This window comes from Streptomyces sp. NPDC048496 (genome assembly GCF_043200055.1).
GTDB lineage: Bacteria > Actinomycetota > Actinomycetes > Streptomycetales > Streptomycetaceae > Streptomyces.
Genome location: NZ_JBICXB010000035.1, coordinates 1 through 56,709, shown reverse-complemented (window position 1 = coordinate 56,709; position 56,709 = coordinate 1). Strand labels below are relative to the sequence as shown.

The following is a 56,709-nucleotide window of genomic DNA, read 5'->3' as shown; positions in this document are numbered from 1 at the left end:
GCGCGATCACGCTCGCAACCCATCCGCTCGAAGAGTTCGTCCCACAGGTGATCAGGGATCGACCGCGGTGGCCGATCGGCAACCTTCTGCCGCAGCCGGGCCCGTCCGAGCACAGGCTTCGGCTCCAACAGGCTCCGGTGAGTGAGCGCCCGACGACGCTGCGGCGACACCGGAACGGGGTTGGCGACCGGGCCGTTCCCCTGGTGGGCATGGAACTCGTAGAAGCCGCTCACCACAGACAGCGCGTGATTGATCGTCCGGGGTGCATACCCAGCCCGCAGCACCGGCTTCCCGGTGCGCAGATTCACCGAGCCGGGCGCAGGACTGGCGGCAGACTGCCGCTGACGCTGTGGATTCGACGCTGTACGTAGCCATCCCGTCAGCACCGCGGTCTCGGCCTCAGTCGCCTTCTCCCACGCGACGTCGAGCAACCACAGCAGCCGGAACCAGCGCAGCAGCCCGTACCCGTAGCTGCGGATCGTCAGCGGGCTACTGTCGTTCAGCGCCAGGTCACGCAGATACGCCGTGGCAGGTTCGATCTCGTCGTCGTATCCGTTGACAACGACGTACGGAGGATGGACTCCCCTTGCCGGAAGTACAGCTCCGACGCGGGGAAGATTCGCCCGCCCCTCCATCAGTTCACTTCGCAGGTCCACTTCGTTCTCCTCGTTCATCTCGGGGACCATCACCGGGATCAACGAGAGAATCGGGTGCAGATAACTGTGCATCTGTCCGGCTTCACCCCCCGCCAGTTGAAGCCCTCGGAACAGCACGAGCTGCTGACCTACGGCCTGGGCATCACCAATGTGGTCGCCCGGGCCACGGCGAGAGCCGACGAACTGGCCGCCGAGGAGTTCCGCGAGGGCGGACTGATCCTCACGTCCAAGGTCGAGCAACTGCGCCCGCAGTGGCTGGCGGTGGTGGGGGTCACCGCCTACCGCACCGCCTTCGGCGAGCGTCGCGCGCAGATCGGCCCGCAGGACCGGACGATCGGCGGTGCCCGGGTCTGGGCCCTGCCCAACCCCAGCGGCCTCAACGCCCACTGGACCGCTCAGAGCATGGCCGAGGAGTACGGGCGCCTCCGCGCGGCAACTGACTCACCGCTCCCAACCATTCGGACTGAGCCGTGCTGCGGAAGCGAGCACCAGACGCCTGCGGGGGCTCGGGGGAATTGAGGTCAGGGGGTGGGGGCTGCAGGGCCGGCGGCGGCACCCCGCGTCCTCACACCCGAGGCTCGATGCGCACCCCATCGATGCGGCGGATGTGATGGACGGCGGCCATGCCACCGGTCAACCGCCCGGCACTGACAACAGGTTCCCTGGCATGAGCCTAACGAGCAACGCCCCGACCCGGCGCAGCGGATGGTCGAGTGCGGTGTAGGAGTGCCCGCCGACAGTGGCCGTACCACCGGTCGGCCGGTCCAGGCCGAGGACGAGTCGCATGGTGGTGGACTTGCCGGCGCCGTTCGGGCCGAGGAAACCGGTGACCCGGCCGGGTCGCACACTGAACGTGAGGCGGTCCACTGCGCGGGTCGCGCCGTATTCCTTGGTGAGCTCATGGACGTGGATGCTGGTCATGTCCTCAGCCTGGCCGCCGCGCCCCGCTCCCGCCCTCCCCCACCGGAGGGGATCATCTCCCTCGCTCGGGGGAGCCGTCACGTTCGAGACGGCTGGCACGATGGCGGCATGCGTCGCCTTCTCCGTCCGCTGACCGAGCCGGTCACCTACACCCGCTGGCTGCACATGCTCATTCCGTGGGCGGTCGGCAGCGTGTGGCTGTTCATCTCCATGGACACCCCATGGGCCCTCATGATCTTTGCCGTGCCCGCGGGCCTGGTCCCCAGAATGCGGCTCGCCGAGGGGGTTCAGGCCCAGCTGTTGCTGATGCCGTCGGAGCGCGGCAGTCCCGACGCAGCGATCTCCGCGGCTCCGGCGGAGACCTGGGCGGCCCGCTGGCGGACCGTGGTCTGGCTGGAGGTGCGGCTGCTGCTCTCGGTGGTGGCGGGGTACCCGACGGTGTGGTTGTCCGCCACAGCAGTTGACCTCGTCCTCACCGCGTCGGGTTCGGGCCCGAGCGGCGACTGGCTGATCCGCGGGGTGGAGCCGCACTGGTGGTACGCCCTGCTTGCACCCGTGCCTCTTCTCCTGCTGCTCGCAGTTGTCGTGATATGCGGCAAGGTGATCACGGCGGCGGCGCGGCGGCTGCTCGGTCCGTCGACGGCGGAGCGGTTGACCGCGCTGGAGGAGCGCACCGAACAGTTGCTGGAGCGCAATCGAATTGCGCGCGAGCTGCACGACTCGATCGGGCACGCCCTGACCGTGGCGGTCGTCCAGGCGGGTGCGGCGCGGGCGGCGAACGATCTGGCGTTCACCGAGCGCGCACTGGCCGCGATCGAGGAGACGGGCCGGGCGGCACTGGACGATCTGGAGCGGGTGCTCCGGGTCCTGCGGGAATCGCAAGCACCGGTGGGACAGCGGCCGACACTCGCCGAGGCGGACCGGCTGCTGGACTCGGCGCGCGGTTCGGGGGCGAAGGTCGACGCCGAAGTCTCCGGTCCGGTGGAGCTGGTGCCGGGACCGGTGTCCCGCGAGGGGTACCGGATCCTGCAGGAGTCCCTCACCAATGTGCTGCGTCACTCCGGGTCCGTCCCCGTGCGGGTGAGGATCACAGTCGCGGACGGCTGGCTGGAGCTTGAGGTGACCAATCCGCTCACCGGGTCGATAGGTACTCCGGGCGGCGGCAGCGGGCTGCGGGGCATACGTGAGCGGGCCGCGCTCCTGGGTGGAAAGGCCAAGACCGGTCCGTACGACGGCGAGTGGAGGGTGCACGCGAGCCTCCCGCTGGACGGCCTACGCTGACCGGATGCCGGTTACCGTTCTTCTGGTCGACGACGAACCCCTCGTGCGCGCGGGACTGCGTGCGGTGCTTGAGGCCCAGCCCGATATCGAGGTGGTGGGCGAGGCCGCCGACGGTGCCGCAGTGATCCCGCTGCTGCGCCGACTGCGCCCCGATGTGGTGGCGATGGACGTGCGCATGCCGTTGATGGACGGCATCGAGGCAACCCGGGTGGTGCTGCGCACGGTGCCGGATCCGCCGAAGATCCTGGTGGTGACGACGTTCGAGAACGACGAGTACGTGTACGAGGCGCTGCGCGCCGGGGCGGACGGTTTTCTGCTCAAGCGGGCCCGGCCCGCGGAGATCGTGCACGCGGTGCGTCTGGTCGCCGAGGGCGAGTCGCTGCTCTTCCCGGCCGCGGTCCGGCAGCTCGCCGTCGAGTACGGGACGAGCAAGGCCAAGGCGGCCATGGAGCGCGCGGCGCTCACCGAGCGGGAGGAGGCGGTGCTCCGTTTGATGGCCCGGGGGCTGTCCAATGCGGAGATCGCCGCCAAGCTGGTGGTCGGTGTCGAGACGGTGAAGACCCATGTCAGCGCCGTACTGGCCAAATTGGGGGCCAGGGACCGGACGCAGGCGGTGATCGCCGCGTACGAGTCAGGGTTCGTGGCTCCGGGCTGACGCCGACGGCGCCCGGATCCCTGTTCCGGGTCACGGTCGCTCCGCTTCCGGGCAGCGAGTACGATCCGCCTGACATGCTCGCGAGCTGGGAGGACACACCGTGAGCCGGTTGACCGGTGGGGACCCGTCGCTGTTGCGACGGATCAATTCCGCGGTGGTACTTCATGCCCTCAGGGGCGCCGACTCCCCCACGCTCACGGACCTGACTCGTATCACGGGTCTGTCCCGGCCCACGGTCGAGGGTGTCGTCGAGGGGCTTTTCGAGGCCGGTCTGGTCGTCGAATCGGCGCCTGACGAGGGTGAGGCCCGACGTCAGGGCAGGCCGGCCCGCAGGTTCCGGTTCCGCGCCGAGGCGGGACATCTGCTCGGCATCGAGATCGGCCCGCACCGTGTCTCCGCGCTTCTGTCAGGGCTGGACGGCAGGATCATCGGCGCCGGTTCGCGCGAGGTGTCGGAGACGGCTTCCGCGGATGACCGGCTCGACCGGGTGAGGGCCGTCGTCGCCGATCTGCTGCGGCGCTCCGGGGTGGCCCGGAGCAGTCTGCGTGCGGTCGGGGTGGGCAGTCCGGGGATCGTGGAGGCCGACGGGACCGTACGCCTGGGCACCGCGCTGCCGGACTGGACCGGTCTCGCGCTCGGTGAGCGGCTGCGGCGCTCCTTCCGCTGTCCGGTGCTCGTGGAGAACGACGCAAACGCCGCGGCGGTGGCCGAGCACTGGAAGGGTGCCGCGACCGAGTCGGACGACATCGTGTTCGTCCTGGCGGGGCTGAGCCCGGGGGCCGGTTCGCTGATCGGCGGGCGGCTGCATCGTGGTTACGGCGGTGCAGCGGGCGAGATCGGCGCACTCCATCTGCTGGGCCGCGAGGTCACACCGGAGAAGCTGCTGTCGACGACGGACACACCGCTGGATCCGCTGGACGAGCAGGCGGTCGCCGCGGTGTTCGCGGAGGCCCGGCACGGCGATGTGCGGGCTCAGGCTGCGGTGGAGCGGTTCATCCAGCGGCTGGTACACGATGTGGCGGCGCTGGTGCTGGCGCTCGACCCGGAGCTGGTGGTCATCGGCGGTTGGGCCGCCGGGCTGGACGGAGTGCTGGATCCGCTCCGCGGTGAGCTGGCCCGGTACTGTCTCCGGCCGCCGCGGGTCGCGTTGTCGCTGCTGGGCGAGGCGGCCGTGGCCACGGGCGCCCTGCGGCTGGCGCTCGACCATGTCGAGGAGCAGCTCTTCGCCGTGGAGGGATCGGTGACGGCCCGCCGCTGAGCGCGACGGGCCGTTCGTTGCGTTCGAAGCCGGCGGGACCGGCCGGGGTCAGGACGCGTGGCGCTCGTGGCCGGGGTGGCTGATCTCGAGGTCGCCGGAGTCACCGAAGGTGAGTCGGCACGTGTCGGCCCGGTAGGTGGCGACGGAGACCGCAGCCGTGCCGCCCGCCGCGAGGTAACGGGTGGTGACGACGAGGACCGGTGCGCCGGGGAGCCGGTCGAGTTCCTTGGCGTCGTCCGCTCGCGCGGAGCCGAGCTCCACCGAGCGGTCCTGGCCGTCGAGGCCGAGACGGTGCAGCTCCCGCACGACGGTGCGGGCGCGGGCGGCACCCGACGGGGTCTCGATCGCGGACAGTTCGGGCACGGACGCCGACGGCACGTACAGCAACTCCGCAGCGACCGGATGCCCCTGAGTGACCCGGATCCGGCGAACGATGTGCACCGGCTCGTCGCTCTCCACGTCGAGCATGGCGAGGACCGGGGCGGGCGCTGTCGCGGTCGTGCAGCCGATGGGCTGCCAGGCCTCGTCGGCGCCGCCCGTCCAGTCGTGCTGCGCGGTCGAGACGGCGACGCCCACGCGCGGCGGGGCGACAGTGGTCCCCACTCCGCGGCGGCGCTGCAGCCTGCCTTCGAGTTCGAGCTGCTCCAGAGCCTGTCGAAGTGTTGCCCGGGCGACGCCGAACCTGGCTGCGAGCTCGCGCTCGTTGGGCAGGATCTCTCCCACCGCAAAGTCCGAGTCGAGTGCCTCACTGAGAACGGTCTTGAGGTGCCAGTACTTCGGCTCCTGCACCGATTCCAGCTGCGTGGTCCCCACCCTGTCCTCCGCAATCACCCAGCGTCTTTTTCCGCGACGTTATTTATTAAAGGTTCCTGTCTTAACGTTGAGACCATAGGACGGCACACCTCCTTGGTCAAGACCAATCCTTGTTCCGTCACACTGCGAATCGGGGTCCTGTCGCAGAGCGTTCACAGGACGTTCGTGGTGCCGTACGGCGCGCAGCACAAAGCCCCACGTCCGGAGGGTCCGTGGGGCTTCGGCCAGGCAGGGCGTCGGGACAGGTGACTATTCGACGGCCAGGTTGGCAAGCTTGTCAGGGTTGCGGACGATATATACGCACTGGATGACACCGTCCCTTACGTCGATCTGGAAGACGGAATCGGGCTTTCCGCCGGAAAGCACCACCAGGGCGGGGCCACCATTGAGCTCCGCGAACCGGGTCTCGAAGCCGGCAGGCTGATCCTTCGCGACGGCCAGGAGGAAGCGACCGACCTTGTCCTGGCTCTCGATGATCCGCAGCGGCGCCTTGGACTTTCCGCCGCTGTCGCCGACCAGGCGCACATCGGGGGCGAGGAGCATCAGCAGCCCCTCGATGTCGCCGCCCGCCGCCGCGGCAAGAAACCGTTCGGTGAGGTCACGGCGCTGGACCGGGTCGACGTCGTAGCGCGGCTTGCGCTCTTCCACGTGCCGCCGCGCGCGCCCGGCGAGCTGGCGCACCGCGGCCTCGGTCCTGTCGAGCGTCGCGGCGATCTCTCCGTACGGGAAGCCGAAGGCCTCGCGCAGGACGAAGACGGCGCGCTCCAGCGGGGAGAGCGATTCGAGGACGACCAGCACGGCGACGGACACGGAGTCCGCGAGGACGGCCTGCTCGGCAGTGTCGGGCACGGCAGGTCCGAAATCGGTGACGAGCGGTTCGGGCAGCCATGGTCCGACGTAGGCCTCGCGCCGGGTCTGCAGCTGTCGCAGCCGGTCGATGGCGAGGCGGGTGGTGGTCCGCACGAGAAACGCACGCGGCTCCCGTACGTCGTCGCGTGGCGCGGCCGACCAGCGCAGCCACGCCTCCTGCACCACGTCCTCGGCGTCGGCGATCCGGCCGAGCATGCGGTAGGCGACCCCGGTCAGTACGGGGCGGTGTTCTTCGAAGACTTCGGTAATGGTGTCGACTGTCACCGTCCCATCCCAGCCGACGCTCCGGGCCGTGTCCAGCACGAATCGTCCTGCCCCCTTGAACCGCGGTCCAGATCGAACGGCTCTCGCGCAGCGCGGCCGGGCGTGCGGCGCTGACGAGCACCATCTACGCGAGGCCCGGGCGCCGTTCACCCGAGGCCGTCGTCTCGGAGACTGTCGCCCTGCGCGAGGCGACCGGTTTCCACGAGACTCTCGCGGTCGGACGGAATGTCGCCTTCACCGACGATGTGCCGGGGCTGCCCGTGACCATCGCCTGGGGCGGCCGCGACCGGCTGCTGCTGAGCCGGCCGGGGGTCAGGGCCAAGCACGCCATTACCGGTGCCAGGCTGGTACGTCTGCCCGGCTGCGGTCAGGTGCCGATGAACGACGATCCCGCGCTCGTGGCGCGCGTCATCCTCGACACCAGTCGCTGAACGGGTACCGGTCGCCGAACGGGCGGAACCCTGCGGCCTGCTGCGCCGCAGGACACCTGGACCGAGCGCCACGCCGCAACCCACCAGCAGGCTTCCGCCGGCCTGCGCGATCCCGTACGACCCGGTGCCGACGAGCGGCGCGGTGAGTGCCGCTGAGACCGGGATCAGCCCGGAGAAGAGCGTGGCGCGTTCGGCGCCGATCCGCTGCATGCCCATGTACCAGCAGACGGACCCGACGACCGTGACCACGGCTTCCTGCCACAGGAGCGCCGCCGTCTCCACGGGTGTGGGCATCCGCAGAAATCCGCTGCCGTCGAGCAGGACACCGAGCAGTGCGGACTCGGCGGCAGCGATGGCGCATGCAACGGCCGACAGCAGTTTCGGCCCGAGCGGGCGCAGCACCGGTACGGCCAGCACGGCGAAGCCGACCTCGCCCGCGAGCGCGCCGACCGAGCAGAGGAAACCCGCCGCGTCGGTCCGGCCCCAGCCCTGGACGGTGACGGCCCCAGCGGCGACCAGGGAGGCCGCGCACAGGACGGTGCGGTTCGGACGACGGCCGTCCAGCAGCGGTACGAGGACGGCGACAAGGACCGGGGCACAGCCGACGAATACCCCCCGGAACAGCGGGTTCCGCAGACCGTTCGGCGGCCAGGACCGCCAGGTTGAAGCCGACCATGCCGACAGCTGCGAGCATCGCGAGCCGGGTCCACCGGCGGCGGGTGAGTGTACGGAGGGGAGCGAGGCCGGAGCGTCCCCCGCTTCGGAGGAGCGGCAGGAGCAACAGCGCGGCAAGTCCGTAGCGCAGCGCCTGGCCGCCCGCGTACGGATAGTCGCCGAGGACACTGTTGGCGGTGAAGGAGGCCCCGGACAGCCGTCCGGGGCCGATTGGACAGCCCAGCAGGGCGTCAGTCAGTGGTGGAGCCACGACCACCGGAACCCGGCTACGAGTATCAATGTCAGTGGTGGGTTCTACGGTTTTTGCATGACCCGATCCGTACAGGCCCTGGCCTGCTCCCGCCCGCACTGCTGGCGTACGAGCAGGCCCCGCGCGGGCTGAGCGACCTGCTGTCCGTGGCCGCCGAATGCGCGGAACGCTGCGGTGCGGCGGCGGCCGAGCCGATACCCGGGCTGGCGGCTCTGGCCGTGCGCGGCGGCTCATCGCAGCTGGTACGTCATGCGGCACGACTGCAGGCGGCCTGGGAAAAGGGATCGCAGACGACGGCCGACGACATCGTGCCGTAACCCGCAGCGACGGGTCACGCCCCACCGCGACCCGTCCCGTTCCGCCTTCGAAGCGACCGGTCCCGCCGCAAACCCCGCAGCGGCCGCAGGCATCCACGACAGCAACCAGTAAAAAGGTGCGATAAAGGACTAGATTCACACTTAACCCATCAGTCACAAGGCGTTCGTGATCAGGCAACACCGCTCCGTCACAGTGAGCTCATGACTGATGTGACCTCCGCGAAGAGTGCCCGCCGCCCGCACCACTGGCGACGGGACCTGATCGAGCTGGCCGCCCTGTTCACCGCCGTCGCGGTGGCCGACGCGATCGCCAACATGATCGGACACCAGCCCGATGGACCGTATCTCCTGATCGCCTCGGCCCTGACCCTCGCGGCGACGGCCGCGTTCCATACCTGGTGGGCGCGGCGGCACAGTCACTCCCCGCCGCCGACCGCCGTCGACTACAGCGTGGACCTGTCCCACCACACGGTCACCGACAACGCGGCGGCCACCGCTGTCGCCGCACTCGTGACCACGCCCACCGCCGCCGGTCCGGCCCCGGCCGACGAGGAAACGGCGCTGTGGCGGATGCGCACCACGGTCCGGGACACCCCCGGCAGCCTCGCCGCGCTCTGCATCGCGCTCGCCCGGCACCGGATCGACATCCTCACTCTGCAGACACATCCGCTGACACAGGGCACGGTCGACGAGTTCCTGCTGCGCGCCCCCGCCTCGCTCCAGGCCCGGCAGCTGAGCCGGACGATCTCCGCCGCGGGCGGCAACTCCACCTGGATCGAGCGGGCCGACGCGCACGACCTGGTGGACGCCCCGACCCGGATCCTGGAACTCGCCACCCGCGCCGCCCTGGACTCCGCTGAACTCCCGCTCGCGCTGCGCCAGTTGCTCGGGCGCTGCACCATCCACTCGCTGCCCGCCGTCTCGATCACCGGCCGCGCGACCGGCGAGAGCGCGCCGGTCGAAGGGATGCTTGATGAGGCAGTGATGCGACTGCGCGACCCGTCCGGCGGTGCGATCACCATCGAGCGGCCCTATCTGCCGTTCACCCCGACCGAGTTCGCCCGGGCCCGCGCCCTGGTCGAGCTCGACGCCCGGCTCGGCCCCCGCGTCCCGCGCAGCGAGCACGTGCTCACGCTCCCCGAGGGCAACGGGATCACCGTCCGTCGCGCGGACGGGAGCGACCTGGCCGCCGCCCGCGCCATGCACAACCGCTGCTCCGAGCAGACGCTGCGGCTGCGCTACCACGGTCCCGTCCGCGACGCCGACCGCTACCTGGACCACCTGCTGAGCCCCAGGTTCGGCCGCACCCTGGCCGTCCAGACGGCCTCCGGCCGCCTGGTCGCCCTGGGACACCTCCTCTGGGACGGTGACGAGACCGAGGTGGCCCTCCTCGTCGAGGACGACTGGCAGCGCCGGGGTATCGGTTCGGAGCTCCTCGGCCGCCTGGTGACGCTCGCCGTCGAGGCCGGCTGCGACAGCGTCTACGCCGTCACCCAGGCGTCCGACACCGGCATGGTCGCCGCCATGCGAGCCCTCGAACTTCCCCTCGACTACCAGATCGAGGAGGGCACGCTCGTCATCACCGCCCGGCTGGACGCGACTCCGGCACATTGCCTGCCGCCGTACGAGCAGGCGGGTCGCTGAGCGCCTGACAGAGGTCGGCCCACAGGTCCTCGACCTCCTCCAGGCCGACCGACATACGCAGCAGCCGGTCCCCGACACCGGAAGCCTGCCGGTCTCCCTCGTCCACAATGCGGTGGCTGATGGAGGCCGGATGCTGGATCAGGGTGTCCACACTGCCGAGACTCACCGCGGGAGTGATGAGCCGTACGGCCGAGATCACCCGGTGCGGATCCCCGTACACCTCGAAGGAGACCATCGCCCCGCCCACCGCCGGGTAGTGGACCCTGGCGATGCGCGGGTCGGCGGCCAGCCGACGGGACAGTTCGGCGGCGCTCGCGGAAGCGGCACGCACCCGAACCGGCAGGGTGGACAGGCCCCGCAGCAGCAGATATCCGGCCATCGGATGCAGTACCCCGCCGGTGGCGAAGCGCACCTGTCGCAGCCGGGCCGCGAACTCCTCGTCGCAGGCGACGACGCCGCCCATCACATCGCCGTGCCCGCCCAGGTACTTGGTGGCGCTGTGCAGAACGATCCGTGCGCCGTGCTCGACGGGCCGCTGGAGGACCGGGGTGGCAAAGGTGTTGTCGACGAGCAGCGGAACCGATCCGCAGGAGTGCGCGATTGCCCGGATGTCGACCTCGGCAAGCGTCGGGTTGGCCGGTGTCTCGACCACGACCAGGCCGGTGTCCGGACGGATCGCCTCCGCGATGCCCGCCGGATCGGTCCAGGTGACCTCGGTGCCCAGCAGCCCGGCACCGAGAAGATGGTCACTGCAGCCGTACAGCGGGCGGACGGCGATCACATGGCGCAGTCCCATGCTCGCGCGGGCCAGCAGAACCGCGGTGAGCGCCGCCATTCCGCTGGCGAACGACACAGCGCTCTCGGTCCCTTCGAGCCGGGCCAGAGCCGTTTCGAACCGGGCCGTGGTCGGGTTGTCGAGCCGGGCGTAGACGGGCGGCCCGTCGAGCCGGGCGCCGGTGGTGGCGAAGGTGTCGATCCGTTCCGCTTCTCCCCTGGAGTCGTACGAGGGGTAGGTGGTGGACAGATCGATCGGCGGGGCGTGCAGGCCGAGTGCAGCGAGGTCGTCGCGTCCGGCGTGCACGGCTTCGGTGGCCAGCGCCCTGGACCGGGGTGTCGTCGAGGGCTGCATCGAGGCTTCGGTGTCCATGACACCACTCTGAACAGGTGCCGGGCCGTGGCGCCGAAGCATCGTGCTACGTTCGGCGAATGGCCGATTCCGTCGTTCTGGACCCGGTGGACCTGCACATTCTGCGCCTGTTGCAGAACGATGCCCGGACCACGTACCGCGAGCTCGCCGCCGAGGTCGGGGTCGCACCGTCCACCTGTCTGGACCGGGTGGCCCGGCTGCGCCGCTCGGGCGTGATTCTCGGCCACCGGCTGCGTCTCGACCCGGCCAGGATCGGCCGTGGTCTGGAGGCACTGCTCTCGGTGCAGGTCCGCCCGCACCGCAGGGAGCTCATCGGCCCGTTCGTCGAGCGGATCAGGGCGTTGCCGGAGTCCCGTGCGCTCTTCCATCTGACCGGCCCCGACGACTATCTGGTCCACGTGGCCGTTGCCGACACCGCGGATCTGCAGCGGCTGGTGCTCGACGAGTTCACCTCGCGGCGCGAGGTGGCCCGGGTGGAAACGCGGCTGATATTCCAGCAGTGGGAGTGCGGGCCGCTGTTGCCGCCGGCCACCACGGCGCCCGGAAGGACCGCAGAATCCGAATGACCGGTTCCGGCCACCACGGTCGGTGCTCCGCGTCCACCACGCGAACCGGAGTGAACTGTGTCAGGTCCCGGAGACCTATTGATAGTGACGCGGGCCCCCTGACCGTACGAAGATGTCCACATGTCAGACACTTCGAACAGCGCGCTGCCCCGCCAGGTCGCCGACGCCTACGTCGACGCATTCATCGACCTCGACCCGATCTCAGGCACCTACCTCGGTGTGAAGGAAAGCTCCCGCCGTCTTCCCGACTTCTCCCCCGCCGGGCAGGAAGCCCTTGCCCAACTCGCCCGCGCCACCCTGGTGAAGCTCGACGCCGCCGAGCAACTCCCGGGCGCGGACAGCGACGCAGAGCGCCGCTGTGGCCGCCTGCTGCGCGAGCGGCTGACCGCGGAGATCGCTGTCCATGAGGCCGATGAGGGCCTGCGAGCCGTCTCCAACCTGCACTCACCGGCGCACAGCGTCCGCGTGGCGCTGACGGTGACGCCGACCGAGACCGATGAGGACTGGGCGGCGGTCGTGGAGCGGCTGCTCGCGGTTCCCGGAGCCCTGGAGGGATACCGCGCCTCGCTCGCGCTCGGCCTGGAACGGAAGCTGTACGGCGGTCCGCGCGCCACCGCCACCTTCATCGGCCAGCTGACCGAGTGGGTCGGGCAGGACGGAACAGGGTTCTACCAGGGCTTCGTCGCCGCGGGCCCGGACTCGCTGCGCGCGGATCTGGACGACGCCGCCCGGCAGGCCACGGAGGCCACGGAGGCGCTGCGTGACTGGATGCGCGATGTGTACGCCCCCGCGGTCGAGGGTGCGCCCGACACGGTGGGCCGCGAGCGGTACGCCCGCTGGTCGCGTTACTTCAACGGTACCGATCTGGATCTCGACGAGGCGTACGCGTACGGCTGGTCCGAGTATCACCGGCTGCTCGGCGAGATGAAGACCGAGGCCGAGAAGGTGCTGCCCGGGGCCGGCCCCTGGGAGGCGCTGGCCCATCTCGATGTGCATGGCAAGCACATCGAGGGTGTCGACGAGGTCCAGGCCTGGCTGCAGGGCCTGATGGACGAGGCGATCGAAGCCCTCGACGGCACACACTTCGAACTCGCTGAGCGGGTACGGAAGGTGGAGTCCCGGATAGCACCGCCCGGCGGCGCCGCGGGCCCGTACTACACGGGCCCGTCCGAGGACTTCTCGCGCCCCGGCCGCACCTGGCTGCCCACCATGGGCGAGACCCGCTTCCCGGTGTACGACCTGGTCTCCACCTGGTACCACGAGGGTGTCCCGGGCCACCACCTGCAGATCGCCCAGTGGGCCCATGTCGCCGACAGCCTCTCCCGCTACCAGGCGTCGATCGGCATCGTCAGCGCCAATGCCGAGGGCTGGGCACTGTACGCGGAGCGGCTCATGGACGAGCTCGGCTTCCTGCCCGACGCGGAGCGCCGCCTCGGCTACCTGGACGCGCAGATGATGCGTGCCTGCCGGGTGATCGTGGACATCGGCATGCACGCGGAGATGGAGATCCCCGCGGACTCCCCCTTCCACCCCGGTGAGCGGTGGACACCCGAGCTGGCGCAGGAGTTCTTCGGCAACCACAGCGGCCGGCCGGCGGACTTCGTGGAGAGCGAGCTGACCCGCTACCTGTCCATGCCGGGGCAGGCCATCGGTTACAAGCTGGGCGAGCGTGCCTGGCTGCTGGGCCGGGAGAACGCGCGCAAGGCGCACGGCGACGCGTTCGATGCGAAGGCCTGGCACATGGCCGCCCTGTCGCAGGGTCCGCTGGGTCTGGACGATCTGGTCGACGAGCTGTCGAAGCTCTGACCTGGACGGTTATCGACAGGAAGGCGGTCGGGCCCGGTTCGGTACGGTGGGCCCGGCCGCTTCCCCCCAGCGCCTCCGGCGACGAGACACCGGTGGCGCTCACGGCGTCGGTGGCCTTGGCGGCGTTGGCGGAACCACTCGGCGCGGGGCCCGGGATCGTGAAGGACGTCGTCAAGCGGGTGCGCAAGGTGGTGGAGGTCGGTGACGGCCGAGTCAGCGGCCTGCCCCTGGGGGCCGACGCCGCGCCTCTGCTCACCGCCCTGATCGGGGCCGGTCCCGGTCGCAGCGCCTGAAGCCGCGCTCTACGTCGATGACCCGCCCGACGGTCGGCCCTCCTGCGGTAACCACCGGGCCTGCCAGACGGGTTTCCGACGCTCCTCGCGGGCGTGACGGCCCGCGACGCCGGCCGTTCAGCAGCCGCAGTCGTCGGAGTCGACCGGCGCGGTGAGCGCGTCCGCGGTGCGCCGCTCGCGTCCCTCCCAGGTCTCGAACTCGAAGCCCTCACGCGCCCAGTACTCGAAACCGCCGAGCATCTCCTTGACCTGGTAGCCGAGTTCGGCGAGTGCCAGCGCGGCGCGGGTGGCGCCGTTGCAGCCGGGGCCCCAGCAGTACGTGACCACGGGGACGGCCGGGTCGAGGAGATCCCGCGCCTGCTCGGCGATGAGCGCGGTGGGCAGGTGAATCGCGCCGGGGACGTGCCCCTGGTCCCAGGAGGCGGTGGACCGGGAGTCGAGGACGACGAATCCGGGGTCACCGTCGGCCGCGAGAGCGGCGGCGACATCGGAGACGTCGGCGTGGAAGGCGAGCGAGGCGCCGAAGTACGCGGCGGCCGCGGCCGGTGTGGCCGGCGGAACGCGGAGGACGGGGTTGGCTGCGGAGGCGGTGAGCTGTGACGTCATGACCAAAAATCTACGATCAGTGATCCTTTACTGGAAGACGAGATCCCTGGCACAACTCTTGATCCGCCGGGGAATTCCCTGTTGTCTCTGAGATATGACCGACTATTCCCCGGACGCCACCGACTGGCGCATCCTCGATGTCCTGCAGCACGAGGGACGGGCGAGCTTCGCCGAACTGGCCCGCGCCGTCGCGATGTCCCCGAGCGCGGTGACGGAGCGGGTGCGCCGCCTCGAGGAGGCGGGAATCATTAGTGGTTACGCCGCCGTGGTGGACCCGGAGGCGCTCGGACTGCCGATTCTCGCCCTCGTACGGCTGCGCTATCCGAACGGCAACTACAAGCCGTTCCACGATCTTCTCGACGCGACGCCCGAGATCGTGGAAGCCCACCATGTCACCGGCGACGACTGCTTCGTACTGAAGGTCACCACTCGCTCGATGAGCCACCTGGAGGAGGTCGCGGGGAAGATCGGCACGCTCGGTTCCGTCACCACCAGCGTCGTGTACTCCTCGCCCCTCCCCCGGCGGCCGATCAGCCGCTGACCCCGCTGGCCGCGCGGTGGAACACTGCCGACCCGTGCCGCTCCTTGACCACTTCGAGCTGGGCGGGGATCCGGCGGCGCAGATCACCGACGTGGCTGACGATGCCGACGCTGCGGTCCCGCTCGCGCAGCGAGTCCAGCACGTCGAGGACCTCGTCCAGGGTCTGGTCGTCGAGGCTGCCGAACCCCTCGTCGATGAAGAGGGTGTCCAGCCGGACCCCTCCCGCCTCGTCGGTGACGACGTCGGCGAGACCGAGCGCCAGAGCCAGGGAGGCGAAGAACGTCTCGCCGCCCGAGAGCGTCGCCGTGTCGCGCTCACGGCCGGTCCAGGCGTCGACGACATGCAGCCCGAGGCCGGACCGGCGGCCTCCGGTGCGGGCATCGGAGTGGACGAGCGTGTAGCGGCCCGACGACATCCGCTGCAGCCGTGCGGTGGCGGCGGCGGCGACCTGCTCGAGCCGGGCGGCAAGAACGTACGACTCCAGCCGCATCTTCCGTTCGTTGTCCGCGGAGGTGCCTGCGGTGAGCCCGGCCAGCCGGGCCACCCGGTCGTACTCGTCGCGCAGCGGTCCCAGCGTGCGCACGTCCTCCGCCGCGCGGCGGGACAGCCGGCCGAGTTCGGCGCAGCGCTCCCGGGCGGCGGCGAGCGTGGCGGCGGCGTTCCGCAGCCGTCCCTCGACCGCGTCGTACGCGGCCTGCGCGGCGTCGGGGTCGGCCTCCGGGTGCTCGGCGGCGGCGCGGGTCTCGGGCTCGGCGAGCCGTTCGGCGACGGCTGCGGCCTCGGCCTGCCAGGCATCGATCCGGTGCTGGATGTCGCGGTGCTCGGCGTCCGTGAGCAGGGTGGCAGCGGCAGCCTCAGGGGTGTCGAACCCGGCCCGGAACGCGGCGTCCGCGAGCCGGCCGTCGGCCTCCTTGCTGCGCCGCGCCGCCAGCTCCTCGGCGCGCACCGCCTCGGCGGCGTCGGCAAGCAGAGCCACCCGGCGCTCCAACAGTGCGGCGTGCGCGGCGACGCTGCCGGACTCGCCGCGAGCGGCCGTCAGCTCGGCTTCCAGGCCCGCCTGTTCCCGATCGAGCCCTTCCCGCCGCGAAATCCGGGCGGCGGAGCGGCGCTCGGCCTGCTGCCGCGCTTCGAGCCTCTCGCTCTGCTCCCGTTCGGCGACCGCGAGGGCCTCGCGCGCGGCGTGCATTCCGGCGGCGGTACGGTGCGCACGGTTGTGCTCGGCCGCCAACTCGGCTACCAGCGCCTCAAGTTCGACAACGGCGGGTTCAGTGGCTTGGGGCCCGTCGTCGGCAGTCCCGGCAGCTCCGCGGTCAGTGACATCATCGGCAGCGGTCCCCACCACAGGCAGCGCCGCGGCACGCGCCGCCGCGTGCTTCTCCCGTACGGCTCCGAGCTCCCGATCCGCCTCCGTACGCGCCTGCTCGGCCCGCCGGTACACGGCGAGAGCCGTCTCCTCGGCTGCCCGGTCGACATGCCCGTCCGCTGCGCGCGCGGGCTCCGGGTGGTCGCCCGACCCGCAGACCTTGCAGGCCTCGCCGTCGACGAGTTCCGCCGCGAGCTCGGCGGCGATGTCGCGCAGTCGCTGCTCGCGCAGCCCGAGCCACGTTTCGTGTGCACCCACGGCGCGCTCGCGGGCCGCGGCCAGCCGGTGGGCCGCATCCGTCGCCTCGGCCGCGAGCGCGTCGCGGCGACGGGCCGCGTCCAGACGGCGGCGGGCCGGCTCAAGCCGTCCCCCAAGGTGTTCGGCGCGGGTCGCTGACTCCTGTGCCGTCTCGATGCGTTCCTGCAGTTCGCGGCGGGTGGACTCCCAGCCCGCCAGCCAGCCTTCCGCTTCCTGGATCAGTTCGTCGTCGGCGCGGGCCTGGCGTTCCAGTTCGGCCCGCTCGGTGTCGATCTCCGCGCTGCGCCGCTCGGCACGACGCGCGGCGTCGAGACCGCCGAGCTCCTGCCGGAGCCTGCGTTCCAGGGTTGCCAACTGCTCGGCACCCGCGTCGACAAGGGTGTCGGGAAGCTGGGCGCGGGCGCGCTCACGGGCCTCTCCGGCAGTCCGGTGGGCACGCTCGGCATCGTCGCGCAACTCCAGCGCGGGGGCGACGAGTTCTGCCTTGCGCGCCCGTTCGAGCCGCTCGCGCTCCCGGTCGCGCCCGGGGCGGCGGGCTTCGAGTTCAAAGGCGCGGCGGCGCGTCTCCTCGTACCGCTGCTGGAGTCTGGCGAGTTCGCGTGCGGTGTCGAGTTCGCGGCGAGCGAGGGCCTGCCCACTCTCGGCGGCGGAGAGTACGGACTCGGCGATGTCGAGCCGTTCCCGGGCGTTGCTGCGGGCCACCGCAGCCCACTCCAGTACGCCGTCCGCGAATCCCGGATCGCCGGGCCGGGATTCCGGCAGGGACAGTTCACCGGCAGCCGGTCCGGCGGCCTGGGCGATCCGCTGGGCGATCCCGAGGATCTGCTCGTCCCCGGCCTTGACCTGCGTCTCGGTGGTGCGGCGCAGTTCGGTGAGCCGTTCCTCGACGGCCGCGAAGCGGCGGGTGTCGAAGAGTCTGCCGAGCAGTTTGCCGCGGGCTTCGGCATCGGCGCGCAGGAAGCGTGCGAAGTCGCCCTGCGGCAGCAGCACCACCTGGCAGAACTGGTCCCGGCTCATCCCGACGAGCTGGGTGATCTCCTCGCCTATCTCCTGGTGCGAGCGGCTGAGCGCCCGCCAGCCGTGCTCGGGGTCGTACTCGCGCAGCCAGCTCTGCGCCTTCTCGGTGGTGAAGCCCTCGCCCTTCTTCTTGGGGCGGGGCTGGGCCGGGCGCCGGGTGATCTCCAGATGCCGTCCTCCGACGGTCAGTTCCAGCCGCACCTCGGTGGGGAGGCCGGCCGGGGCGTGATCGCTGCGCAGTGAGGTGCCGGGGCTCTGGCGGGCTCCGGGCACCGCGCCGTACAGCCCGTAGCAGACGGCGTCGAGGACGGAGGTCTTCCCCGCCCCGGTGGGTCCGTGCAGCAGAAAGAGTCCGGCGGCGGAGAGCGCGTCGAAGTCGACTTCCTGGGTGGCGCCGAACGGGCCGAAGGCGGTGAGGGTGAGCCGGTGGAGTCTCAACGGTTCACCTCGCGCACGCCGTCGTCCACCCGTACGTGGTCGAAGGCGCCGCGCAGCACCGTGCGCTCCTGGTCGTCCGCCCCGTTCCCGCCCCGGACATGCGCCACGAAGTCCTCCGCGATCTGCTGGTCGTCGCGCCCCCTGAGGCGCTGTGCGTACGAGGCGAGCGGGTCCTCGGGGGCCCGCTCGGGTTCGAAGACGAGGCTGAGGGTGTGCGAAAACCTGTCCAGGAGGCGGGCCATCGGCTCGTCCGGACGGACCGGGTCGGTGAGGGTCGCCTCCACCCATGCCTCCTCGTGCCGGGCCAGCGCGGGGTCTTCGAGCAGGGTGTCGAGGCGGCCGCGGAGGCGGGAGAGCGGGCGGGGCACCGGGCAGTCGATCCGCTCGGCGGTGATCGTTCCGGTGGCTCCGAGGTCGATCAGCCACATGGTCTTGCGGTGGGCGACCTCGGAGAAGGAGTACGCGAGGGGTGAGCCGGAGTAGCGCACCCGGTCGGTGACGGCCTGGGAGCCGTGCAGATGGCCGAGCGCCGTGTAGTCGACGCCGTCGAAGACTCCGGCGGGTACGGCGGCCACACCGCCGATGGTGATGTCGCGCTCGCTGTCGCTGGGTTCGCCGCCGGCGACGAAGGCGTGGGCGAGGACCACGGAGCGGGTGGATTCCGGCCGGGTGGCGAGGTCGGCGCGGACCCGGTCCATGGCGGCGGTCAGCACCGCCTCGTGTCCGGCCCGCTCCGCCTTGAACACGTCCTTGACGAGGGCCGGTTCGAGGTAGGGCAGCCCGTAGAACGCCACATCGCCGTGCTCGTCGTGCAGGACGACGGGGGTGGCGCACTCCGCCGGGTCGGTACGCAGATGGATACCGGCCTGTCCGATCAGTCCTGCGGCGACGCCGAGCCTGCGGGCCGAGTCGTGGTTCCCGGAGATCATCACCGTGGGTACGCCCGCGGCGGCGAGCCTGTGCAGGGCCCGGTCGAAGAGCTCGACGGCGGAGAGCGGGGGCACGGCTCTGTCGTAGACATCACCCGCGACGACGACGGCATCGACCTCGCGCTCACGGACGGTCGCCACCAGATGATCGAGGTAGGCGGCCTGTGCCTCCAGCAGCGAGACCCGGTGGAACGACCGCCCCAGGTGCCAGTCCGATGTGTGCAGAATCCTCAAGACCAGGCTCCGACCTGCATGTTTCTCTTCCTTCGCACCCAGCGTCCGCGCCTGCCGTGCCCGGGAGCCGCACGGGACCGGCGCAGGAGCGCACGGTCGGCACCGACCACGCTAACGCCGCTGCGCCCCTGATCCCTCACGAACCTGCTTCCTCACAGCTCACAGTCTCCCATCGCCACGCACCGCATCCGACGCGTTCAGCGAAGAAGACCGATCCGCGTTCCGACGCCGAGCCGTCCCACCCCGCCGAGAGCGTTCAGGTGTCCCCGTACGCCTCGCCGCCCAGCTCCAGCAGCGCCTCACCCGCCGTCGTATCGGCCAGCCAGCGCCGGAAGTCCTCGACATCCGCGTCCGGCAGCCCGATCTCGATGATCACCGCTTCCTCGTACCGCACCTCCCGCACAGCCCGTCCGGTGGCGCGCAGATCGTTCTGGAGCCTGCCCGCCCGCTGGTGGTCGACGGTGACCGTGGCGAGCCGGAACCGCTGCCGGGTGATCGTGCCGAGCTCGTCGAGCGCCTCGCCGACCGCTCCTCCGTACGCCCGGATGAGCCCTCCGGCGCCGAGCTTCACCCCGCCGTAGTAGCGGGTGACGACGGCGACGACATACCGCATCTCCCGGCGCATCAGCATCTGCAGCATGGGCACGCCCGCGGTGCCGCCGGGCTCCCCGTCGTCACTGGCCTTCTGTACGGACGCGTCGGCGCCGATCACGTACGCGAAGCAGTTGTGGGTGGCGGTCGGGTGTTCCCTGCGGATGCGTGCGACGAAGTCCTGCGCCTCCTGCTCGGTGGCGGCGGGGGCGAGCGCGCAGATGAAGCGCGATCGGTTGATCTCGGTCTCGTGCACGCCCGCTCGGGCGACTGTCCGGTACTGCTCCTGCATCCGGCCACCCTATGCGCAGCGGCGGGAATGGCCTGCGGCCGCGGTCCGTTGTCCGGATCATGTACGCAGACACAGCAGAGGCCGAGACAGAGACGATCCGCAGGATACTCCGGGACACGGGCGACACCTGGGCCGTGGTCGGACTGTCCGACAACGAGTCGCGCGCGGCCTACCGGGTCGCCGCGGTCCTCCAGCAATTCGGCAAGCGCGTGGTCCCGGTGCACCCCAAGGCGGAACGGGTGCACGGCGAGAAGGGATACGCGTCGCTGGCCGACATCCCGTTCCCGGTCGATGTCGTGGACGTCTTCGTCAACGGCGGACTGGCGGGCGCCGTCGCGGACGAGGCCGTCAGGATCGGCGCGAAGGCGGTCTGGTTCCAGCTCGGCGTGATCGACGATGCTGCGTACGAACGCACCCGGGCGGCCGGACTCGACATGGTGATGGACCACTGCCCGGCGATTGAAATACCCCTTCTGGGCCGATAAGCGGCATACCGCCCCCGGCCGAATGTGCGGGGTATCACACATCACCTTCCGCTGGGAGAATGCCCCCTTGTGACTGTCAACAGTGCGCCGAGTGCCGTGAACGTCGCCCACCGCCGAAGCCGGCTGGCCGTTCAGCTGTCCCGGCTCGGCGTGGAGCGGAGCGGCGTCCTCCTGGTGCATGCGTCGATGCGGGCGGTGGGAGCGGTCAGCGGCGGGGCCGGTGCCGTGATCGGTGCGCTGCGGGACGCGCTCGGCGAGGACGGCACCCTGATCGTCCCGTCGTTCACACCGGAGAACTCCGACACCTCGCCCCAGTACCGCAACCGGGTCCGCGGCCTCGCCGACCACGCCCGGAAGGCGGTCCGCGCGAGCATGCCGCCGTTCGACCCCGCCACCACGGCCGCACCGTCGATGGGCCGTCTCGCGGAGACCGTACGGCTGACCCCGGGGGCGGCACGCAGCAGCCATCCCCAGACCTCGTTCGCCGCCCTCGGCCCCCTCGCCGACAAGCTGGTCGCACAGCACCGCCCCGACTGTCACCTCGGGGAGGACTCACCGCTGGCCTGCCTCTACGACGTACGGGCTCAAGTGCTGCTGCTGGGCACCGGGTTCGACTCCTGCACCGCGTTCCACCTCGGCGAGTACCGCGTCCCCACCCCGCCGCGCCGCACCTACCGCTGCGTGGTGACGACCCGGGGCAGACGACACTGGTGGGAGTACGAGGACGTGGCACTGGACGACAGCGACTTCGCCGCGCTCGGGGCGGAGTTCGCCCGCACTGACAACGGCGCGGCGGTACGCACCGGCCCGGTGGGCTCGACGACCGGCCGGGTCTTCGACTTCACCGACGCGGTCGACTTCGCGACCCGTCGGCTTCCGTCGCTGCGGGGATCCCAGCCGTAACCCGGCGGCCCGTCCCCGGTTTGCGCGCTCTGCCCGACCCGCCTCACACCTCGATGCCGAGCCCCTCGACAAGCACCGCGTTCGGCAGCGACGCCAGGGCCTTGCCCGGGACGATCAGCTTGCCCCGGCGACTCCCACTGCCGATCAGGACCCATTCCTGGTCGACCACCGCGGGATCGAGCAGCAGGGGCCATTCGCCCGGTAGCCCGATCGGGGTGATGCCCCCGTACTCCATGCCGGTCTCGCCGACTGCCGTGTCCATGGGGGCGAAGGAGGCCTTGCGGGCGCCGAGGTGCTTGCGGACCGCCCCGTTCACGTCGACGCGGGTGCGCGAGAGGACGACGCAGGCAGCCAGGGTGACGTCACCACCGCGCTTGCCCGCCACCACGACACAGTTGGCCGAGCTGTCGAGCAGCTCGGCACCGTGGTGTTCGACGAAGGCCGCCGTGTCCGCGATCTCCGGGTCCGTGTCGACGTGGAGGATCCGGTCGGCGGGGACGTCGCCCCACCCGTCGCTCACGGCCTTGGCGACCGGTGGGGTGAGGAGGCCGAGACGGTCGACGGCTGGGCCGGCGTTCTCGAAGGAGCCGATGGGTGCGCGCATGGATGCAACTTAACAAGACCTGCGCGGGGCCCGGTTGGCCGTCTCAGCCGGTGAACTCAGCGCGCCGGAGGGATGGAGACCGCCATGGTGAGTTCGGTGGGCTCGGCGCCGTCGTTGCGGTAGGCGTGCGGGTGGTGTGCCTCGAAGGTGGCGGAGGTGCCTGCGGGTACGGAGTGCGCCTCGCCGTCGACGACCAGGGTGAGTACGCCCGTGGTGACGTGCAGGAGTTCGACGGTGCCTTCGGGATGCGGGTCGGAGGCGCTGCCCTCGCCGGGCATCAGGCGCCAGGACCAGAGTTCGAGGGGACCCCTGGCCTCCGTACCGACGAGGAGGGTCGTGGAGCTGCCCGCCTCGGTGGACCACATGCGCACCGCCTGACTCTCGGGCACCAGCCGCACATGGGAGCCCTGTTCGTAGTCGAGCAGGGTGGTGATGCTGACGCCCAGCGCGTCGGCGAGCTTGACGGTGGTGCCGACACTCGGGTTGGTGCGCGCCTGCTCGATCTGGATGATCATGCCTCGGCTGACGCCCGCGCGGGCGGCGAGGGCGTCCAGGGTGAAGCCGCGTTCGCCGCGCCAGCGCTTGAGGTTGCGCGCGAGCGACTGCGTGAGCTGGTCGAGATCAGACACGTTCCGTCCAATATTATGAATGACAGAGTCGAAAATACCGCACTACGGTGTGTTGCACCCACTCGTTCATCGCACTGTACGGCGAGGCACGGCCTCGCCGATGTCGCGGCCAACGGCACGCACTCGATCGCCGCGCAGTACGGCCCGGTCACCGCGGCCGCCGTACTCGCCTCGCTCTATCCCGTGGTCACGGCCCTGGCCGCGCGCGGGGTGCTGGGTGAGCGGCTGCGCACAGCGCAGGCGGCAGAGGCCGGCCTGACGCTGGTGGGAACGGTGCTGCTCGCCACCGGGTAGGCGGCGGACTCGCGCCAGGGGTGTCCGGCGGATCCGGCCGGACCCCGCTCCCTGATCCAGCCTGATCCGAACGAAAGACCCCAAGGGCTGTCCCGTAATCCCTGGTGGGCGCACGACGACAGCTACGGCACCTCGCCGCGTTGTCGGAACATCCGAATACGCCCAGTATGAGGACGCTCCTCCGCCTTGCGATGCACCGTATCCGACGCCGTGCGCTGATCCACCAGGGATGACGGGACAGCCCTCAGCTGTCTTCCAGTTCCGCGACGGCCAGCAGCTGCTCGGGCGTCACGCCCGCCGGGATCGGCACCGGGGCGGGTGTGCGCAGGGGCGGCTGCCAGCCCTTCTCCGGGTCCCAGCTGCGTACGACGCGTGCGGGTGCACCGGCCACGACCGCGTGGTCGGGCACCTCGCCACGGACCACCGCGCCCGCCGCGACCACCACGTTGCGCCCGAGCCTGGCTCCCGGCAGGACCACCGCACCCGTGCCTATCCAGCAGCCGGGTCCGATGGTGACCGGCTCCATGCGCGGCCACTGCCGGCCGACCGGCTCGTGCGGATCGTCGTAGCTGTGGTTCGTCGACGTGATGTAGACGTACGGTCCGCAGTACGTGTTCGACCCGATGGCCACCGTGGTGTCGGCGACGACGTGGCTGCCGCGGCCGAGCACCACCCCGTCCCCCAGGCTCAGGATGGGTTCCGAGCCGAGGTCCAGATCCGGCATGAGTCCGGCGGTCAGGGTGACCTGTTCGCCGATGATGCAGTGGTCGCCGAGCTCGATCCACGGCTCCCCGAAGACCGTGCCCTGGGGGAACGCCAGCCGGGTCCCCTCGCCGATACGGCCGAACCGCAGCCCGCCCGGGTGTTCCGCGGTGATCGCGCCGGCCTCCTGTACCGCACGCCAGCCGCGGTGGACGGCTCGGGACAGGAGGCGCCGTCGCCAGGCGGTGAGGGAGGAGAACGTGTTGCTGTTCTTGGGCACTCGCTCACCGTAGTCGGCACACCCGGCCCGGTCACCGCGGCCTCTTGTGATGTTCACCCCACTCACCGGCGGCCGCCCGGCTGTCGCATACGGTTCCCCTGGCGCGAACGGACAACCACGGTCGGAGACATGGAGGAACGGGCGATGGCAGAGCAGGCGTTGATCACGGGTATGGGCGGCCACAAGCCGGACATCGACGCGGACGCGTTCACCGCGCCGACGTCGGTCGTGATCGGCGAGGTGACCCTGGCCGCGGGCTCCAGCGTCTGGTACCACGCCGTGGCCGCCCGATCAGAGGTCACCCGACAGGCTCTGAGTGACGGACGAGCGGGCGGCCCGGTGAGCCAGGCCGCCCGGACTCAGTCCGCTGCCGGTACGGTCCCCGGCTCGGCCACGGTACGTTCGGCGGACTGGGCCGCCGCCTTCTTGGCCCGGTTCCTGAGGACCAGCATCGAGGTCAGCCCGACCAGCACGGCGACCACCAGGCCGAGCCAGGAGAACCGCTTGAGCCAGGCCTCGGCGACGACTCCGACCGAGTAGACAACCGCCGTGGTCCCGCCCGCCCAGACGATGCCACCGAGCACATTGGCGATCAGGAACTTCCAGTACGGCATGCGCAGGACGCCGGCCAGCGGTCCGGCGAAAATACGCAGCAGCGCGACGAAGCGGCCGAAGAACACCGCCCACATGCCCCACTTCTGGAACGACCGCTCCGCCAGGGCGATCTGGTCCTCGCCGAAGTGTTTGGGGAACTTCCCGCCGAGCCGGGCGAGGAGCGGCCGGCCGCCCTTGTGGCCGATGGCGTATCCGATCGAGTCCCCGATGACCGCCCCGGCGGTCGCGCAGGCACCGAGGATCACCGGGTTGATGCCGCTGTGTCCGGCGGCCAGCAGCGCCGCGCTGACGAGGACGATCTCGCCCGGCAGCGGAATGCCCAGGCTCTCCAGACCGATGACGACGCCCACCAGGACGTACACGCTGACCGCGGGGACTGTCTCCAGCCACTCCTGGATGTGCAACGCCGGTTCCTCCCGTGCTGATGTGCCGTCGCCCGCCGGGCAACTCCTCGGCGCACGGCGGGCAGCCTACCTGTCGTGCCATCTGCCCGGACAGCGCGATGGGCCGCCCCGCACCCTCGATGGGGTGGGACGGCCCAGCTGGGGAGGCAGGCCGCTCAGGCGTTCGGCCGGAGCGTCCACACGACGGTCATCTCGCCGGTGACCGCGCCGTCCGCACGCCGGATCTCGATGGCGACGGGAAATTCGGGCCGCTTGCCCGCGTCGAGTTCGGCGACGACGTCCGCCACCGGCCGGCCGAGTGTCGCGGTGGCGGTGACGACGCCCATCGCCAGCTTCTTGTAGCCGATCTCCGCCTTCACGGCGAGCGGTACGGCACGGGACATCTGATCCCCGAAGGCGGCGATGACAATCGCGCCGCTGGCCGACTCCGCGAGCGTGAACATCGCTCCGGCGTGCGGTCCGCCGACGTGGTTGTGGTAGTCGGCCTGGTCCGGCATCCGGACGACCGCGCGCTCCGAGGTCGTCTCGAGGAACTCGAGGTTGAGGGTCCTGGCCATCGGAACCGTCGCGAGGAGCATGTCTCCGACTGTCATCTGTTCAGTACTCATGAGCGGAAGGTTACTCACGGGTAGAAGTGATTGGCCATCCCCGGATCACGCCCGCACGATCCCCCTCGGCATCCGTGTGGCCACCGCCTTGACCGTTCCTTCACGGGGGGCGGGCGTAGTCGACCGGCCGCCGCCCCTCTATGGTTACTCGCCATGTGGCCAGGACAGCAGCCGCCCGGGGGCGAGCAAAACCCGCAGGACCAGAGTCAGAACCCGTACCAGCAGCCGGGATACCAGCAGCCGAATCCCTATCAGCAGCCGGGATATCAGGAGCATGGCCGGCCGGGGCAGCAGCCGGGATACCCGCAGCCGAACCCGTACCAGCAGCCCACCGTGCCGCAGTACGCGGTCTCGGGCCCGCCCGGTGCACCGCAGCCCGGGGGCGACAACAAGAAGAAGACGACCGTCGTCGCGATCGTCGCAGCCGCCGCTGTGGTCGTGGCCGCCGTGGTCACCGGCGTCGTGGTGATGAACAAGGGCGGCAGCGACGTCGCCGACGACGGACCGTCGTCGTCCCCCGCGAAGCCGTCCGCCGACACGTCCTCCGCGGTGCCGAACCCTCGGGGCACCGACGGGGAAGCCAAGCCCCTCGTCGCCGGCTGGAAGGTCGTCACCAACCCCAAGTGGGGCACCCAGTTCGACGTACCCGGTGACTGGGAGGTCGGGTCGCCCGGGACGAGCTCGTTCTTCGAGGACGACAAGAAGGGCGACGGCTCGCCGCTCATCGGCTTCTCCGCGCCGGCGTACTTCCAGAGCAAGTGGTGCGTCGACGACGCCGACAAGGACGGCACCAAGGAGGAGTACAGCCTGGCCAGTGCGGGCACCCGCGGCGCCGAGGGTGCCACGGACGCCGACGCCAACGCCCGCAGCGAGGCCGGGACCTGGGCATGGGCCGCCTATGCGCAGCACATGCCGCAGAAGACGATCAAGATCAGCAAGGCGAAGAAGTACACCACCCAGTCGGGTCTGACCGGCAGCCTCGTGACGGCCACCGCCCCCAACGTCACCAAGAAGAAGAAGTGCGACTCGGACGGCAAGACCTTCGCCTTCACCTTCAAGAACAAGAACGGTGACTTCTCCTCCTGGGTCCTCTACGGTGCCGACTCCGTCAAGGACGAGCTTCCGGACGCCACGATCATGAAGATCCTCAGCACGGTGCGGCTGACCGAGGTCACCGCCTCCTGACCTGCTCCCCCTGCTCCCCCTGCTCCGGTAAAGCATTTGGCAGGGCGGGGGCCCGGCAGCGATAGTTCCCCGGTGACTCCTGCCGGCACCCCCCGTCCCCGCATCCGCCGCCCCGCCTGGGCCGGCCGCAACTACAGTCTGCTGACCGCCGCCGCGATCATCACCGGCCTGGGTACCCACGGTGCGTTGATCGCGGCGGCGTTCGCTGTTCTGCAGTCCGGTGGCGACGGCGGCGACGTCGGCCTGGTGGCAGCCGCCCGTACCGCGCCGCTGGTGCTGTTCCTGCTCATCGGCGGCGCCATCGCGGACCGGGTGCCGCGCCACCGGGTGATGGTGGCGGCGAACGCGCTCAACTGTGTCTCGCAGGCCGCGTTCGCCTGGCTGGTCCTGGCCGGCGACCCGAAGCTGTGGCAGATGATGCTGCTCACCGCGTTGTGCGGTACCGGACAGGCGTTCTTCAACCCGGCGGCCGAGGGCATGCTGATGTCCAGTGTCAGTGGCGAACAGGCCGGCCGCGCCTTCGCGCTCTTCCGGATGTCGATGCACGGGGCCGCCATCGGTGGTGCCGCGCTCGGCGGTGCCATGATCGCGGCGATGAATCCGGGCTGGGTGCTGGCCGTCGACGCGGCGGCCTTCGCGGCGGCCGGTGCGCTGCGCGCCTTCCTGGATGTCGCCCACATCCCGGCGCGGGAGCCGGGCGGCGGACTCCTGGCCGATCTGCGCGAGGGCTGGCAGGAGTTCATCGGCCGCCCCTGGCTGTGGTCGATCGTGGCGCAGTTCTCGGTGGTGGTCGCCGTGGTGGGTGCTGCCGAGTCGGTGTACGGGCCACTGGTCGCCCGGGACGAGCTCGGCGGCGCCCGCCCCTGGGGACTCGCGCTCGCCGCGTTCGGGGTCGGCACGCTGTGCGGGGCGCTCCTGATGATGCGCTGGAAACCCCGGCGGCTCCTGCTCGCCGGGACGCTCTGCGTCTTCCCGCTGGCCCTGCCGTCGGCGGCGCTGGCGGTGCCGCTGCCGGTGGCCGGGCTCAGCGTGGTGATGTTCGTCAGCGGCGTGACCATCGAGGTGTTCGGCGTCTCCTGGATGACGGCCCTGCATCAGGAGATCCCGGAGGAGAAGTTGTCGCGGGTATCGGCGTACGACTGGTTCGGATCGGTGGCGATGCTGCCGCTGGCCACCGCGGTCGCCGGTCCGGTGGAGGACCTGATCGGGCGCGGTCAGGCGTTGTGGGGTTGCGCGGCGCTGGTCGTGCTCTGCACGGGGGCCGTGCTGTTCGTACCCGACGTACGCAACCTCACCCGCCGGACCGCAACCATCGAGGTTGCGTCGGGCAAGACACTGTCAGCCGATGCCGAAGGAACCGTCGGGCGGCTCGGGTGAGGCGACAGCGTCGGCGTCCCCGACCGGCCGTGCCGCGCCGATGAGCCGGACCAGACCGGCGCCGTGCTCGACCCGGGCGGGGAAGACGTCTGCGGCGCAGCGGCGGGCCAGGGCCGCGGTGTCGAGGGGGCTGCGGGAGGCGACCAGGACGTGGTTCCCGAAGCGCCGGCCGCGCAGCACCGCCGGTTCGGCGATCAGCGCGAGTTCTTCGAAGACGGCGGCGAAGTTGGCCAGTTGCGAGCGGAGGAATGCGAAGGGTGCGCCGTCGGCGAGGTTGGCGGCATAGATGCCGTCGTCCCGCAGAGCCCGCCCGGCCGCCTGCGCGTACTCGACGGAGGTGAGGTGCGCGGGCACGCGCGATCCGCCGAACACGTCCGCGATCAGGACGTCGACGGTGCCGGGCGGCGTCTGTTCCAGCAGCCCGCGGGCGTCGGTGCCGTGCACGGTGATGCCGCTGTCGTCGGGGAGTGGCAGCTGCTCGGCGACCAGGGCGAGCAGGCCCAGGTCGGCCTCGGCGACGACCTGCCGGGAACCCGGCCGGGTCGCGGTGACATAGCGGGGCAGGGTGAGGGCGCCGCCGCCGAGGTGGAGTACGTCGAGAGGCGCGTCCGGTTCCGCGGCACAGTCCAGGACATGGGCGAGCCGGCGGGCGTACTCGAATTCCAGGTGGACCGGATCGTCGAGGTCGACGTACGACTGGGGTGCGCCGTCGACCGTGAGCAGCCAGGCCCGGTCCCGGTCCACGTCGGGAAGGAGTCTGGCGGTGCCCTGGTCCACGTCTCGGATCACGGGTATCGGCTCGTTCACTCCCCCATTGTGGGGTGCCGGTTCAGCTGCCGACGACCGCGACGACCGCTTCGGTGTGCGCCGCGGACTGCGCGAGTCCGGCGCGGGCGGCGGCCGCCCGGCGGCTCGGGTCGAGCACATTGCGGCCGAATGCCTTCTTGGCGGCCGCGTCCGGGGTGATGACCGCGACCCGGGCGCCCTTCGCTTCGAGGTCGGTGGCCTGGGACCGGGGGGAGATGATCACCTTGTTGCCACTGGCCGTCGGCGCGATGACGACGACGCGCTCATACCCTGCGGCCAGATGGGCGTTGGCCGGGGAGTACACCCCGCCGTCGATCCAGCCCTGCCCGTCGATGGTGGCGACCGGCCAGACGGCGGGGACGGCGCAGCTGGCGGTGACGGCGTCGGCGAGCGGGATACCGCTGTCCTTGTCGAAGATGTGGAGTTCACCCGTGTCCGCGCGGACGGCGGTGATCCGAAGCTGCCGCTCGGGCCAGTCGGGCGACAGGAGCCGGCTCGCGATCAGCTCCTGCCGTTCGGCGGCGGTGATTGCGGTCCGGGTCTCCCGCGCCATCCGGGCCAGCTTCTGGCCGTACGCCTCCGGGGTACGCGAGGTCAGCACCGCCCGGGCGTAGCGCATGAAGTTGGCGGTGCCGAGCTTCCCACCGGTCTCGCCCTGCGGATCGGCCAGCTGACGTGCGTACAGTTCCGGGAGGCCGAGCAGTCCGGAGGCGAGCTGGGCGCCGACGAGGGCCCCGGCGGAGCTTCCGATGACGAGGTCCGCGGTGGACAGGTCCACGCCCGCCTCGGCGAGCCCGTGCAGGATTCCGGTCTCCCAGGCGCCGCCGGTGGCACCGCCTGCTCCGAGCACCAATGCAATGCCTGCCATTCCGTCAGTCTCGCGCATGGCGCCGGGCCCACCTCCCGCGGGGTCGGGAGGCGGGCCCGGTGCCCGGATCAGAGCAGGCCGGTGACGGTGCCCGCGCCGACCGTGCGGCCGCCCTCGCGGATCGCGAAGCCGAGCCCGGACTCCAGCGGGGTGTCGCGGCCCAGTTCGACGGTCATGGTGACCGTGTCGCCGGGGCGCGCCACCGCCGCTTCGCCGAGGTCGATGTCCCCGACGACGTCCGCGGTACGGATGTAGAACTGCGGCCGGTAGCCGGTGGTGACCGGCGTGGTCCGGCCGCCTTCCCGCGCCGACAGGACGTACACCTGCGCGGTGAAACGACGGCTCGGCGTCACACTGCCGGGCGCCGCCACCACGTGGCCGCGGCGGACCCGGTCGCGCTCCACCCCGCGTACGAGCAGCGCCACGTTGTCACCGGCCTGCGCGGACTCCATCGGCTTGCCGAAGGTCTCCAGGCCGGTGACGACCGTCTCGATGTCCGCGCCGAGCACGGAGACCCGGTCGCCGACGCGTACGGTGCCGCGCTCGACGGCTCCGGTGACGACCGTGCCCCGGCCGGTGATGGTCAGGACGTTCTCCACCGAAAGCAGGAACGGCGCGTCGGTGTAGCGCACCGGCATCGGTACGTACATGTCGACGGCGTCCAGCAATGCCTCGACGGACGCGGTCCAGCGCGGGTCGCCGGCCAGCGCTTTCAGTCCCGAGACGCGGACGACGGGGACGGTGTCGCCGCCGTAGCCGTGCGCGGAGAGCAGCTCGCGGACCTCCAGCTCGACCAGGTCGGTCAACTCCGGGTCGCCCGCGTCGGCCTTGTTGAGGGCGACGACGATGTGGTCGACGCCGACCTGGCGGGCGAGCAGGACGTGCTCGGCGGTCTGCGGCATGATCCCGTCGAGCGCGGACACGACGAGAATCGCCCCGTCGAGCTGCGCGGCGCCGGTGACCATGTTCTTGACGTAATCGGCGTGACCGGGCATGTCGACGTGCGCGTAGTGCCGGGTGTCGGTCTCGTACTCGACGTGCGCGATGTTGATGGTGATGCCGCGCTGTGCCTCCTCCGGCGCCCGGTCGATGCGGTCGAACGGGACGAACGTGCCGGTGCCGCGGTCACTGAGGACCTTGGTGATGGCGGCTGTCAGGGTGGTCTTGCCGTGGTCGACGTGGCCCATGGTGCCGATGTTGAGGTGCGGCTTGGTGCGCACGTATGCAGTCTTGGGCATGGCTCATTCCTTGGAAACTCGAAGCTGAGAGAGAAGACCCCAGGGCCCCGCCGACCCTCCCCTCACGGGGTCCGCCGGACTGTCGGGGGAGGGTCAGCTTCGGGCGCCGCCGATGGGCGCTGCGGCAGCGGTGAACGCTGCTGCGTCGACTGCGGCTGCTGCCGCGGTGATTGCCGCGGCAGCGAGGAAGGAAGGGATGACGGCAGCCTTCGGCGCGTCCGCGACTGCGGACTGCGCTGCGAGGAAGGCGTACCGGAACATGGGTCCGATCATGGCCGACGGCCGCGGCCCCGTCGAATGGTTTTCCACCGGGCCCGGAAAGGGAGTTCGGCGCCGACCTCGCCTCAGAGGTGCTTCATGGCTTCGCGTACGGACAGCGGCGAGAGCCGGTCCCGGGCGCCGTCGACGAAGCCCCTTACAGCCCGCGGATCGGTCTTGGCGTACTCGCGCAGACACCAGCCGATCGCCTTGCGGATGAAGAAGTCGGGGTGATCCGCCCGGCGCAGGCAGTAGCCGAAGAGCCGTTCGGTGTCGGTGGCGTCCCGGTAGCGCAGCTGGTGCAGCAGGGCGGTGCGGGCGATCCACAGGTTGTCGTCCTCGATCCACTCGTCCATCACCGCCTTCAGCTCCGGGTCGGCGGCGACGAGCGGTCCTGCGACATGGGCGGAGAGCACATCGACGGTGTCCCACCAGGGGACGGTGGAGACGAGGTGCCGTACGACGGGCAGGAACCGGGAGGAGCAACGGGGCACGTGGCGGCGCAGATAGTCGGCGGCGAAGTACTGGTACTCCCGCTCGGGCAGCTTCCAGCAGCGCAGGGCGACGGCCGCGCAGTCCGCCTCGTCGGGACGCCCGGTGCCGTCCAGGACCGTGCGTGACAGGGCCCGGCGCTGCGGGGTGGGGATGCCGAGGAACGGGGCGACGTGCTTCATGTACGCGGCGGCGGAGGCGGCCCGCCCAGGGTCGGCGGCCGTGGGGTAGAGAACCGTCAGACGCGCGAGCACGGTGTCGGCGAGCTCGCTCGGCGGCACGCCGGGAGCGGCTTCGGCTGCGGGGCTCATACGGTGCACATTACGGCGATCACCAGCAGATGTCGGTTACTCTCCCCGAATGCTCGACCCCGTCCCCGCCGCCCGGCCCGCCGCCGGCCTCGCCGTGCGCTGCACGAGGGCGCTGCTCTCGCCCTGGTCCCGGTTCTCGCTGCTCGTGGCCGTGCTGCTGGCCGCCGCGGCGACCACGCTGCTCCTCGATCCCCAGCGCCTCCTGGCCCATGGCTGGCCGGCGCAGCTGAGCGGTGGCGGCGCATCGGTCCTGCTGTTCGGCCTCGCGTACGGCCTGTCCACTGTGGCGTTCGTGCCACGGCCGCTCCTCAACCTCGCCGCGGGTGCGCTGTTCGGGTCGCAGGCCGGTCTGGCAGGCGCCCTGGCGGGCACGGTGCTCGGCGCGGGCATCTCGTTCGGGCTGGGCAGGGTGCTGGGGCAGGACGCGCTCCGTACGCTGGTGCGCGGGCGCTGGCTGAAGGCTGCGGACGGGCAGCTGAGCCGGCACGGCTTCCGTTCGATGCTGGCGCTGCGGCTCTTCCCGGGGGTGCCGTTCGCCGCCGCCAACTACTGCGCCGCGGTCTCGCGGATGGGGTATCCGCCGTTCCTGGTGGCCACCGGGCTCGGCTCGATCCCGAACACCGCCGCCTACGTCGTCGCGGGCAGCGAGGCCTCGTCCCCGACATCGCCCGCGTTCCTGGCGGCGATGGGCTTCATCGTGCTGACGGGCGTCGGCGCGGCCGTCGTGGCCTGGCGCAAGCGGCACCGCCTCGCCGCGGACTGAGCCGGTGAGCCGGTCTGCGGTGCCCCTGACACCACCGGGGGTCGACGGTGGGTGCGGGGGCAGTCGTACCCCTGTTCACCCAAGGACGATACGCTGCCCGCGCATTACAGACGATCACCGGGCCCGACGTGGCCCACCCCTCATATGACCGCAATCCGCACGTTGTCGACGGCCCTGCGGGCCGTCGTCCGATGCACGATCACTTCCGGGATGGCCAAAGCCCCATGAGCTGGTTCGAATCGTTCGTCCTCGGCCTCGTTCAGGGACTGACCGAGTTCCTGCCGATCTCCTCCAGTGCGCATCTGCGGCTCACCGCCGCGTTCGCCGGCTGGCAAGACCCGGGTGCGGCGTTCACCGCCATCACCCAGATCGGCACGGAGGCCGCAGTCCTCATCTACTTCCGGAAGGACATCGTCCGGATCGTCTCGGCCTGGTTCCGCTCGCTGACCAACCGGTCGATGCGCGGCGACCACGACGCGCAGATGGGCTGGCTCGTCATCGTCGGCTCCATCCCGATCGGCGTCCTCGGCGTGACCTTCAAGGACCAGATCGAGGGCCCGTTCCGCGACCTGCGACTCATCGCGACCACCCTGATCGTGATGGGCATCGTCCTCGGCATCGCCGACCGCCTCGCCGCCCGCGACGAGGTGGGTGGCAAGCACCGGGCGATCAGGGAGCGCAAGTCCCTCAAGGAACTCGGCGTCAAGGACGGCCTGATCTTCGGCTTCTGCCAGGCGATGGCCCTGATCCCCGGCGTCTCCCGCTCGGGCGCCACGATCAGCGGCGGTCTGCTGATGGGCTACACCCGCGAGGCCGCCGCCCGCTACTCGTTCCTGCTCGCGATCCCGGCGGTGCTCGCCTCGGGTGTCTTCGAGCTGAAGGACGCGGGCGAGGGGCATGTGTCGTGGGGGCCGACGATCTTCGCGACGTTCATCGCCTTCGGCGTCGGATACGCGGTCATCGCCTGGTTCATGAAGTTCATCACCACGAAGTCGTTCATGCCGTTCGTGATCTACCGGATCATCCTGGGCATCCTGCTGCTCGTCCTGGTCGGCGCGGGCGTCCTCAGCCCGCACGCGGGCGAGTCCGCCGGCTGACCAGACAGGTGAATCTAGCGCTGTCCAGCGCCTTTTAGCGCTTGCCCGCATCCGCGAGCCGTGATCATCTCCCACTTCTCTCCCACCGATCTCCCACCTGGGAGACGGGAGACGCCCCGCTAGGAGGGCACTGAAGATCTTGGCCGGTGAGCTTCCGCAAAGTGGAGAGTAGCCGGAAGGGCCCGCACAGCCTCAGCTGTGCGGGCCCTTCTGCGGGGCGACTGGATCGAGGTCGGCTCAGATCAAGACGGTCCAGGAGGCCCTGGAGGCGGTCGGCGAGCCGTCATCACCGCGAGGCCGTCGCCGTCACAGCGCCGGCAACGGCCGGTGATCCAGGCCGGGCGAAGCACAGCGGCTCCGAGTTCCGCGGGCGTCGGCCCACTCGCCGGCGTCACTGGGAGCTGCGGGCCACGTCCTCCCTGGTCACCGGTACCGAGGAGGCGTTCATCAAGTCGTACAGGGACGGCTCGTTCCAGTACGTGCTGATCGCGGCCGACCGGGTCTGACCGCGTCTGACGGCGGCCGGGCGAAACGCCGGGCGGCGGGTGCCCCCACCGAAGTGCGGGCACCCGCCGCCCGGGTCGTGCTGGGAAGGTGCCGGATCAACCGGTGGCGGACCGGACCTGTCCGGCGCCCGCCTGCTTCATCGCGGCGACGGTGTCCAGCACGCCCTGGTGGAACTGCTCCTGGGTCATGCTGGTGCCGTACTTCTTGAACATCTCGATGCCCTGGCGGACGCTGACGCGGTCACCGGTGTCGGTGTCGCCGACCAGGATCTTGGCGCCGGGGAACGCCGCGGTGGCGCCGTCCTCCAGATACTTCTGGTCGAAGCCCGCCGCCGCGCCCACGAAGCCGTAGTGCACGTTCGACCAGACGTCGTAGTAGTCCTCGTCGTCGGCGCCGGGGACCTTGAAGTAGAAGTCGGGCTCCGTGCGCAGGTGCATCATCGACTTGAGCTTCGGCTTGTGGTCCCAGTCGGCGCCCGCACGGACCTTGTCCACCCAGATGCCCGTGGCGATGATCCATCCGGTGCTGCTGCCCAGCGGATTGCCGCCGTCCTCGTGCAGGCCGTTGTACATCGACTTGAAGGCGCCGGACTTCAGGTTCCGCATGATCTCGGCGTACATGTACGCCTCCGCCGTCTGCCAGCGCTGCGCACCCAGCAGTCGCGCCGCGGCCCGCTCCCGGGCCACGCGCTCCGCCTTGCGGGCCGCGTTCCAGGCCTTCTTGGCCTGCGACATGTGCTCGTTGCCGGGGCTGCGCTCGCCCCGGGAGCGGTTCCAGTAGCCCGCCTTGTCGGCGTTCTCCTCCAGCTCCTGGGCGTCCGCGGCACAGTAGTCCCACACGCAGTTGTTGGAGTAGTCACCGATGACACCGTCGGTGTCACCCGGCGCGCCCGCGCACTTGCCGTCGGGGCCGCCGCCCGGCGCGCCGTGGACGCACTGCCGGCCGTCCGGGTCGGAGTTGGTGACGGGGTTGTTGTCCGCGTACGCGTAGCCGTTCCAGCTTTGCGGGTCGGCGCTGTTGAACAGCGGGTCGGTGCTGACGAATCGGCCCGCGGTGGGCAGGTATTGGCGGGCGCCGAGGTTGGTCAGGCCCGTCGTAATGTCCTTGGTGCCGCCGACGAAGCCCTTGTCGCCGGCCCACGCCGACGGCTGGGTGCCGCGCGCGTTGCCGAAGGGGTCGGTGGTGCGCCGGGTGGCGGTCAGCGTCGACAGGTCGATGCTGAGGCCGTCGGTGCCGTGGTGGTCGGCGATCTGGACGACGAACGCTCCGGTGGCGGTGCCCGCGCCCGTGCGGACGATGGTCATGCCGCCGGGGATCGGGTAGTAACGGGTGCCGGTCTGCGTCTTGTTGGCGGAGGCGGTGTCCACGGTCAGCTCGTCGGTGCCGAGGCTGATCGTGGTCTTGCCCGGGTTGCGGCGGACCAGCTGGTTGCCGTCCGCGTCGTAGACGTAGGTTGTGGTGGTGTCGGGGACCGTCCACTTCTGTCCGGCGGGCACCGTGGTGGCGCAGTCGCCGAGGACGAGGGCGGTGCCGTCGGTGGTGACGTCGCCGGGGACGGCGAGGCAGCGGCCGGAGGCGGGGTTGTAGAAGGTGGTGTCGGGGCGTGCCGTCCAGGTCTGGGCGGCGGTGCCGTCACAGGGCTGGATCTGGACCGGCGAGCCGGCCACGGTTCCCATGGCCTGCAGGCACTTGTTGCCGGTGGAGAGCCGGTCGCCGGCGGTGGCGAACCGCTGGCCCGCGCCGGTGTTGCAGGTGTAGATCTGGACCGGGTTGCCGTTGCTGGTGCTGCCGCCCGGCATGTCCATGCACTTGCCGCCGATGCCCTTGATCTGGGTGGCGGTGGCGAGCGAGGCGAGCTTGCCCTCGCTGTTCCAGTTCAGGCTGCTGGTGCCGGCCTTGCCGGCGCGGAAGGACGTGGTGTTGCCGACCGCGTCGTACTGGAAGTTGTCGTTGTTGGTGGTCGTCGCGGTCTTGGCCGTCGACGTGAGCAGGGCGTGCGGACCGCCGGTGCCGCCGCCCGTGGTGGGCGCGGTGGTCGGGGTGTTGACGGTGCCGGGGGCGTTGAACGTCTGAGTGGTCGTGACGTCCTTGGTGGTGTCACCGGCCGGGTCATGGCTGACCTGCCTGGTGCGGTTGCCGGTCAGGTCGTAGCCGTAGTCCTGCCAGTACGGTGCCGGGCCGCCGATGGTGGCGGGGGTCGGCGTGGCGGTGGCACAGCCGCCCTGGTCCTGGGTCTGTCCGGTCTCCGGGGCGGTCAGGCCGCCGGTGTCGGTCCAGGCGGTGGTGAGCCGGCCGAGCGCGTCGTAGGTGAAGCACTGGCGGTCGGTCTGGGACGGGGTGTTGTCGGCGATGCCGGTGATCGAGGTGATCTGGCCGGAGTCGTTGTAGGTGTAGCCGGTCTGCTGGACGGCGCCCGTGGTGGACGTCTGCTTGTCGACGAACTGCTGCTTGACCCGGCCGGTGGCCTGGTCGTAGTCGGTGGTGGAGACGACCTGCGTGGCCCACGGGTTGACGGTCGAGCGGATCGGACGTCCGACGGCGTCGTACTCCGTCTGCGTGTCGTACGTCGTGGCGCCCGCGTACTTGAACATCTGGCCGTAGTCGTTGTACGAGTACACGATGTCGTCCATCGGGACGCCGCCGAGCGCCGGGAGCACCGTCTCCTTGGGGCTGCCGGTGATCTTGTCGTACACCGTGCTGGTGGTGTACGAGAACGTGCCCGAGGTCAGTCCGGCGTCCGTACCGGGAATCGTGATCGTCGATCCCGTGGCGCGGTAGCCGTCGTCGTACCCCTTGATCTTGGTGGTGTACGCCTGGCCGCCGGTGCCGCCGACGTACCGCGTCGACGAGGCGGGCTTGCCCTTGCCGGCCGTCGCGGTGTCGAAGGTCCACGCCGCGAGCTGCTTGTCGGTGGTCGTGGCGGTGCCGTCGAACATGCCGGCCTTCCGGCCGATCAGGTCGTAGGTGAAGGTGACCGTCTGGCTCTTGCCGTTGGTGGTGCTGCCGAGCCGTCCAGCGGTGTCCCACGTCTGCGTGGTCGTGCCGGTGTCAGGGTCGGTCGCGGTGATCTGGCGGCCGCGCTGGTCGTAGCCGTACGACCAGGTGTTGCCCACCGCGTCCTTACGGGTGAGCGGGTTGCCGTCCACCGTGTAGGTGTAGCGCGTGATGGTGGCGTCGGCCGGCAGGCCCGTCGCGGTGGGGGTGGTGTACTGCCACAGCTCCGAGGTGTGGCCGCGGCCGTCGGCGACGGTCGTGGTCGGAGCGGAGCCCTTGGGGGGCACGACGTCGGTCCGGTCGACGCCCTTGTAGTCGGTGGTGGTACGGGACTGCTCCACGCCCAGCGACCAGGAGGCGGTGACCACCGCGCGGCCCTGGCCGTCGTAGGTGGTGCGGGTCTGCGACGGGATGGTGCTCTCGGCCGAGGGCAGCAGCGTGCCGGTCGGGCCCGAGACGTCGTTGTACCAGGGCGCGTTGGCCGTTCGCGTGCGGCCCTGCGAGTCGAGCAGCGTGTCGGAGACCAGCCGGCCGGTGTAGGCGGGGTTGGCCGGTGACGTCTGCGTCTGCCGGGTCCGGGCGAAGCCGTCGAGGATGTCGACGCTCTTGACGTAGACCGGCGTCTCGCCGTCCTTCATCAGCTTGTTGGTGGTGGTCGTCGACGGGACGCCGCTCTGGTTGGAGACCCCGTACGCGAACGTCATGTTGGCGTTCGGGTTGGCCGCGGGGGTGCGGCCGGGCAGCCAGACGCCGGTGAGGCGGCCGAGCGCGTCGTACGTCTCCGTGGTCGTCTTGAGGTTCTGGTCCTTGACGGTCAGCGGCAGGTTGCGCCGGACGTCCATCGTGGTGACGCTGTCCCAGGTGCTCGTCGCGCCGGGCACGGGGGCGGCGACCGTCAGCGTGGACGGCAGCTCACCGGTCGCCGCGGGCGTGTAGGTCGTCGTGGTGACGGCCCCGACCGGGTGCTGGGTGTCCTTGCTGTTCGGGTCTTTGACCGAGGCGGTCCGGCCGTAGGCGTCGTACGCGGTGATCGCCGTCGGCACGAAGAAGGGCGTGCCGTCCGTCTCGTACCGGTCCAGGATCTCCTGCTTCGTCGCGTCGCCGGTGGCGGCGGCCTGTCCGTTCGGCAGGTTGTCGTAGGAGGTACGGGTCCGGGCGACAGTGTTGGCAGCGGTCGCGCCGGCGGTGCAGGCGTCCGTGCCGGAGACGACGAGCTTCTCCGACACCAGGCTGGTGACCTGCGGATCGGGCCCGGCGGCGTAGCCGAGGCGCGAGCACAGGTCCGGCAGGCCCTCGGCCTGCTCCAGGGTGGTGACGGCGCGGTTGTTGTGCGCGGGGTCGGTGGTCGTGGTGGTGACCGTGGACCGCCAGTTGCCGTCGGCCTTCTTGCCCTCGGCCGTGACGGTGGTCGTGGTGGCGTTGTACCGGGCGACGAGGTCCGGCAGGCCGGAGCCGCGCACGTGGGTCGCGGTCGTCACCTCGCCCGAGGCGCCGGTGACGCTGCGGCTGACGACGCTGCCGCCCGCCTGGTCGTACGTCTCGTTCTGAAGCGTCTGGCCGCTGAGCCAGTCGTGGTCGGTGACGGACCGGCCGAGGGCGTCGGTGAGCTGGACGCTGCGGGTGGAGCCGTCCTTGCGGACGTCACCGTTCATGCCCTGCCGGTAGGTGGTGCGCACCTGCGACTTGGGGCCGTCGTTGCCGCTGCCGGTGGTGGCGGTCACGGTGGCGAAGCCGCGGAACTCGCCCCAGGTACGGGACTTGGCCTCGGTGAACTCGCCGTCGTCCCGGTGCCAGCCGGCCGGACCGTAGGCGTAGCCGGTGATCTTCTGCGGGGCGTCGGTCGTGGTGTCGTTCTCGGTGAGCGAGGCGACGGTGAAGTGGTTGAACCAGTCGAGGACGGGATCCGAGCCGACGACCGAGCCGGGCGGGGTCCAGCGGACCGGATAGCAGGCCATGGTGTTGTCGTCCTCGGCGGGCGGCATCACATGGTTGCGGCGCGAGCAGGCCGGCAGGTTGTAGTCCACGTTGAGGACGCCGCCGGTCTCGTTCTTGATCTGCTGGATGCGCGGCCGGTCCATCAGCGGCGGCGCGGGGACGAGGTCGGTGCCGTCGACCCGGTTCGCGAGCATCACGGGGACGAAGGTCACCGCGGGCAGCGTGATCTCCGGGCTGCCGGTCTTGCCGGTGCGCTGGACCGAGTCGAGCCACAGGGCCTTCTGGCTGGTGGCGTCCTTCGGGTCGGGGAAGGAGTGCTTGAGGACGTAGGAGTCCACGTCCTGCCAGGCGTTGTTCACCCGGACCTGGGTCAGGACGGAGGCCAGCCGGCGGGTGGTGAAGAAGGTCGGCGCGAGGACGGTGCAGGTGCCGGAGCTCTTGCACTCCTGGTCGACCGGGACGTCGGGCCAGTTGTTCTTGTTCGCCTCGGTGCGCTGCGAGGGGTCGCAGACAGCCGTTTCGACGCAGCGCTCGGCGGTGCCGAGCGTGACCCGGACGGCGGGCTGGAGGCCGCCCTTGGCCGCGACCTGATCGGACAGGCGCTGGCCGTACGCGACCGAGGCCAGGGTGTTGGCGCGGGTGTACGCGGTGAGCGTGCCGGCGCCCGGGTTCTGGCCGCCGCCGCGCGAGTAGTAGTTGGTCTCGGGAGCCCACGTGTACGTCGTCAGGTTGCCGTGGGCGTCGACGACGTAGTCCAGCTGGAGGCGCTGCCACATCGTGCACCAGGAGGCTTTGCCCTTGGCCGCGTCGTAGCACGGGGCGCCGGATTTGGCGGAGTACACCGGCACGCCGGAGACGGAGTTGGCCGCCGGATCGCTCTTGTCGCCCCCGGGCAGGTGGTTGACGCCGAAGTAGTAGACGGTGCCGGCCGGGTCGGTGACCTTCGCGTAGGCCCCGTCCTGGACGCCGTTGGCGGCGCCGGAGCCGAACTCGATCTTCGTGCCGTCGTCGTTCTTCAGCCGCCACACACCGGTCGCCGCGTCCGTGCCGGCCGCGCCGGTGGCGACCCGGACGAGCGGCCCGGAGTGGCCGCCGAGCGAGAGGCTCGCGTTGAAGCCGGCCCAGCACAGGTCACCGGAGTCGGTGATGCCCGCCTTGTCGCAGGGCTTGTAGGTGCGCTCGATGAAACCGGGGTTGAGGTCCCAGCCGTCGCCGATCCAGGACGCCTGGGCGTTGGTGGCGGAGGTGCGGCCGTCCACGGAGGAGGAGTCGTAGCCCAGCGCGAGGGACGGCGCCTGGCCGCCGAGGGCCGGCGGCAGCTGGAACGGGTAACTGTAGGTCAGCGCGCCCGAGGAGCCGCCCGCGGCCCAGGCCGAGGACGGGTTCAGGCCGGAGGCCTTGTAGTCGCCGCCACCGCCCGAGGAGCCGGTTTCCGCGGCGAGCAGCATCGGGGCGCTGCTCGGGGCGCTGCTCGGGGCGCTCGCGCCGCTCGCCGACGTGAGCAGCGGCGACCGGTCCGCGTCGCCGGTGACCCGGGCGGGCGCGGGCGCCACGGCCGGCACGGCGAGGTCGGCCGTCAGCCGCCCGGTGGCCTTGTCGTAGCGGGTGGCCAGCGGGGTGCGGACCCGGCAGGACGCCACCTCGGGGGTGGTCGCGGCACACGCGGGGAGCGCCACCAGGCGGCCGCGCGCGGCGAACTGACCGCCGGTGGCGCGCTGGAGCTCGGCCAGGTCGAGGCCGACCTTGACCGGAACCGTGCCGTGCGCGTCCCGGCTGGTCGCGGCGTCGACCGCGGCGACCGAGAACAGCAGGCCGTGCACGCCGGCGGCGCGGGCCGCCTTGCTGTCGTTGCGTACGACGGTCACCGCGGGCAGCGGGGCCTTGGGGCCCTTCGTGGCAGGGCCCACCCACACGGGGAGGCGGCCGGCGCGGGCGGGGGCCGTCGTGGGCAGCGCGGTGCCGCTCAGCGCCGTGACGGCCGGCGCGGCGGGGGCCGCCGTGGCCCGCTTCGGCACGGCGTGGGGCGGGGCCACCGGGTCGCGCTTCTTGGCCCGGATCCCGGATATCGAGGCGGTGTGCGGCAGCGGTGTCTTCGGAGGCTGCCAGATTCTGTCGAAGTCCGGCTTCGCCGGAGCGGCCTGGGCCGCCGGCACTGCCAGAAGGGACGCCGTCAGGGCCACGATCAGCGGGACGGTCGCCCGTGTCCGTGAAAGTCGCCCGGATCGGCGCATGCCGAAGCGCGGCATCGCTCATCCCCCTGTGAAACTCGAAAGTTGAAGTTGGAAGTAGTGAGGGCCGTTCGATCCGACTGATCGACGGCACAATCGGACGGGAAGGTAGCAGTCGCCACAACCGCCCGTATCCCATGAGCAGTTGAAATTCGGACGTGTTCTAGATCACAGCGCGTGCAATTCGTGAAGGCTGCGCACAAGGTGGACACGGCCCGCGTGGCGGATTTTGATCGCCGACCATGCCCCTGCCAAAGTGCCCCTGATCTCTGCGCGCCACGCGCCGGCACCACGCACATGCATGGGGGAGCCAACAAGCATGTCCACTGCACCAAGACCCGCACTCCGGCGGCCGATATCGGCCGCGGCCGTCCTGGCGATGTCGGCCGCGCTGCTGGCCGCCGCGCCCTACTCGGCACAGGCCGCACCGTCGCCCCAGTCTGATCCGTCGGCCTCCCCGGCCGCTCCGGCCCCCTCCCGGGGCAGCACCGAGCGCCCGAAGCCGACGGCGGCCCGCACCGCCGCGGAGAAGGCGAAGCTGAAGGCCCAGACGACCGGCAAGGACGTCCAGGTTCCGCAACTCACCGACGAGTTCAGCACCACCGTCGTCACACCCCAGGGCAAGCTGCGCACCGAGCGCAGCCTCGAAGCCCAGCGCATGAAGGGCAAGGACGGCGGCTGGGTCACCCTCGACGACACCCTGGCCACCCGCGCGGACGGCACCGTGGCCCCGAAGGCCGCCGACTCCGACCTCGTGCTCTCCGGGGGCGGCACCGGCCCGCTGGCCACCATGACCACCGAGGACGGCCAACAGCTGTCCGTCTCCTCGCCGTTCCCCGGCACGCTGCCCAAGCCGGTCCTCAGCGGCAACGGCGCCCTCTTCGAGAACGTGGCGCCCGACACCGACCTGAAGGTCACCGCCACCAAGTGGGGCGGCTACGGCACCGTCGTGATCCTGCGCAGCCCGGCCGCCGCTGCCAACCCGGCGGTACGGAACCTGGTGTTCCCCGCGGAGACCAAGGGCCTCACGCTCGCCAAGGACAAGGACGGCAACCTCACCGCCGGCGACGGCAGCGACACCGTCTTCCGCGCGCCCGCCCCGATCATGTGGTCCGCGAAGGAGGCCCGGCAGCCGGCCGCACGCGGCGGCAAGTACGCCGACATGGACGCCTCCGCGCCCGCCGACAAGGCCAACGGCGCCATCGACGGACTGAGCAGCCCCGAAGGCCCCGGCGCCCGCGCCACCGTCGCCAAGATCCCCGTCACCCAGGCGAAGGCGACCGGCGCGGCCGGCAAGGGCCGCGGCGCCATCGCCCTGGCCCCCAGCATGGACCTGCTCGACGGCGCGGACACCAGCTACCCCGTCTACATCGACCCGGACTGGTCGCGCGACTCCCGCGGCAAGCAGCACCACGCCTGGGTCATGCAGGCATGGCCCGGCACCAGCAACTTCGACCGCTCCGGCTCCAACGACCGGGACCACCCCGGCTCGGGCTACCAGGGCTGGGAGTCCCCGTACGGCATCGAGCGCGCCCTGTTCGAGTTCGACATCAACGGGTACTACGGCTCGACCATCAACTACGCCAACCTGCGCGTCAACCAGTACATCTCCTCGGACTGGTCCTGCTCCACGACGTACCCCGTGAACGTCTACCGGGCCCGTGAGTTCGACGGCTCGGTGTCCTGGAACAACCACGAGGTCCGGGAGTGGCTGGACGGCAAGTGGGTGCCCGGCAACGGCACCAACTCCGCCTGCTACAACGACATCCCCGTCGACTTCAACGTCACCGGCGCCATGCGGGACGCGATCCGCGACACCAGCAAACCGCTCGCCTTCGTCCTGCGCGGCAACGAGGGCTCCGGCGACAAGATGGGTTTCAAGCGGTTCAACTACAACGCCACGCTCAGCACCGAGTACGACTTCCCGCCCAACACCCCGGACAACCTGCGCGCCAACCCGGTCCCGCGTCGCGTCGTCGCCGGCGACACCCAGGCGTGCGGCGGCGTTCCCGCGTCCTCGTACGGCTGGGTCACCGACACCCACACCGACCTGATCTCCAGGGTCAGCAGCCCCAACCAGGGCCAGCTCACCGAGTGGGTCGACGTCTGGGACGAGACCGCGGGCGCGACGGCGCACCAGGGCTGGTCCGGCTTCGTGTCGAACTGGTCGGAAGCCTCGTACTCCCTGCCGATCGGCACCCTGCAGAACGGCCACAACTACGCCTGGGCCACCCACGGCGACGACGGCCTGCTGCGCGGCCCGTCCAGCACCACCTGCCACTTCGCCGTCGACATGACCCCGCCGGTCATGGCCTTCGGTCAGTTCACCGACCCCAACACCCAGTACCCGCCGGCCGGCAACGGCCAGATCACCAATCTGCGCCTCGGCGACACCGGCTCCATCCCGATCTCGGCGTCCGACCCGAGCCCCGGCGCGGGACTGCGCTCCTCGGGCCTGGCCTGCGTCCAGTGGGGCTTCGACCCGCAGCTGGCCGGCGCCCAGCAGACCTGCGGCAGCCCGCTCTCCGCGAGCAGCATCAGCGTCAAGCCCACCCACTGGGGCACCAACATCGTGTACGCGCGGGTGCTCGACGAGGCCGGCAACGCCTCCCAGACCCTGTCGTACGCCTTCTATGTGCCGTGGAAGGACGGCCCGGTGGCCTTCGGCGACACCACCGGTGACGCCCGGCCCGACATCCTGATCCCGGACAGCAACGGCAACCTGGTCACCCACGGCCGGGCCACCGACGGCAGCAGCGCCAGCATGCTGCCCAGCGGCACCGCCGCGACCGCCATCCAGGCGCCCGAGGTGCCCAGCGGCCGCACCTGGAAGGACTACCGGATCGCGCACCGCGGCTCGCTCGACCCGGGCCGCAACGTCGACGACCTGTTCGTCCACCGCGAGCCCGCCACGGTCGGCGCTCTCGGTGGGTCCGACCTGTTCGCCTACGACAACACGTTGTCCGACCCGGGCCGGTTCACCCTCGGCACCAAGCACACCGTCGACAAGCCGGACTGCGACCCGGCGTACGCAAGCTCCTGCGCCGGCTACCACAACGGCACGGGCTGGCAGTACTCCAGCCAGATCACCCCGACCGGCCCGGCCCGCACCACGCGCACGCCGAGCCGCAAGGTGTCCGACGCGACCGGTCTGCTCGCCGTGGAGTCCGGCAACCTGTGGTTCTACCCCGTCAAGTCCAACCAGACGCTCGCCCCGCCGGCCCTGGTGTCCGGCAGCGGCGACTGGGACAACAAGGACCTGATGGTCCCGGGCAACACCCTGGACCTGTCCACCGCCACCACGGCAGACACCGCCCCGGCCCTGTGGGTGCGCAACCGCACCAGCGGCGACATCTTCCAGTACAAGCTCGCCACCGCCACCCGCACCGACGACCTCCTGGGGGTCACGTACACCGTGTTCACCGGGGTCACGGCCCAGCCCACGACCCGCATCGGCTGGGGTATCACCGGCTCCGGCTTCCCGCGCGTCGGCTCCGAGGGTGACGTCACCGACGACGGGGTGCCGGACTTCTGGGCCCTGGACAGCGCCGGCACGCTGCACGCCTGGGCGGCCACCACGACCTCCGGCGCCGTGACCGGCTTCGACGGTCACCACGTGCGCGGCGACACCCAGGCACCGACCGTGCAGTGGCGCCTGGAGGGCGACACCAAGGCGGTTCCCGCCGGCAACGACGGCACCGCGGCGAACATCAGCTATGCCAAGGACACCGTCGACGGCCGTTCGGTCGACGTCGCCGTCTTCAGCGACACCCTGAAGTCGACCGTCACCGCACCGGACAAGGTCGTCGACACCCGGCAGAGCTTCACGATCAGCACCTGGGCGAAGCTGGACAAGCCCGACGGTGTGATCGTCAGCCAGGACACGGGCCACGGCAGCGCGTTCATGCTGTGGGCGGACTCGGGCAACTGGCGCTTCGCCATCGCCCGCGGTGACGACGACGGCTGGCCGTACGACTTCAACGCCACGGTCAACACCGCCAACGCGTTCAAGGCCGGCGTCTGGACGCAGCTGACGGCGACGTACAACGCCACCACCGGAGCCATGAGCCTGTACGTCAACGGGCGTCTGGGCTCCAGCGGTTACCACACGGCGAGCACCAGCCCGGCGCCGAGCGGCAAGCTGGTCATGGGCCGCTACAAGTACCAGAGCCAGCCCAACAACTGGCTGGCCGGCCGCGTCAGCAACCTCGCCGTCTACCAGGGCTACACCCCGCAGGCCACCACGGCCGGCAGCCCGATCCGCTTCGCCGCCTCCCCGGACATCTGCGTGGACGCCCCGGGCAACAACAGCGGCAACGGCATGCGGCCCCAACTGTGGGGCTGCAACGGCACCGACGCCCAGAAGCTCAGCGTCAACGCCAACGGCACCCTCACCCAGCAGGGCCAGTGCGTCGCCGTCAGCGGCAACCAGACCACGTCGGGCAGTGCCGTGATCTTCTGGCAGTGCCTGGGCGAGGGCGGCCAGCAGTGGCTGCCCCGCGCCGACGGCTCGATCTACAACCCGCAGTCGGGCCGCTGTCTCGACGTGCCGTGGGCCAACCGCAACTGGGGCACCCAGTTCCAGCTGTTCGACTGCAACGGCACCCCGGCGCAGCAGTGGAACGTGCCCACGCTCTACACGCCCGTGCTGCCGGTCAACCCGTAGCACGCCGGCATGACCGCATAACCGCCTCACCGAGCGCCCCGTCCCCCACGGACGGGGCGTTCGCGCGTGTCCGGCGGTCCATCCAGAGACGCCTTCTTCTTGCGCTTGTCCTCGATCCGGCGGCGCGTCCGGGGCACGGTCTGGACGTTCTTCGGGTCCTCGCCGTGCACCTCGTTCACGTGCTGGATCAGGGCCTCGTCGGAGATGGTGGGGTCGGCCGCCAGGGCGGCCCGGACGGTGTCGGACTTGAAGGGGCCGCCCACGGCATGGAGTCCGGGAACCCCGGGCACCACGTCAGCCTGCTCGCCGTGGAAACCGACGAACAGGCCCAGTCCCTACGTTTTCCCGGATCGCCGACCATCCGCGTCAACGGCCACGATCCCTTCCCGGCCGCAGCCGAAACATACGGGCTGACCTGCCGCGTCTACACCACGCCCAAGGGGCTCGCCGGCGCACCTGCAGTCGACGAACTCGTCCGGGCACTCAACGGCGAACCCTAAGCTCGTCACAACACACGCCCTGTGTTGCGACGATCCCTGGAATCCACCCGGCGGGAACGGGCGGCGGCCCCGCCATGGGCCGCTCCCTGGACATCAGCGAGGTCGATGGATCCCAGGGTTCAGTGTTCCTGGGCCGTCGGGCGCACCATGATCTCGTTGACCGCCGCGTGCCGCGGCTGAGCGACCATGAAGGCGATGGCCCGGGCGATGTCCTCGGCGTCGAGCCATGTGCTCTGCGGCAGATCACGCGCGGCCGCGAACCCGGCGCCGGTCGACATCTCCGTCGTGGTCATCCCCGGCTCGACGAGGCCCACCCGGACACCGCGCCCCGTGACCTCCTGGCGCAGGGCCTCGCTGAATGCTCCGACCGCGTGTTTCGTCGCCGAATAGACGCTGTTGTTCTTACGGGCCACCCGGCCCGCGAGCGAGCTGACGTTCACCAGGTCGGCGACCCGGCGCGGGCCGTCATCGGCCGCGCGCAGCAGGTGCGGCAGCGCTGCCTGCGACATGTGCAGGACGGCCTTGAGATTGAGGTCGACCATCCGATCCCATTCCTCGGGGTCGCCTTCCTCCACTGCGCCGATCGCCACGTATCCGGCGTTGTTCACCAGCACGTCCAGCCGTGCGAACCGGTCCGCGGCGTCCTCGACGGCGCGACGGGCCTGTGTCGCCACGCGGAGGTCGGCGGTGAGGGCGACGCACGTGCCGCCCCGGTCCCGGATCGCGGTGGCCAGTTCCTCCAGCCGGTCGGCTCGACGGGCGACCAGCGCGAGGGCCGCGCCCTGCCGGGCCAGTGCCAGGGCGGTGGCCGCCCCGATGCCGCTGGAGGCGCCGGTCACCAGCGCCGCGCAACCGGACAGCGCTGCGTCGGCCGGTTCGGCCGCACCGGTGGCCGCCGCTGCACCGGCCGGGGCCGCGGCCCCGGCATTTCGGACGTTCGCATCCCTCGCACTCATGATCGCCTTTCGCGCTTCACCTCGCCCCGTTGCCTTTTCCGCAGCTTGCATCAGGTGCTCCGAGTCCGCCTCCTCACCGCCCGGCTGCCTGCACCACCTTCGTCAGTACGCGACGACCGCCCACACCAGCGCCCCGCCCACGGCGGCCGCATAACACCCGACGGCGGCGCGGACGACGGTACGACGGGTGCGGGCGCTCCACGAGGTTCTGGCCAGCACTCCGGCCAGCAGGGGCAGCACCAGGATCGCGTGCAGGCTCACTCCATGCAGTGGCTTCACCGATGCCGTGGAGTCGTAGCCGGCCAGTTGATGACCGGTGCGTGTCAGATAGACGCCACGGGCGATCATCGCCGCTCCGGACAGCAGCCCGACGACCAGGATCGCGAAACCGGCCCGCAGGGCGAGCGCCATGCCCGTCGGTCCGTCCGGGCGCCGGAGGAACGAGGCGACCGCGAGGGCGGTGAGGATGACGACCAGCACTCCCCCGCCGACGGCCAGCGTCATGGAGACCGCCGTGTCGAAGGGGGTCTCCATGTTGAAGTGGGACGGTACTCCGCGCCACGCCTGGAGCGTGATGCCGCCGACCTCCAGCACGCAGTCGACGGCGAACAGCGCGAGCAGCACGGTACGCGTGCGGGGGCGTATGCGCAGGTAGGACGCCACCCAGCAGAGCGCGATGAGCGTCAGTCCGAACGAGACCCCGAAGGTGATGGGCTTGCGCCAGGACACCGGGCCGTCCCAGGAGCCGCCGTCGACGGCGAAGACGATCAGATGCAGCAGCCCGGAGACGACGAGGAGCGCGCCGGTCCGGTAGCAGAGGCGCTCCACCGGGCGCGCATTCCGCCACACGGGCGCGGTCGGCGGGGAGCCGACTGCGCTACCGCGCACCGGCTCTGTCGTGGTGACCCGTGCGGGCTGGTTCTCCATGCCCGGAGCATCTCTCGGGAAGCGCCCGGCGTCGTCGTACATCCGAAGGCAGCTGAAGTACGCCCCTCGGAGTACCGGTCGTCAACCCACCCGTCGGTGGCGCGCCTCGAGCACGACGACGAGCGACCTCGGGCTGGAAGACCTGCTCCCGGGGCGCCGACCTGTCGCTGCCCACGTGACCCAGGCGCGGGCAAACGTCGAGGAGGACAACGAGTACGGCAGCGTCCCGCACCCCGACCCGTGGCTCGCCGAGCAGATGGAGGGGCTCGCTGCGGCCCTGTGAGTGCGCCGAGCCCGCCCGCGGGCCGGGCGCGCAACGGGCCGCGCGTCATGCCCGTGCCCGCCCCGCGCCGCCGTGGAGCACACCCGGCCGGCGACCGGAACCGCCGCGCAGGCTCGCGCCGGAATACCGGAGGGCGACCGGCCATAGCGGACGGAACAGGTCCCGGCGGTGGTCCGGGTCGGCCTCCGCCCGGCACCGGAAAGCGGCCGGTCCTGCACCCGCCGGTGGGGCCCTCGGACGCACAGGGTAGAAAAGGGGTCGAAAGTCCCTGCCGGATGCTGCGTTCGCATACCAGCCCGGGACATGCACCGCCGGACTCTGGAGGACTCCATGACCACCACCGAGATTCCCGTGATCGCCGCCGTCGACGGCTCGTCGCACAGCTACGAGGCCCTCGACTGGGCGGCGCGCGAAGCCGTCCGGCGAGGACTTCCGCTGACGATCGTGCATGTCCGGATCCCCACCCGGCGTACCGTCCAGGAGGCGCAGCAGCGACAGGCCGAGGAGTTGCTCACGGAGTCCGTACGGCGGGTGTCGCTGATCGCTCCGGACCTGCACCCGGCCACGCTCAGCCCGCTCGGCTTCCCCGTGTCCGCGCTGACCTCGCTCGGCGGGAACGCGTCGCTGCTGGTGCTGGGCTCCCGCGGTCTGGGCGGATTCCGGTCCCTGCTGATCGGCTCGAACAGCCTGGCGACAGCTTCGATGGCCACGTGCCCGGTCGTCGTCGTCCACAGCGGTCGGGGGGACGACGACGCGATGGACGCGGCGGAGACATTTCCGGACATCGTTGCGGGAGTGGCTGCCGACGAGAGCAGCGAGGCGGTACTGGATTTCGCGTTCGAGGCCGCAGCAGCCCGGCCCGGCGCGCGCCTGCGGATCGTGCACGGCTGGACGATGTTCTCGTCGATGCTCTCCGGCGGACCCGTCTTCGACCGGGACGCGGCGGCGGGCGCCGCCGAGCGGACCCTCGCGGAGCTCACCGCAGGCCGACGCGAGAAGTACCCGCAGGTCGAGCTCGTGCTGGAGCCGATCCATGGCTCCGCGTCGCGCACCCTGGTCACGGCGTCGGCGACCGCCGCGCTCACGGTGATCGGGCGGCGCAAGGGCGGCGAGGAACTCGGGTTCGGGCTGTCCCCGGTCGCGCAGACAACGCTCACGCACGCGCTCGGGCCGGTGGCCGTGGTCCCCTGCTGAGGCACACACCGGGCCGGGCACCGGACATCCGGATCAGGACCGGACCGCCGCCGCGCGTGCACGGCCCTTGGCCTCGGCGGTCGACGGGCACACACTGACCGCATGACGCAGCGCGTGGCTCTCGCAACCGTGATGGACCAGTTGTCCATCGATGCAGTGATCACCGGCTATGCGGTGGCGGTGGACGACAGCGCCTGGCAGGACTACGGGGAGCTGTTCACCCCGGACGGCCGCGCCGACTACCGCAGCGCGGGCGGCATCGAGGGGACCGCCGCCGAGGTCGCTCAGTGGCTCGCGGAAACCATGCGCCTCTTCCCCGTACGACAGCATCTGATCGTCAACCGCCGGCTCGACCTCCAGGACCTGGGGGGCTATCCCGGCGACCGGGCCGAGGTGCAGGCCGACTACCTCAACCCGATGCGGTTGCGGGGCGCGCCGGACGACGGCGCCACCGGGGCCGCGGACACCACCACGGCGCCGAACTTCGTCTCCGGCGGCCGGTACGCGTTCGGGCTGCTGCGCACGGAGACCGGCTGGCGGATCCGTACCGTCGCCGTCCATGAGAAGTGGCGCAGCCTCACCGGGGAGCTCGCCCCCGGCTGATCCGCGCCTCGGGCCCCACTCCCTCTCTGGCCGCGGCCGTTCCCCTCCCCCCACACTGGGGAAGGAGGAGGGGGAGACTGCTCACCGGGCAGGACGAGGAGGCGCGGCATGCGAATTCCGGCCGTTCGGCGTGAGAAGGGGGAGCGCCTGCTCCGGTCGCCCTGGTGGCGCGGTGGTGCTGCGCTGCTCGCGGGTGCACTGCCCGCGCTCGCCTTTCCCGCCCCGGCTCTGTGGTGGTTCGCGTACGTCGCGCTGGTGCCGTGGCTGCTGCTGATCCGGTCGGCAGGTACGGGTCGGCGGGCCGCACTCGACGGCTGGCTCGGCGGTACGGGCTATCTGATCGCGGTGCACAACTGGCTGCTGCCGAGCCTGCATGTGTTCCTCGTGATACTGGCGGCGTTCCTCGGTCTGCTCTGGGCGCCGTGGGGGCTGCTGGTCTCCCGGCTGCTGGGCGGATCACCGTCCGTCGCAAGGGTCGCGGCGGCCCTGATCGTGGTCCCGTCCGGCTGGCTGATGATCGAACTGGCCCGCTCCTGGGATGCGCTCGGCGGTCCCTGGGGGCTCCTCGGCGCAAGCCAGTGGCAGGTGCCCGTGGCGCTCCGGGTGGCATCGGTCGGAGGGGTGTGGCTGGTGAGCCTCCTGGTGGTGGCGGTGAACATCGCGGTCACCCTGTTGCTCGTGACGTCCGCCGCCCGGACGGCCGCGGCGGCCGGCATCGTGGTGGGCGCGCTGGCAGTGGGCGCGATATGGGGGTGGGCGCCGCAGCCGGAGCCCGCGGGAGTGGCCCGGATCGCCGTCGTACAACCCGGCGTGGTCGAGGGGACGAACAGCGTGGAGCTGCGTTTCGCACGCAGCGAGCAACTGACCCGCACGCTGGCGGGCCGCCAGCTCGACCTGGTCGTCTGGGGCGAGAGCAGCGTCGGCGAGGACCTGTCACAGCACCCTGATCTCGCAGACCGGATCGCGAAGGTGTCACGCGAGGTCGGCGCGGATGTGCTGGTCAATATGGATGCCCGGCAGGCCCACGCCTCGGGCCGGACGGGGATCTTCAAGAGTGCGGTGCTGGTGGGACCGGACGGCCCGACCGGGGACCGCTACGACAAGATGCGTCTGGTGCCGTTCGGCGAGTACATTCCGGCTCGTTCGGTGCTCGGCTGGGTGACGTCGCTGGGCAAGGCGGCGGGCGAGGACCGGCTGCGCGGGACCCGGCAGGTGCTGATGTCCGTTCCCGAGCCGCCGTCCCCGGTGCATTCCTCAGGGTCCCCGGGCGGAGCGGAGAGGCTGCGTATAGGTCCGCTGATCTGCTTCGAGTCGGCGTTCCCCGACATGAGCAGGCGGCTTGCCCAGGACGGGGCCCAGGTGCTGATCGCCCAGTCGTCGACGTCCACGTTCCAGCACAGCTGGGCGCCGGCCCAGCATGCCTCGCTGGGCGCCCTCCGGGCGGCTGAGACCGGCCGTCCGATGGTGCACGCCACGCTCACCGGGATCAGTGCGGTGTACGACGCGCAGGGGCGTCGCATCGGCACCCCGCTCGGTACGGACACCAGCGCGGCCGCCGTGTTCGACGTACCGCTGGCCACCGGCAGCACGCTCTACGTCCGGCTGGGCGACTGGCCGGCGCAGGGTGCGCTCGGGGTGCTGGCGGTGTTCTGCGCCTATGAGGGTGCACGGTCCCTCCGGCGGCGGAGCTTGGCGGAACCGGTCGGTGCGGCCGCTCCGGCGGCACGGCTATGACGGGGCGTTGACCGAGACGATGTGCCCCTGTGCGTCGACGGTGAGGGCAACCCGCTCGACCTTGTTCGTCACGGCCAGCGCCACCCACACGGCGCCCCACAGAAAGCAGCTGAACACCATGAGCAGAGCGTGCAGCACATGGTTCAGCGGCTGCCCGCGGACCATGACGACCTGCGTCTCGGCGCGCGACTCCACCCGCCAGCCGCTCGCGATCCGCTGATTGACCGCCCAGTCCAGGATCAGGGCGCGCTGCATCGTATCGGGTGGCCGCCCGTCCGCCGAGTAGTAGCCGGGCGGTGGCTGGAGAGCACCCCACCCCGGTGGCTCGTCGTGGGGCTTCACCAGGTCACCTCCACGGGCTGGCGGTCCATCCCCCCAGCCTGCATCCGGCCCGAGCGGGACGCATCCGGACCCGCCCTGACCAGCGGCTTCCGCTACGCGCAGTCCAGGTCCCGCAGAATGCGCTCGCACAGTTCGTGCGTCTCCAGCGCGTCCCGGGCACTCAGCGGTTTCCCGGCACGCACGGCGTCCAGGAAGGACAGCACGCACTGCTCGATGCCGCGCTGACGGGCCACCGGCACCCAGTCGCCACGCCGCCGCAGGCTCGGCTGTCCCTTGTGGTCGATCACCTCGGCAAGGTTGACGACCTCACGCTTGGAGTCCTGTCCGGAGACTTCGAGCCGCTCCTCCGTCGAGCCGCTGAGCCGGTTCATCGCGCCGATGGCGGTGAATCCGTCTCCGGACAGCTGCAGCACGACATGGTGCATCAGGCCTTCGCGGATCCGCGCCCGTACGACGATGTGCTCGACCGGCCCCGGCACCAGGAAGCGCAGGGTGTCGACGACATGGATGAAGTCGTCGAGCACCATGGCGCGCGGTTCCTCGGGCAGGCCCACCCGGTTCTTCTGCATGAGAATCAGCTCGCGCGGGTGCTCGACGCACTGCGCATAGCCGGGCGCGAACCGACGGTTGAAGCCGACGGCCAGGCTGACACCGCGCTCCTCGGCAAGGTTGACCAGCCGCTCGGAATCGGCGAGTTCGTAGGCGAGCGGCTTGTCCACGTACGTGGGCACACCGGCCCGGAGCAGCCGGTCGGTGATCTCCGGGTGTACGGAGGTCGGGGCGTGGACGAAGGCGGCGTCCAGGTCCTGGGCGATCAGCGAGTCGAGCTCGGAGTGGCATTGCTCCGGCGGGATCCGGTGGGACGCGGCGACGGCGGCGAGGGTGGCGGGAGTGCGGGTCTGCAGATGCAGTTCGACCCCGGGCAGGGCGGTGAGGACCGGCAGATACGCCTTCTGCGCGATGTCGCCGAGCCCGATGCAGCCGACCTTCACTGGGGTCTCCCTCTTACTCACGCCGTGTCATATGCATGTCCTTCGCCCGGGCAGCATACGTGTGCTGCGGCGGCTGCCAGTCCGCGATGCCGTCGAAGGTACGCAGCACCAGCGCCGGCCCGAGCCGGGACACGGCGGACATCAGCGTGTCGCGCACCGCGACGGCGGGGGCGCTGGTCAGGCGCATCAGACGGGCCACCCGGGCGGCCTTGCGGACGACAGCGCCCGTCCGGGGGAGCCGGTCCGCGCTGTACGCGGCGAGCGCAGTCCCGAGGTCGGCGTCGGGCGCCGCGTGGTGGGCGAGCACGATTGCGTCCTCGATGGCCTGATTGCCGCCCTGCCCGAGGGTGGGCGCCATGGCGTGGGCGCTGTCGCCGACCAGGACGGTCCGGCCCCGGTGGAACGCGGGCAGCGGATCGATCAGATGGTGCACATCGTTGCGGAGCACCTGGTCGGGTTCGACGGCGGCGATGATCCCCGGGATCGGATCGTGCCACGCGCCGAAGCGGCGCAGCAGCTCGGCCTTCTCGTCGTCGGCGGCCCGGGCTCCGGCGGGGGCGATCGCGGCTGCGTACGCGTAGATCCGGCCGTCCTTGAGCGGCTGGGTGCCCCAGAGAGCGCCGCGACCCCAGGTCTCGTGCGGGGCGAAGGACTGCTCGGGCGCGGGGACGACGACGCGCCAGGTGGTGAAACCTGCGTACGACGGCCCGGGGTGATCGGGGAAGAGGTGTGTGCGTACGGCCGAGTTGATGCCGTCGGCTGCGATGACGAGGTCGGCCTCGAGGTCCGCGGTAGGCGTCCTGACCACGGCGCGGGCGCCGCCCGCGGTGCCCGGGTTCACGAGTTCCGCCGTCGTTCCGGTCCGGATCACGGATACGGGCAGTTCGGCCACGAGAGCATCGATCAGGGTCGCACGGTGCAGCAGGACCATCGCTCCGCCGAACCGCTCGGTCGCCGCCGCGCTGTCCGTCCGGGACATCCAGCGGCCGCTCGGACTGCGCATACCGCCGTCGCCCTGCCAGGCGGCCAGGGATTTGATCCGGTCGCCGAGACCGATGACGTCCAGGGCGCCCTGCGCGTTGGGGGCCAGGCCGATGCCTGCGCCGACGGGCTCCAGCGAAGCGGCCCGCTCCAGGACGGTGACCTGCCAGCCGCGCCGGCAGAGGGACACGGCGGCGGTGAGGCCGCCGATTCCGCTGCCGATGACGACCGCATGGGGCTTCGGCAGCCTCGCCTCAGCCCTGCACCGATACCTGGCCCGCCACCCCAACTGCTCATCTGCCGCTACGAACTGGCCCTGGAGGCCACCCGGCGCCCGGAGCTTCGGGAGTTCTTCGACGCGACGGGCGGACAGTTCCGCGAACCCCTGGTGGCGCTGATGACGGCAGCCGGTTCGGCCGAGCCCGAGCGGCACGCCCTCTCCCTGGTGGCCTGGTGCGAAGGGCTGATGTTCTCGTGCGCCGCGGGGTCGTACCACCGGTCCGTACCGACCGAGGAAGAGCTGCGCACCGGCTTCGCCGAACTGCTGCGCGGCATGCTGGCACCCCCCGGCGAATAACATCTGGTCAGATCGTGATCACCGGGAAAGAATGCCTGGCATGACCGCAGACGAACGTTCCGAACCCGCCATCACCGCCGCCGAACGCCCGATGCTCGAGGGCTGGCTCGACTATCACCGCGACACGCTCGCGCTGAAATGTGCGGGGCTCACCGACGCCCAGTTGCGGGAGGCGTCCGTAGCGCCGTCGCAGCTCAGCCTGCTCGGGCTGATACGGCACATGGCGGAGGTGGAGCGCCACTGGTTCCGCAACGTCATGGCCGGCGAGGACGCGAAGTCGCTGTACTGCACCGACGAGGACGAGGACGGCGACTTCCATCCCACCGAGGCGGACACCTGGGAGGAGGCCGGGGCCACCTGGCGGACGGAGATCGACGCGGCCCGGGAGATCGCCGCGAAGCACGGGCTCGACGATCTGTCGGTTGGCCGCAGCCGCAAGGGCGAACAGTTCAACCTGCGGTGGATCTACACCCACATGATCGAGGAGTACGCGCGGCACAACGGCCACGCCGATCTGGTCCGGGAACGGATCGACGGCACGACCGGTGACTGACCCACACTCCACGCCGCCCGGCGGGCAGACGCCGCATGCCGAGGCGTTGCGCTGACCGGGGTCACTCGTGAGGGCCAATCATCACCGGCCGGCTCGCGCAGTGCCCTGCCCGCACAGCAGAGTTGCCCAGGTGCAGCGAACCAGTATCACCGTGAAGCTCCTGGTCGGCGTGGCAGTCACTGCCGTCACCGGCTGTGTGTCCGTGGAGCCCCGGCCGGGCATTGCGCCCCGGCCCGAGACCAGCAGGCCCGTCCAGGACCTGGCGCCCCAGATCGTGGGGCCGCCGGTCCGGGACACCCTGGAGGCGATCCCCGACCCGAAGCCGTCACCGAAGGCGTCCGGCCGAACGGCGAAGGCGCCGTCGGACACCCGACGCACCGCGCCACGCGCCCCGCAGCAGCGGGAGCACGTCGTCGTGCCCCGGCCTCGTCATGCCCCGCCCGCAGCCGCGCGGGTGCCGAATCCGCCGGCCGCCCCCGTCACCGGGACAAGTGTCTGCGCCCTCGGCCGGGGCTACGGAGGCTGGTCCGCGGGCAGCCCCGAGGCCCGGATCTGCGAGGACACCTACGGCCGCTGAACGCCCCGTGGGGGGGGGGCCCCCCGGGGGCGGGGCCGGCGGGGTGGTTTGGGGCCGGCCGGGGGGGGGGGGGGCGGGCCACGGCGGGGGGCCCCGGCGCGCCCGTAACCCAGCCCCCCCCCCC

Annotated in this window: 47 protein-coding genes and 7 pseudogenes (1 of these 54 only partly in view); 28 read left to right on the top strand and 26 right to left on the bottom strand. The window is 71.1% G+C overall.

Features of this window, described 5'->3' with window-relative positions:
• Positions 1-656: the 5' portion of a tyrosine-type recombinase/integrase gene (locus ACGFSA_RS26000; RefSeq protein WP_393308136.1), read on the bottom strand. The gene continues 541 nt to the left of window position 1, outside the view; 656 of the gene's 1,197 nt are visible here — the first part of the coding sequence; its start codon is at positions 654-656; its stop codon lies off the left edge, out of view.
• A gap of 54 nt (positions 657-710) precedes the next feature.
• Between ACGFSA_RS26000 and ACGFSA_RS25995 the strand changes: the two genes are divergently transcribed.
• On the top strand, positions 711-1,175 hold the full coding sequence (locus ACGFSA_RS25995; RefSeq protein ID WP_393308098.1) for a mismatch-specific DNA-glycosylase: 465 nt from the start codon (positions 711-713) through the stop codon (positions 1,173-1,175).
• 159 nt (positions 1,176-1,334) lie between these two features.
• Here the strand turns inward: ACGFSA_RS25995 and ACGFSA_RS25990 are convergent.
• Positions 1,335-1,577 (bottom strand): annotated as a pseudogene (locus ACGFSA_RS25990) (ATP-binding cassette domain-containing protein); the annotation flags it as partial.
• A 108-nt stretch (positions 1,578-1,685) separates the two neighbouring features.
• On the opposite strand from ACGFSA_RS25990, the gene ACGFSA_RS25985 reads away from it, so the two are divergent.
• From ACGFSA_RS25985 to ACGFSA_RS25975, 3 genes are all read left to right on the top strand, one after another.
• Positions 1,686-2,858, top strand: a complete 1,173-nt coding sequence (locus ACGFSA_RS25985) for a sensor histidine kinase (RefSeq protein ID WP_393308096.1) — start codon at positions 1,686-1,688, stop codon at positions 2,856-2,858.
• Positions 2,859-2,862: 4 nt separating this feature from the next.
• Entirely contained in the window at positions 2,863-3,513 is a 651-nt protein-coding gene (locus tag ACGFSA_RS25980; RefSeq protein WP_393308094.1) for a response regulator, read from the top strand.
• Positions 3,514-3,613: 100 nt separating this feature from the next.
• Positions 3,614-4,771 carry an ROK family transcriptional regulator gene (locus ACGFSA_RS25975; RefSeq protein ID WP_393308092.1) on the top strand — a complete coding sequence of 386 codons (1,158 nt, stop codon included), beginning with the start codon at positions 3,614-3,616 and terminating at the stop codon, positions 4,769-4,771.
• Positions 4,772-4,819: 48 nt separating this feature from the next.
• On the opposite strand, the gene ACGFSA_RS25970 is transcribed toward ACGFSA_RS25975, so the two are convergent.
• Together ACGFSA_RS25970 and ACGFSA_RS25965 are read right to left on the bottom strand one after the other, a co-directional pair.
• The gene (locus tag ACGFSA_RS25970) at positions 4,820-5,584 is read right to left on the bottom strand and encodes a GntR family transcriptional regulator (protein ID WP_393308090.1); all 765 of its coding nucleotides are present in this window, start codon (positions 5,582-5,584) and stop codon (positions 4,820-4,822) included.
• 249 nt (positions 5,585-5,833) lie between these two features.
• Positions 5,834-6,718, bottom strand: a complete 885-nt coding sequence (locus tag ACGFSA_RS25965; RefSeq protein ID WP_393308134.1) for an RNA polymerase sigma-70 factor — start codon at positions 6,716-6,718, stop codon at positions 5,834-5,836.
• 71 nt (positions 6,719-6,789) lie between these two features.
• Here ACGFSA_RS25965 and ACGFSA_RS25960 point away from each other — a divergent pair.
• The 3 genes and pseudogenes from ACGFSA_RS25960 to ACGFSA_RS25950 form a co-directional block, all read left to right on the top strand.
• A pseudogene (locus tag ACGFSA_RS25960) lies at positions 6,790-7,149 on the top strand (alpha/beta fold hydrolase); the annotation flags it as partial.
• 1,017 nt (positions 7,150-8,166) lie between these two features.
• A pseudogene (locus ACGFSA_RS25955) lies at positions 8,167-8,391 on the top strand (hypothetical protein); the annotation flags it as partial.
• A 210-nt stretch (positions 8,392-8,601) separates the two neighbouring features.
• Positions 8,602-10,035: a GNAT family N-acetyltransferase gene (locus ACGFSA_RS25950; protein ID WP_393308132.1), complete on the top strand. Its 1,434-nt coding sequence runs from the start codon at positions 8,602-8,604 to the stop codon at positions 10,033-10,035.
• Here the strand turns inward: ACGFSA_RS25950 and ACGFSA_RS25945 are convergent.
• On the bottom strand, positions 9,971-11,182 hold the full coding sequence (locus ACGFSA_RS25945) for a trans-sulfuration enzyme family protein (protein ID WP_393308088.1): 1,212 nt from the start codon (positions 11,180-11,182) through the stop codon (positions 9,971-9,973). The genes ACGFSA_RS25950 and ACGFSA_RS25945 overlap by 65 nt on opposite strands.
• Positions 11,183-11,241: 59 nt before the next feature.
• Here ACGFSA_RS25945 and ACGFSA_RS25940 point away from each other — a divergent pair, with 59 nt between their 5' ends.
• The 3 genes from ACGFSA_RS25940 (at position 11,242) to ACGFSA_RS25930 (ending at position 13,847) form a co-directional block, all read left to right on the top strand.
• Positions 11,242-11,748, top strand: coding sequence for an Lrp/AsnC family transcriptional regulator (locus ACGFSA_RS25940; RefSeq protein ID WP_393308086.1), 507 nt, complete (start codon positions 11,242-11,244; stop codon positions 11,746-11,748).
• A gap of 120 nt (positions 11,749-11,868) precedes the next feature.
• The gene (locus tag ACGFSA_RS25935) at positions 11,869-13,554 is read left to right on the top strand and encodes a DUF885 domain-containing protein (protein WP_393308084.1); all 1,686 of its coding nucleotides are present in this window, start codon (positions 11,869-11,871) and stop codon (positions 13,552-13,554) included.
• Between the two features lie 92 nt (positions 13,555-13,646).
• Positions 13,647-13,847: a hypothetical protein gene (locus tag ACGFSA_RS25930; RefSeq protein WP_393308082.1), complete on the top strand. Its 201-nt coding sequence runs from the start codon at positions 13,647-13,649 to the stop codon at positions 13,845-13,847.
• A gap of 117 nt (positions 13,848-13,964) precedes the next feature.
• Here the strand turns inward: ACGFSA_RS25930 and ACGFSA_RS25925 are convergent, their stop codons facing one another.
• Positions 13,965-14,453, bottom strand: coding sequence for a rhodanese-like domain-containing protein (locus tag ACGFSA_RS25925; protein ID WP_393308079.1), 489 nt, complete (start codon positions 14,451-14,453; stop codon positions 13,965-13,967).
• 94 nt (positions 14,454-14,547) lie between these two features.
• On the opposite strand from ACGFSA_RS25925, the gene ACGFSA_RS25920 reads away from it, so the two are divergent.
• Entirely contained in the window at positions 14,548-14,994 is a 447-nt protein-coding gene (locus ACGFSA_RS25920) for an Lrp/AsnC family transcriptional regulator (protein ID WP_393308077.1), read from the top strand.
• Here the strand turns inward: ACGFSA_RS25920 and ACGFSA_RS25915 are convergent.
• The 3 genes from ACGFSA_RS25915 to ACGFSA_RS25905 all read right to left on the bottom strand — a co-directional run bounded on the left by ACGFSA_RS25915 (position 14,984) and on the right by ACGFSA_RS25905 (position 20,116).
• Positions 14,984-18,070 (bottom strand): AAA family ATPase, encoded by a 3,087-nt coding sequence (locus ACGFSA_RS25915; protein WP_393308075.1) that lies wholly within the window; start codon positions 18,068-18,070, stop codon positions 14,984-14,986. The genes ACGFSA_RS25920 and ACGFSA_RS25915 overlap by 11 nt on opposite strands.
• Positions 18,067-19,233, bottom strand: coding sequence for an exonuclease SbcCD subunit D (locus ACGFSA_RS25910; protein ID WP_393308073.1), 1,167 nt, complete (start codon positions 19,231-19,233; stop codon positions 18,067-18,069). The genes ACGFSA_RS25915 and ACGFSA_RS25910 overlap by 4 nt, the downstream gene beginning before the upstream one ends.
• A gap of 256 nt (positions 19,234-19,489) precedes the next feature.
• The gene (locus tag ACGFSA_RS25905) at positions 19,490-20,116 is read right to left on the bottom strand and encodes a YigZ family protein (protein ID WP_393308071.1); all 627 of its coding nucleotides are present in this window, start codon (positions 20,114-20,116) and stop codon (positions 19,490-19,492) included.
• A gap of 59 nt (positions 20,117-20,175) precedes the next feature.
• On the opposite strand from ACGFSA_RS25905, the gene ACGFSA_RS25900 reads away from it, so the two are divergent.
• Both ACGFSA_RS25900 and ACGFSA_RS25895 read left to right on the top strand, forming a co-directional pair.
• Positions 20,176-20,601 (top strand): CoA-binding protein, encoded by a 426-nt coding sequence (locus tag ACGFSA_RS25900; RefSeq protein ID WP_393308069.1) that lies wholly within the window; start codon positions 20,176-20,178, stop codon positions 20,599-20,601.
• 69 nt (positions 20,602-20,670) lie between these two features.
• Complete coding sequence (locus ACGFSA_RS25895; protein ID WP_393308067.1) at positions 20,671-21,504, top strand: aminoglycoside N(3)-acetyltransferase; 834 nt, start codon at positions 20,671-20,673, stop codon at positions 21,502-21,504.
• A 43-nt stretch (positions 21,505-21,547) separates the two neighbouring features.
• On the opposite strand, the gene ACGFSA_RS25890 is transcribed toward ACGFSA_RS25895, so the two are convergent.
• Positions 21,548-22,108, bottom strand: a complete 561-nt coding sequence (locus ACGFSA_RS25890) for a YbaK/EbsC family protein (protein WP_393308065.1) — start codon at positions 22,106-22,108, stop codon at positions 21,548-21,550.
• Positions 22,109-22,164: 56 nt separating this feature from the next.
• A complete protein-coding gene (locus ACGFSA_RS25885; RefSeq protein WP_393308063.1) occupies positions 22,165-22,737 on the bottom strand; it encodes a helix-turn-helix domain-containing protein in 573 nt (190 codons plus the stop codon).
• Between the two features lie 90 nt (positions 22,738-22,827).
• Here ACGFSA_RS25885 and ACGFSA_RS25880 point away from each other — a divergent pair.
• A pseudogene (locus ACGFSA_RS25880) lies at positions 22,828-23,031 on the top strand (EamA family transporter); the annotation flags it as partial.
• Positions 23,032-23,275: 244 nt separating this feature from the next.
• On the opposite strand, the gene ACGFSA_RS25875 reads toward ACGFSA_RS25880, so the two are convergent.
• Positions 23,276-24,013: an acyltransferase gene (locus ACGFSA_RS25875; RefSeq protein WP_393308061.1), complete on the bottom strand. Its 738-nt coding sequence runs from the start codon at positions 24,011-24,013 to the stop codon at positions 23,276-23,278.
• A 144-nt stretch (positions 24,014-24,157) separates the two neighbouring features.
• On the opposite strand from ACGFSA_RS25875, the pseudogene ACGFSA_RS25870 reads away from it, so the two are divergent.
• Positions 24,158-24,295: pseudogene (locus ACGFSA_RS25870) on the top strand (gamma carbonic anhydrase family protein); the annotation flags it as partial.
• Positions 24,296-24,372: 77 nt separating this feature from the next.
• Here the strand turns inward: ACGFSA_RS25870 and ACGFSA_RS25865 are convergent.
• Both ACGFSA_RS25865 and ACGFSA_RS25860 read right to left on the bottom strand, forming a co-directional pair.
• Positions 24,373-25,032 (bottom strand): DedA family protein, encoded by a 660-nt coding sequence (locus ACGFSA_RS25865; protein WP_393308059.1) that lies wholly within the window; start codon positions 25,030-25,032, stop codon positions 24,373-24,375.
• 155 nt (positions 25,033-25,187) lie between these two features.
• On the bottom strand, positions 25,188-25,625 hold the full coding sequence (locus tag ACGFSA_RS25860; protein ID WP_393308130.1) for a DUF4442 domain-containing protein: 438 nt from the start codon (positions 25,623-25,625) through the stop codon (positions 25,188-25,190).
• Between the two features lie 168 nt (positions 25,626-25,793).
• Between ACGFSA_RS25860 and ACGFSA_RS25855 the strand changes: the two genes are divergently transcribed.
• Positions 25,794-26,825, top strand: coding sequence for a hypothetical protein (locus ACGFSA_RS25855; RefSeq protein ID WP_393308057.1), 1,032 nt, complete (start codon positions 25,794-25,796; stop codon positions 26,823-26,825).
• 72 nt (positions 26,826-26,897) lie between these two features.
• Positions 26,898-28,202: an MFS transporter gene (locus ACGFSA_RS25850; RefSeq protein ID WP_393308055.1), complete on the top strand. Its 1,305-nt coding sequence runs from the start codon at positions 26,898-26,900 to the stop codon at positions 28,200-28,202.
• On the opposite strand, the gene ACGFSA_RS25845 is transcribed toward ACGFSA_RS25850, so the two are convergent.
• From ACGFSA_RS25845 to ACGFSA_RS25825, 5 genes are all read right to left on the bottom strand, one after another.
• Positions 28,164-29,009, bottom strand: coding sequence for a spermidine synthase (locus ACGFSA_RS25845; protein WP_393308053.1), 846 nt, complete (start codon positions 29,007-29,009; stop codon positions 28,164-28,166). The genes ACGFSA_RS25850 and ACGFSA_RS25845 overlap by 39 nt on opposite strands.
• 22 nt (positions 29,010-29,031) lie before the next feature.
• Complete coding sequence (locus ACGFSA_RS25840; RefSeq protein ID WP_393308051.1) at positions 29,032-29,877, bottom strand: patatin-like phospholipase family protein; 846 nt, start codon at positions 29,875-29,877, stop codon at positions 29,032-29,034.
• A gap of 68 nt (positions 29,878-29,945) precedes the next feature.
• Complete coding sequence (tuf, locus tag ACGFSA_RS25835) at positions 29,946-31,115, bottom strand: elongation factor Tu (protein ID WP_393308049.1); 1,170 nt, start codon at positions 31,113-31,115, stop codon at positions 29,946-29,948.
• A gap of 93 nt (positions 31,116-31,208) precedes the next feature.
• On the bottom strand, positions 31,209-31,376 hold the full coding sequence (locus ACGFSA_RS25830) for a hypothetical protein (protein WP_393308047.1): 168 nt from the start codon (positions 31,374-31,376) through the stop codon (positions 31,209-31,211).
• An 83-nt stretch (positions 31,377-31,459) separates the two neighbouring features.
• On the bottom strand, positions 31,460-32,176 hold the full coding sequence (locus ACGFSA_RS25825; protein WP_393308045.1) for a DNA alkylation repair protein: 717 nt from the start codon (positions 32,174-32,176) through the stop codon (positions 31,460-31,462).
• A 49-nt stretch (positions 32,177-32,225) separates the two neighbouring features.
• Here ACGFSA_RS25825 and ACGFSA_RS25820 point away from each other — a divergent pair, with 49 nt between their 5' ends.
• The 3 genes and pseudogenes from ACGFSA_RS25820 to ACGFSA_RS25810 form a co-directional block, all read left to right on the top strand.
• Complete coding sequence (locus ACGFSA_RS25820; protein ID WP_393308043.1) at positions 32,226-32,939, top strand: TVP38/TMEM64 family protein; 714 nt, start codon at positions 32,226-32,228, stop codon at positions 32,937-32,939.
• 224 nt (positions 32,940-33,163) lie between these two features.
• The gene (locus tag ACGFSA_RS25815) at positions 33,164-34,036 is read left to right on the top strand and encodes an undecaprenyl-diphosphate phosphatase (protein WP_393308041.1); all 873 of its coding nucleotides are present in this window, start codon (positions 33,164-33,166) and stop codon (positions 34,034-34,036) included.
• A 392-nt stretch (positions 34,037-34,428) separates the two neighbouring features.
• Positions 34,429-34,542: pseudogene (locus tag ACGFSA_RS25810) on the top strand (SAM-dependent methyltransferase); the annotation flags it as partial.
• A 96-nt stretch (positions 34,543-34,638) separates the two neighbouring features.
• Here the strand turns inward: ACGFSA_RS25810 and ACGFSA_RS25805 are convergent.
• Positions 34,639-41,625: a ricin-type beta-trefoil lectin domain protein gene (locus tag ACGFSA_RS25805; protein ID WP_393308039.1), complete on the bottom strand. Its 6,987-nt coding sequence runs from the start codon at positions 41,623-41,625 to the stop codon at positions 34,639-34,641.
• 394 nt (positions 41,626-42,019) lie between these two features.
• Here ACGFSA_RS25805 and ACGFSA_RS25800 point away from each other — a divergent pair, with 394 nt between their 5' ends.
• Entirely contained in the window at positions 42,020-46,366 is a 4,347-nt protein-coding gene (locus tag ACGFSA_RS25800; RefSeq protein WP_393308037.1) for a ricin-type beta-trefoil lectin domain protein, read from the top strand.
• Between the two features lie 26 nt (positions 46,367-46,392).
• On the opposite strand, the gene ACGFSA_RS25795 is transcribed toward ACGFSA_RS25800, so the two are convergent.
• Positions 46,393-46,629 carry a hypothetical protein gene (locus tag ACGFSA_RS25795; protein WP_393308034.1) on the bottom strand — a complete coding sequence of 79 codons (237 nt, stop codon included), beginning with the start codon at positions 46,627-46,629 and terminating at the stop codon, positions 46,393-46,395.
• A gap of 3 nt (positions 46,630-46,632) precedes the next feature.
• Here ACGFSA_RS25795 and ACGFSA_RS25790 point away from each other — a divergent pair, with 3 nt between their 5' ends.
• The gene (locus ACGFSA_RS25790; protein WP_393308032.1) at positions 46,633-46,866 is read left to right on the top strand and encodes a hypothetical protein; all 234 of its coding nucleotides are present in this window, start codon (positions 46,633-46,635) and stop codon (positions 46,864-46,866) included.
• A gap of 119 nt (positions 46,867-46,985) precedes the next feature.
• Here the strand turns inward: ACGFSA_RS25790 and ACGFSA_RS25785 are convergent, their stop codons facing one another.
• Both ACGFSA_RS25785 and ACGFSA_RS25780 read right to left on the bottom strand, forming a co-directional pair.
• Positions 46,986-47,822, bottom strand: a complete 837-nt coding sequence (locus ACGFSA_RS25785; RefSeq protein WP_393308031.1) for an SDR family oxidoreductase — start codon at positions 47,820-47,822, stop codon at positions 46,986-46,988.
• Positions 47,823-47,924: 102 nt separating this feature from the next.
• Positions 47,925-48,749 (bottom strand): hypothetical protein, encoded by an 825-nt coding sequence (locus tag ACGFSA_RS25780; protein WP_393308029.1) that lies wholly within the window; start codon positions 48,747-48,749, stop codon positions 47,925-47,927.
• Between the two features lie 613 nt (positions 48,750-49,362).
• On the opposite strand from ACGFSA_RS25780, the gene ACGFSA_RS25775 reads away from it, so the two are divergent.
• The 3 genes from ACGFSA_RS25775 to lnt all read left to right on the top strand — a co-directional run bounded on the left by ACGFSA_RS25775 (position 49,363) and on the right by lnt (position 52,563).
• Positions 49,363-50,226, top strand: coding sequence for a universal stress protein (locus ACGFSA_RS25775; protein WP_393308027.1), 864 nt, complete (start codon positions 49,363-49,365; stop codon positions 50,224-50,226).
• A 102-nt stretch (positions 50,227-50,328) separates the two neighbouring features.
• Positions 50,329-50,829, top strand: coding sequence for a nuclear transport factor 2 family protein (locus tag ACGFSA_RS25770; protein ID WP_393308025.1), 501 nt, complete (start codon positions 50,329-50,331; stop codon positions 50,827-50,829).
• A gap of 108 nt (positions 50,830-50,937) precedes the next feature.
• Complete coding sequence (lnt, locus tag ACGFSA_RS25765) at positions 50,938-52,563, top strand: apolipoprotein N-acyltransferase (protein ID WP_393308023.1); 1,626 nt, start codon at positions 50,938-50,940, stop codon at positions 52,561-52,563.
• Here lnt and ACGFSA_RS25760 read toward each other — a convergent pair.
• The 3 genes from ACGFSA_RS25760 to ACGFSA_RS25750 form a co-directional block, all read right to left on the bottom strand.
• A complete protein-coding gene (locus ACGFSA_RS25760; RefSeq protein ID WP_393308021.1) occupies positions 52,558-52,905 on the bottom strand; it encodes a hypothetical protein in 348 nt (115 codons plus the stop codon). The genes lnt and ACGFSA_RS25760 overlap by 6 nt on opposite strands.
• A gap of 92 nt (positions 52,906-52,997) precedes the next feature.
• Positions 52,998-53,897 carry a Gfo/Idh/MocA family protein gene (locus ACGFSA_RS25755; protein WP_393308128.1) on the bottom strand — a complete coding sequence of 300 codons (900 nt, stop codon included), beginning with the start codon at positions 53,895-53,897 and terminating at the stop codon, positions 52,998-53,000.
• 13 nt (positions 53,898-53,910) lie between these two features.
• The gene (locus tag ACGFSA_RS25750; RefSeq protein ID WP_393308126.1) at positions 53,911-55,125 is read right to left on the bottom strand and encodes an FAD-dependent monooxygenase; all 1,215 of its coding nucleotides are present in this window, start codon (positions 55,123-55,125) and stop codon (positions 53,911-53,913) included.
• A 1-nt stretch (position 55,126) separates the two neighbouring features.
• Between ACGFSA_RS25750 and ACGFSA_RS25745 the strand changes: the two are divergent.
• From ACGFSA_RS25745 to ACGFSA_RS25735, 3 genes and pseudogenes are all read left to right on the top strand, one after another.
• Positions 55,127-55,455, top strand: a pseudogene (locus ACGFSA_RS25745) (TetR/AcrR family transcriptional regulator); the annotation flags it as partial.
• A 40-nt stretch (positions 55,456-55,495) separates the two neighbouring features.
• Positions 55,496-56,008, top strand: coding sequence for a DinB family protein (locus ACGFSA_RS25740; RefSeq protein WP_393308019.1), 513 nt, complete (start codon positions 55,496-55,498; stop codon positions 56,006-56,008).
• Positions 56,009-56,138: 130 nt separating this feature from the next.
• Positions 56,139-56,585, top strand: a complete 447-nt coding sequence (locus tag ACGFSA_RS25735; protein ID WP_393308017.1) for a hypothetical protein — start codon at positions 56,139-56,141, stop codon at positions 56,583-56,585.
• Positions 56,586-56,709: the final 124 nt, after the last annotated feature.

Excerpts from the sequence above, each read along its gene's own strand:
- ACGFSA_RS25985 (WP_393308096.1), top strand. The coding sequence starts at position 1,686 with ATGCGTCGCCTTCTCCGTCCGCTGACCGAGCCGGTCACCTACACCCGC.
- ACGFSA_RS25980 (WP_393308094.1), top strand. The coding sequence starts at position 2,863 with ATGCCGGTTACCGTTCTTCTGGTCGACGACGAACCCCTCGTGCGCGCG.
- ACGFSA_RS25945 (WP_393308088.1), bottom strand. The coding sequence starts at position 11,182 with ATGGACACCGAAGCCTCGATGCAGCCCTCGACGACACCCCGGTCCAGG.
- ACGFSA_RS25940 (WP_393308086.1), top strand. The coding sequence starts at position 11,242 with ATGGCCGATTCCGTCGTTCTGGACCCGGTGGACCTGCACATTCTGCGC.
- ACGFSA_RS25935 (WP_393308084.1), top strand. The coding sequence starts at position 11,869 with ATGTCAGACACTTCGAACAGCGCGCTGCCCCGCCAGGTCGCCGACGCC.
- ACGFSA_RS25925 (WP_393308079.1), bottom strand. The coding sequence starts at position 14,453 with ATGACGTCACAGCTCACCGCCTCCGCAGCCAACCCCGTCCTCCGCGTT.
- ACGFSA_RS25920 (WP_393308077.1), top strand. The coding sequence starts at position 14,548 with ATGACCGACTATTCCCCGGACGCCACCGACTGGCGCATCCTCGATGTC.
- ACGFSA_RS25905 (WP_393308071.1), bottom strand. The coding sequence starts at position 20,116 with ATGCAGGAGCAGTACCGGACAGTCGCCCGAGCGGGCGTGCACGAGACC.
- ACGFSA_RS25900 (WP_393308069.1), top strand. The coding sequence starts at position 20,176 with ATGTACGCAGACACAGCAGAGGCCGAGACAGAGACGATCCGCAGGATA.
- ACGFSA_RS25890 (WP_393308065.1), bottom strand. The coding sequence starts at position 22,108 with ATGCGCGCACCCATCGGCTCCTTCGAGAACGCCGGCCCAGCCGTCGAC.
- ACGFSA_RS25860 (WP_393308130.1), bottom strand. The coding sequence starts at position 25,625 with ATGACAGTCGGAGACATGCTCCTCGCGACGGTTCCGATGGCCAGGACC.
- ACGFSA_RS25855 (WP_393308057.1), top strand. The coding sequence starts at position 25,794 with ATGTGGCCAGGACAGCAGCCGCCCGGGGGCGAGCAAAACCCGCAGGAC.
- ACGFSA_RS25840 (WP_393308051.1), bottom strand. The coding sequence starts at position 29,877 with ATGGCAGGCATTGCATTGGTGCTCGGAGCAGGCGGTGCCACCGGCGGC.
- tuf (WP_393308049.1), bottom strand. The coding sequence starts at position 31,115 with ATGCCCAAGACTGCATACGTGCGCACCAAGCCGCACCTCAACATCGGC.
- ACGFSA_RS25830 (WP_393308047.1), bottom strand. The coding sequence starts at position 31,376 with ATGTTCCGGTACGCCTTCCTCGCAGCGCAGTCCGCAGTCGCGGACGCG.
- ACGFSA_RS25825 (WP_393308045.1), bottom strand. The coding sequence starts at position 32,176 with ATGAGCCCCGCAGCCGAAGCCGCTCCCGGCGTGCCGCCGAGCGAGCTC.
- ACGFSA_RS25820 (WP_393308043.1), top strand. The coding sequence starts at position 32,226 with ATGCTCGACCCCGTCCCCGCCGCCCGGCCCGCCGCCGGCCTCGCCGTG.
- ACGFSA_RS25815 (WP_393308041.1), top strand. The coding sequence starts at position 33,164 with ATGAGCTGGTTCGAATCGTTCGTCCTCGGCCTCGTTCAGGGACTGACC.
- ACGFSA_RS25800 (WP_393308037.1), top strand. The coding sequence starts at position 42,020 with ATGTCCACTGCACCAAGACCCGCACTCCGGCGGCCGATATCGGCCGCG.
- ACGFSA_RS25790 (WP_393308032.1), top strand. The coding sequence starts at position 46,633 with ATGGAGTCCGGGAACCCCGGGCACCACGTCAGCCTGCTCGCCGTGGAA.
- ACGFSA_RS25785 (WP_393308031.1), bottom strand. The coding sequence starts at position 47,822 with ATGAGTGCGAGGGATGCGAACGTCCGAAATGCCGGGGCCGCGGCCCCG.
- ACGFSA_RS25780 (WP_393308029.1), bottom strand. The coding sequence starts at position 48,749 with ATGGAGAACCAGCCCGCACGGGTCACCACGACAGAGCCGGTGCGCGGT.
- ACGFSA_RS25775 (WP_393308027.1), top strand. The coding sequence starts at position 49,363 with ATGACCACCACCGAGATTCCCGTGATCGCCGCCGTCGACGGCTCGTCG.
- ACGFSA_RS25770 (WP_393308025.1), top strand. The coding sequence starts at position 50,329 with ATGACGCAGCGCGTGGCTCTCGCAACCGTGATGGACCAGTTGTCCATC.
- lnt (WP_393308023.1), top strand. The coding sequence starts at position 50,938 with ATGCGAATTCCGGCCGTTCGGCGTGAGAAGGGGGAGCGCCTGCTCCGG.
- ACGFSA_RS25740 (WP_393308019.1), top strand. The coding sequence starts at position 55,496 with ATGACCGCAGACGAACGTTCCGAACCCGCCATCACCGCCGCCGAACGC.